The organism is Streptomyces sp. NPDC007863 (assembly GCF_040633895.1).
In the GTDB taxonomy this organism is placed as follows: domain Bacteria; phylum Actinomycetota; class Actinomycetes; order Streptomycetales; family Streptomycetaceae; genus Streptomyces.
Genome location: NZ_JBEYEI010000011.1, coordinates 1 through 53,695, shown reverse-complemented (window position 1 = coordinate 53,695; position 53,695 = coordinate 1). Strand labels below are relative to the sequence as shown.

Sequence of the window (53,695 nt, the reverse complement as noted above, 5' to 3'; positions counted from 1 at the left end):
GCCGGGTCCGGCCCGCAGCGGTGCCCGTACGTGGTGCCGTTCATCTCCCAGCCGAGGACCAGGACCGCGTCCCCGAGCCCGTGCTCCACCAGCCCCTCGCCCAGCGCCTCGAAGTGCGCGTCGAAGGCGCCGGCCGCCCCGCGCCGCAGCCCCGCCCGCACCTCGGCGTCGCTCAGCCCGGCCTCGTTGCGGTCCATCATCGGCACGTTCAGCACGAAGAGCCGCCCCGGCCGCTCGGCCTTCCACCGCGCCCAGGGCGCGAAGAGCTCCGGATGCCCCTCGATGTTCGACCAGCGGTCGCCCGGCAGATAGGTGTGCCCGACCGTCAGCTCGCCGCCGCCCAGCCACGCCTGCGCCCCGGCGATCCGCCGCACACCCTCCGCGTCGGAGCCGGTGAAGAAGCCGGACGGGACCCCGGGCAGCGGCGATGGCTCGGGCGCGGGCGCGCTCCCGGTCCCGGTGTGCCGCTCGCCCGGCGCGAGCCGGCCGACGATCCCGGGCAGGAGCACGAGCGCGGCGACGGCCGCGAGCAGCACCAGAAGTGCGGCCCGCGGCCGGGAACGAGGGCGGGGACGGCTCACGTCAGCTGGTCCAGAACTCCCACCAGCGGGTCAGGATCAGCATCCCGATGATCCCGATGTGCAGCACGGGCGGCGCGAAGGCGAAGTCCGCGAAGAAGCCCCGCACCGCCGCCGGCGCGGGCAGCACCCCGGTCCGCACGTTGTGCGCGGTGACGTACCAGAACAGGGTGATGGTCGCCGCCCAGGCGAGGCAGCACCACAGGCAGAGGGCGTTGATCTCGTACAGCGACTGCTGCATCAGCCAGGTGCAGAAGCCGACGCCGAACAGCGCCCCGCCGTTCAGCCCGAGCCAGAACCACCCCCGGTACCGGGCCCCCGCCAGGAGCCCGGCGCCGATCGCGACGACGACGCCGTACGTGACGAGGCCGAGCAGCGGGTTGGGGAAGCCGAAGACCGCCGCCTGCTCGCTCTTCATGATGTTCCCGCAGGACACGACCGGGTTCAGGCTGCACCCCGGCTGGAAGCCCGGGTCCTCCAGGAGCTTGAACTTGTCGATCGTGATCACCCACGCGGCGAGGATCCCGGCCGCGCCGGTGACGACGAGGAGCCAGCCGAGCCCCCGTCCCGCACCGACCGTGCCGTCCTCCGACCGCCCGGCCGGGACCGTCCGGTCCTCCCGCCGCTGCCCCGGCACCCCGCTCCGTACCCCGAGCGTCGTCATCGCGCCGCCCCTTCCGCTCAGCCCTGCACGCGCCGGACGGGCAGCAGGACGTGGGCGCACTCCGCGAGCATCTCCTCGTCGGAGACGAAGGCGCGCAGCCGGTCCTCGTCCACGGGCTGCCCGGGGACCGCCTCGGCCCACGGGCGCACCGAGCAGAGGAAGTAGACCTTGCCGGTCTCGCGGGCGGCGGCCTGCCACTCGGCGGGCACCGGGCACTGCACCTTGAGGAAGGGCAGGGTGAGGACGGCGGTGCCGGCCTCGACGAGCAGCGAGGCGCTGATCCCCGCGTCCTTCTCCAGGTCGAAGAGCCGGTCGCCGACCGAGAGGCCCATCGACTCCAGGGCGGCGCGCATGGCCTGCTGCCCGGCCTCCGGCCCGTCCCGGCCGTCGCCGAGGGAATACGCCATGAGGAAAGGCGTGCCGGCGGAGTCTTCGGTGACTTCGCTGGACCACGGAATCACCGTGAGCGTGCCCAGCGGAGAGACGCTGCGCGCCTCGGAAAGGACGTGGGGAGTGGTCATGGAAGGGGATGCTAGTGGGGCAACCACCCTTTCCCCGTACCGAATTCACTCATCCGGCCGACATTCCCCCGCTCGAACTCCCGGCCGCAACGAACAAGGGTTTTCATCGTTGTGCCCTGAGGCCCCTTGTCGACACCAGGAGATCGCCGATGCCCTTCCCGCGCCGTGTCGCCCTCCGGTCGCTCTTCGCGCTGGCCGTCGCCGCCGCCACCGGCGGGACCCTCGGCCGGATCGCCGCCCGGCCGCCGGAGACGGGAGCGGACCCGTACGCCTTCGACGAGATGTACGCGGGCCGCCGGATCCGCGGTCTCACCGGGCCCGCGGGCGAGCCGGTGGCGCTGGTGGACGGGCGGCCGCTGCACCTGATGCGCTGCGCCGACGGCGGCTGGGTGACCCCGCTGGACCACTACGAGTCCTGTCCGAGCCCGCTCGCCGCCACCCGCGCGGCCGTGGACGCGGCGGGCTCGGCCCCGCTCTCCCGGTACGCGGCGGGGCACGGCCTCCACTCCGACCCGACGGGAGGGAACCCGCGTGGTGTACACGCGTAAGAACCAGCGCGACCTGACGACGGCCGAGCGCCGCCGGTTCGTCGCCGCGGTGCTCGAACTGAAGCGCCGCGGCACGTACGACGAGTTCGTCCGGATGCACATCGACCACTACGTCGCCGACGGCGCCGGCCGGCTGCGGACCGCGCACATGGCGCCGAGCTTCCTGCCCTGGCACCGGAAGTTCCTCCTGGAGTTCGAGCGGGCGCTGCGCCGGATCGACGCGACGGTGACGGTCCCCTACTGGGACTGGACCCGGGACTCGACGCCGGCCGCCTCGCTCTGGTCGGAGGACTTCATGGGCGGCAACGGCCGCCGCTCGGACCTCCAGGTGACCACCGGCCCCTTCGCGTACGCCAAGGGGAAGTGGACGGTGAAGCACGCGATGACCGAGACCTCCTTCCTGACCAGGGACTTCGGCCGTCCGCGCGATCCGGTCGCGCTGCCGACGGCGGCCCAGCTGGACGAGGTGATGCGGGAGCGGACGTACGACACGGCCCCGTGGAACTCGACCAGCCCGTCGGGGTTCCGCAACCGGCTGGAGGGCTGGGCGCAGGGCTCGGGCAACGAGCGGTTCCGGATCCACAACCGGGTGCACCGCTGGGTGGGCGGTCTGATGCTCGGCGGCGGTTCGGTGAACGATCCGGTGTTCTGGCTGCACCACTCCTTCGTGGACCTGGTGTGGTCGCGGTGGCAGCAGCGCAATCCGCAGGCGGCGTACCTGCCGGCGGAGCCGCCGCCGCTGGGCGACGCGCAGTACCGCAAGGTGGTGGCGCGGCACCAGCCGATGGCGCCGTGGGGCGTGACGCCGGCCGAGATGTTCGACCACGGCGCGATCTACCGGTACGCCTGACGGCGCGGGGCCCCGGACGCGGGCGTCCCCCCGGCCCTGGTGGGGCCGGGGGGACGCTCGGGGGAAGCGGGGCGGTCAGCCGCCGTAGCCGCCGTCGCCGTTGTCGTGCGGGGCGTCGACGTTGGCGCAGTGGTTGCCGAAGGCCGGGTTCAGCAGGCCGATGACGTTGACGGTGTTGCCGCAGAGGTTGACCGGCACGTGGACCGGGACCTGGACGACGTTGCCGGAGGCGACACCGGGCGAGTGGGCGGCGACGGCCTCGGCGCCCGAGTCGGCGACGGCCAGGCCGGCTCCGCTGAGGGCGACGGCACCGGTGCCGGCCAGAACGGCGGCAGCCTTCGCGATGCGAGACATCAGAACTCCTTGAATGGGTCGAGCGACCGCAGGGATCACGGCCGTCACGTGCGTTCAACGCCGTACCACGGAGCGGGTCACGGTCTTTGGGCCGAAAAGGTGGCCCGCGGTCCGATGTCCGCCCCCCGTCGGATACGAGGGGCGGTACTCCGGGCCGCGGGCCGTGGCCATGCGACAAGCCTTCTGGTGCAACGAGGAAAGGCCCTTGCGGTAGCGGGGAAGAATCGTGTCTTCACTCGCGTGGAACGCACCCGAACGGAATTCCGAAAAGAAGGGGGGAAGGGTGGGGAAAGGGGTTCAGCCGCGCTCGGGTGCGAGGCCGAGCTGGGAGTCGAGGGCGCCGCTGAGCGTCGGGGCGACGAGGCCGAGCTGGGGGTCGGCGAGCTTCGGCAGTCCGGCGAGGCCGTTGCCCTGGGGGGCCTCGACCGGGTGGCCGAGGACGGCGCCGGGGGTGGCGGCCTTCATCTCGGAGTGCGGGGTGGCGAGGAGCGCCCGGCCCGGCTCGCTGCCCTTCAGGAGCTCGGGGAGCGGGGCGTCCACGACGGTCTCGGGCAGGGTGCCGGTGAGCGGGACGGAGGGCAGGGTCACGTCGGGCAGCGCGCCGAGGCCCTTCTGGAAGCCGGTGGGGGCGCCGGGGACGGGCACCGGCACGCCGGTCGCGACGGTCGGGGCGTCCATCGGCAGGACCGGATCCAGGCCCTGGAGGGGAACGATCACCGGGGCCTCGACGGCGGCGGCCGGGACGGCCATGGCGGCGGAGGCGAGCGCGGTCATGAGGAGTCCCATGCCGGCGTGAGAGCGCAGAGTCATGCCGGGTGAACGAGCCACTCGGCCGAAACGTCGCGCGTGGATCCCCCATGTGCAGCAACGCCGGAGGCCCCCACCGGTGAGGGCGGGGGCCTCTGTTGACGTCACGTCAGGAAGGCGCGTACGTCAGTGGCGACGGCTCCGGACGAGGCGGCCGCCCCGGAGCTGGACGACGGTGCCGCCGATGATGAGGGCGGCGCTGACGGCGGCCGCTCCCCACAGGGCGGGGTCGCTGCCCGTGTCGGGGAGTTCGGGCTTGTCGGGCCCGTGGGGCGGGGTGGTCGGCGACGTGGGTTCGCAGCCGGGCTCCGGCTCCTCGCCGGGCTCCGGCCCCTCGCACTCGCCCGGAGGCTCGTCCGGGTTGGTGGGCGGAGTCCACGTCGAGGACGGGGACGTGGGCGGGGTGGTGGGCTCGCAGCCGGGCTCCGGCTCCTCACCCGGCTCCGGCTCCTCGCACTCGCCGGGAGGCTCGTCCGGGTTGGTCGGCGGAGTCCACGTCGAGGACGGGGACGGGGACGTGGGCGGAGTCGTCGGCGTCGTCGGAGTCGTCGGCGGGGTGGTGGGCTCGCAGCCGGGCTCCGGCTCCTCACCGGGCTCCGGCTCCTCGCACTCGCCGGGAGGCTCGTCCGGGTTGGTCGGCGGAGTCCACGTCGACGAGGGGGACGGGGACGTGGGCGGAGTCGTCGGCGGGGTCGTCGGCGGCTCGGACGGCTCCTCGCAGCCGGGCTCCGGCTCCTCGCCGGGCGCCGGCGCCTCGCACTCGTCGTCCGGGGGGTAGGTGGGCGGAGTGCTCGTGGGCGGGTGCGTCGGGTGGGTGGGCGGCGTCGTCGTGGGCGGCGTCGTGGTCGGCGGGTGGGTCGGCGGGTGGGTCGGGGTGGGTTCCTCGGGCTCTTCGCCGTAGCCGCCGTCGGGTTCCTCCGTCGCGTGGGAGCAGAGGTCTCCGACGGCCGACGCCACGTATGCGCCCAGGTCCATGCCGGCACCGCAGAGTTCCGGCGAGAGGGGGGCGTGGGCCTGCCCGTTGCCGGGTCCTGGGGTGTCGCCGGTGCCGGGGTGCGCGTTCGCGGCCAGCGCGAGACCGCCGGTCAGCGACAGCAAGCCGGTCGCTGCCGCCGCGGTGAGTACTTTCCTGCTGATGATGGACCGCATACCGCTCTTCCTCGGGAGAAAGGGAGAGACCGGCGAGGATCCCCCCTCGCTCCGTCCGGCCGCGTCCCGCGCTGACGTTCGCGTGGGACGGTCCTGAGAGTAGGGAGCGGCACACCGTGTGAAGTCGAGGCCACACGGCGACCGGTCAGAAAATCATTCGATCAGCCGCCGAGCGGGTTGACCGGGAGGCCGCCGACCAGCGGGAGGCCCTTGCCGGTCTGGTTCAGCTGGGTCGCGGTGTCGGTGACCGACTTGACCGGGGAGCCCTCGGTGGTGCTGCTGAGCACGTCCGACTTCAGCCCGTTGGCGGCGATGGCCTCCAGGCCGCCGTTCAGGCTGGTCGGCGTGAACGCCTGCTGGGCCATGGCGGGGGCGGCGGCGCCGAGGGCCATGAGGGAACCGGCGACGACCGCGGCGACCTTGGTGGGCTTCATGGGGAGAATCCTTCCTCTGTTCTTTCAACTCGCGTTCCGCACAGGCTTCTTGACGAATTCCCGTGCGTCGCTTCCGTCTTCTGTAACGAGAGGTTCGCTCCCCGGAAACTCCAGGAGGAAGGATTTCTCGACACTGCACCCGATCGAAGGGGACCGGTGCTATTTCCGGATGACCGGACGCGGACGCACCCGTACCGGCCCGGCGGGAGGCCGGACCGGTACGGGTCGGGGGTGCGCGCGCGGGTCAGCGGACCGGTAGCGGCGGCTTCACCGGCACGTCGACCGGCAGCTCCGGCGCCTCGACGGGCGGGTCGACCGGCAGCTCGGGCGCCTCGACCGGCGGGTCGACCGGCAGCTCCGGCGCCTCGACCGGGAGCGCGGGCAGCGCGGGGAGGCCGGCCAGGTCCGGGGCGGGCAGCCCGCTGCCGAGCACGGTGGCGACGGCGAGGTTGACCAGGGAGGTCAGCGTGGCCGTGACCTGCGGGACGACTCCGGCGGCGTCCCCGGAGGTGACGGCGGCGAGCAGCCCGGCGACGGCCTTCTCGACGGTGCCGAGCGCGTCGCCCACCAGATCGACGGGGGCCGCCTGGGCGGCCCTGGCCCCGGCCGTGACGGGCAGGGTCACGGGCGGCTTCACGGGCAGCTCGGCCGGTGCCTCGACGGCCGGAGGGGTGACCGGGGTGTCCGCGACGGGCGGGGTGACCGGCAGCTCCGGGGTGGCCGGGGTGTCCGCGACGGGCGGGGTGACCGGCAGCTCCGGGGTGGCCGGGGTCTCCGGCAGCGGGGCGGGAGCGGTCTGCTTGGCCCGGTCGACGGCGGCCTGGATCTTCGCCTTCAGGGCGTCGGCGTCGGCCGCGGGGAGCTGGCCTTCGTCGGCCGTGAGGGCGGCGGTGACGAGTTCGGTCACGGGGGTCGTCACCCCGCCGACGTCCGCGAGGGCCTTGGTCTGGGTCAGCAGGGCGGCGGCGTCGGGGAGCGGGGCGTGGGCGGCCCGGTCGGCCGCGCGGGAGGGGCGGTGCTCGTCGGCGAAGGCGGGTCCCGCCATGCCGAGGGTGAGGGCGGCGGATATCGCCAGGGCGGTGAGACGGCGTGTAGCCAGGGGACGCATATGTGTTCCTTTTCCTTATGCGTCGGACAACTGCTCTCTCACCGTGCCTGCGGGTATAGCCCTCCGCAACCGCGGAACTACTGAGCGCCACGTCTCCGTTCGAGTGAATCCGCCCTCCGGCCTGCCCCTCGAAGGGGCGTACGCCGTTGCACCGGACGGCGCACGGGCGTGCGTCCGAACGGGTACCGGCCCAGCGGCCGCAAGGAAAAAGCCGGTGCGCCCGCCTCAAGGGGTGGGCGCACCGGCTTCGGAAGGACCGATCCGACGTGCGAGGTCAGACGTTGGCGCAGACGTTGCCGAAGGCCGGGTTCAGCGCGCCGATGACGCTCACGGTGTTGCCGCAGACGTTGACCGGGATGTGGACCGGGACCTGCACGACGTTGCCGGAGCCGACACCGGGGGACTTCACGGCGGCGCCCTCGGCGATGGAGTCGGCGGCGGCGGCACCGGCGGCACCGGCGACCGCGGCGGCGGCACCCACGGTCAGGACGACGGCCTTGGCGATACGGGACATGGAGAAGTTCTCCTCGATCGATTTCCAACTCGGACTGCGCGGACTGTTCGGCCCGGCTCCCTCAACAACGCGCCGGCTATTCGTCGGTTGCTCTCCCGAACGGGTGACGTTCAACCGATCTTTGGCTTGCGGGAGGGCCATTCGAGCGACGGGCCGGAGAAAGGCGCAACACGCTCAACGAGGAACCTGCCGCGCGGATACGGGAGTTAGCGTTTCCGAGCATCTAATGCTTACTATCGCCCCGCGCCGGGGTTATAACGTTCCCGAACGTTGCTTCCGGGCCCGCCGCGCGTTCACCCATTTCGTGCGGACGACACCTCCCCCTCCCCCGGTCTTCACGGGTCTTCCCTTCCTTCTCTCATCAAAGCGGAGAACCTGTATGCGGAATTCAGCGGTTCTTGCCGTGCGTCGCAGCGTGTGGTGCGCCCTGTCGTGCGCGGTTCTGTCCGCCGCGGCGCCGCTCGCCTCCGCCACCGCGCCGCCCGCGCCCGGGGAGGCCGCCCGGATCCCCTTCGCCGCGCGCTACCAGGCCGAGCTGCACGGCGGGATCGTGCGCGCCGCCAACGCCTCGGCGAAGGGCCTCAAGGGCACCGAGACCTCCAACGACGGGACGTCCCTCGGCTACGTCGACGTGGACGACGACCCCAACACGTACAACTCCAGCCGCGCCGAACTGCCCGTGCCCGCCGGGGCGCGGGTGGCCTGGGCCCGGCTGTACTGGGGCGGAAATCTGCGGGTGGGCGAGCAGAAGCCGCCGAAGGACAACGGCCGGGTGCTGATCGCGGAGCCCGGCGGGCAGTACAAGGCGGTCCTCGCCGACACCCTGGTCGGCCACCGCACCGCCGACGGCGCCGACGCCTTCCAGGCCTCCGCCGACGTCACCGAGCTGGTCCGCTGGGCGGAGCCGGGACAGTGGACGGTCGCGCAGGTCAACGTCGCCATGGGCCGCAGCACGGTGGGCGGCTGGGGCGGCTGGACGCTGGTCGCCGCGTACGAGAAGGCCGGGGAGCCGCTGCGCCGGCTGAGCGTCTGGGACGGCTTCGAGACGGTCGGTCCGCGCTCCGGCGAGCTGCGCCTCGCACTCGACGGGAACCGTTATCCGAAGGACACCGAGGGACGGCTCGGAGTGATCGCCTATGACGGCGACCGGGGAACTTCCGGGGATTACCTGGAGGTACGGACGGGCCGTCAGAAGTCGACTCCGATCAACGATTCCGCCAATTCCGTGAACGACTGGCTCAACTCCAGCATCACCGAATTCGGCAAGGCCGGGACGGCACGCTTCCCCGCCGCCGGGAACACCCTCGGGTACGACTCCGACGTCTTCGATCTGCGGGGGGCGCTGCGCAACGGGGCCGACCGTGTCCACGTCCGGCTCGGCAGCCGCGAGGACACCGTCTGGCTCGGCGCGCTCTTCCTGCAGGCGGACGTACGGCGCTGACGTGCGGGCCCCGATCGAGACGGACCCCGGGTCCGTCACCGTCCTGCACGCGGTCCAGCCCGGCGACGGCGGGGTGGCCAGGGTCGTCGTCGACCTGGTGCGCGCCCAGCGCGCGGCCGGGCTGCGGCCCGTCACCGCCTGCCCGCCCGGCACCGCGCTCGCCGCGGAGCTGCGCGCCGAAGGCGCCGAGGTCCACGACTGGGCGGCCGGGCGCGACCCCGGTCCCGCGCTGCTGCGGGAGACCCGCGGGCTGGCCCGGGTGGTCCGGGCCGTGCGGCCCGGGCTCGTCCACGCGCACTCCGCGAAGGCGGGGCTCTGCGCACGGCTGGCGGTGCGCGGGCGGATCCCGACCGTGTACCAGCCGCACGCCTGGTCCTTCGAGGCCGTGACCGGCACCACCGCCGAACTGGCGCGCCGCTGGGAGCGGTTCGGCGCCCGCTGGGCCGACCGGATCCTGTGCGTGAGCGAGGCGGAGCGGCGTACCGGCGAGGAGGCCGGGGTGGCGGCGGCCTGGTCGGTCGTGCACAACGGCGTGGACGTGGCGCGGTTCGCGACCGGCGGTCCGGCCGGGAACCCGGCGCCGACCGTGGTGTGCGTGGGCCGGCTGTGCCGGCAGAAGGGCCAGGACGTGCTGCTCGCCGCCTGGCCGGCGGTCCTCGCCGAGGTGCCGGCCGCGCGGCTCGTGCTCGTCGGCGACGGTCCGGACGGGGAGCGGCTGCGGGCCGCCGCCGGTCCCTCGGTGCGGTTCACCGGCGCGGTCGGCGACACCGCGCCCTGGTACCGGGCGGCGGACGTCGTCGTGCTGCCGTCCCGCTGGGAGGGCATGGCGCTGGCGCCCCTGGAGGCGATGGCGGCCGGCCGGCCGGTCGTCGTCGCCGACGTCGACGGGGCCCGCGAGAGCCTGCCGCCCGGCCACGAAGCCCTGTGCCTGGTCCCGTCGGAGGACCCGGCCGCCCTCGCCGCCGCTCTCGGCCGCCTCCTCGGCCGGCCGGAGCTGCGGCACCGCCTGGGCCGCGAGGCCCACGAGCACGTCCTCAGCAGTTTCGATGTGCGGCGCACCGGCGCGGCCGTCGCGGAGATCTACCGCGAGCTGGCCGGAGTGCGGGGCACGGAGCACAGAGAGCCGATTGCGCAGTGACCACGGAAAGTACCAGCGTTCCTTCCTCGCCCGGCCCGTGGCCGGTCGCGGGTCCGGCCTTCGGGCCGGCCTCGTTCGTCCCCCGTCGGCGGCTCTCCGGCCGGCTCGCGCCGGCGCGCCGCCGGGCGGCCGTGCGGCCGGGCCCCGGGGCTCCGGCGCTGCGGGTCGTCGACTGTCTGGCGGTGCTGGCCGGGGCCGCGCTGCTCGCCCCGGCGCACCAGGACCCGCGGCTGCTGCTGCCGGCCACGGCGCTGCTGCTCCTGCTCGACGGGCGCGGCGGGCTCCACCGGCCGCCGATGCACGCCCGGCTGCTCGACGAGCTGCCGGCGCTCGCCTCGCGGGCCGGGGTGGTGTGGTGCGTGGTGGCGGCGGTCGCGGCGGCCTGGTCGCCGCTGCTCGCGATCGGGCCGCTGCGGCTGTGCGGGGCGTACGCCGCGCACGTCGGGGTGGCGGCCGTGCTGCGGGCGGTGCTGCTCGCGCGCGGGCGGCGGATCGCCCGCGAGCGGCCGCGGTCGGCGCTCGTGGTGGGTCCGCCCGCGGCGGCCCGCCGGTTCGCGGCGGCGGCCGCGCAGCACCCGGAGTACGGGATGCGGCCGGTCGGGATCGTGGGGCTGCCGGACGCGACGGTCGGTGAGCAGCGGCCGCTGGAGCCGGGGCTTCCGCTGCTGACGACGGCGGAGGAGATCCGCCGGGCGGTCATCCAGAACTCGGTCCGCGAGGCGGTGTTCCTCTCCCACGAGCCGGAGCTGGTGACCCTCTTCCAGCACTACGGCTGTACGACCTGGCGGGTCGGCGGGGAGCGGTACGAGGGCCCGATGGGCGAGCACGTGTGGGGGTACGCGCGGCGCCGTCTGGTGCCGGCGACCGAGCGGCGCGGGGCGGCGGCCAAGCGCGCCCTGGACATCGCGCTCGCCGGTCCGGCGCTGGCGCTGGCGCTGCCGGTCCTCGCGGTGTGCGCGCTCGCGGTGCGGCTCTCGGACGGGCCGGGGGTGCTGTTCCGGCAGGAGCGGGTGGGCCAGCACGGGCGGCACTTCACGCTGCTGAAGTTCCGGACCCTGCGCCCGTCGGACGAGACGGAGTCGGCGACCCGGTGGAACGTGGCCGGGGACCGGCGGATGAGCGCGGCCGGCGGGTTCCTGCGGAAGTCCTCGCTCGACGAGCTGCCGCAGCTGTGGAACGTGCTGCGCGGCGACATGAGCCTGGTCGGGCCGCGGCCCGAACGGCCGTACTTCGTCGCCCAGTTCAGCAAGATCCACGCGGGGTACGCGGCCCGCCACCGGATGCCGGTCGGGCTGACCGGTCTGGCGCAGGTGCACGGGCTGCGCGGCGACACGTCGATCGAGGACCGCTGCCGCTTCGACAACCACTACATCGACCACTGGTCGCTCTGGCAGGACGTCTGCATCCTCGTCCGCACGGCGGCCGGGCTCGTGCGACCGACGGGGAGCTGAGGATGGCCACGGCCGTGACGACGGTGCCGGCCCTCGCGGGGACGCCGGACCTGAGGGACTGGGCCCACAGGGCCGGGGCGCTCTCCCCGGTCCTGGCGGTGATCGCGCTGCTCCTGGTGCCGGGCGGCGGCGGGGCGCAGGGCGGGACGGGCGGCACCGGCACGGTCGCCGACGCGGCCTCGGGCCTCCTCGTCCTGATCTGTCTCGTACGGCTCCTGCGCGGCGGCGCGCGGCCGCTGACCCGGACGGCCGCGGTCGTCCTGGGGCTGCCGGTGTTCGGCATCTGCCTGGCGGCGATCACCTCGAACGACCCGGCGTCGAGCCTGCCGGGCGTCGCCCGCTACGTGCAGGTCTTCGTGCTCGTCCCGGCGGCGGTGCTGCTGATGATCCGGGACCGGCGGGACTTCGCGGTGGTGGCGTGGGGGCTTGTGGCGCTGGCGCTGATCCAGGGCGCGGTGGGCGTCGGGCAGTTCCTGACGGGGACGGGCGCCTCGTACCAGGGCGAGGACATCCGGGCGGTCGGCACCTTCGGGGCGACCGACGTGATGGGCATGGCGACGGTGGTCGCGTACGGCCTGGTGATCGTCACCGGGATCGCGCTCGGCTCGCCGGCCGGGCGGGCGCGGACCGCGGCGCTGGTCTGCGTCGGGCTGCTCGTGGTGCCGCTGCTGCTCTCCTTCAGCCGGGGCGCGTGGATCGCGACCGTGCTGGCCTGCGGGATCCAGCTGCTCCTCGGCGGGGTGCGGCGGGCGGCGCGGGTGACGCTGGCGGTGGGCGCGCTCGCGGTGGTCCTCGTCGGCGGCTTCGGGCTGGGTTCGGAGATGGTGAAGGAGCGGGTCACCAGCATCACGCGGGTGACGGCGGCGCCGGACCAGTCGGTGACGGACCGGTACACGATGTGGGCGGCGGCCGGACGGATGTGGCGCTCCGAGCCGCTGACCGGCGTCGGTCTGAAGGGCTTCCCCCACTACCGGGACTCGAACGCCTCGGTGGCGCTCTCGGCGGGCAGCGACACGGCCGGCGCGGGCGCCGGCTACCGGAAGCAGCCGCTGCTCTCCCCGCACAACATGTATCTGCTGGTCCTCAGCGAGCAGGGGCTCATCGGGCTGCTCGCGCTCGCCGGGAGCTGGCTGGCGCTGCTCGTGGGCGCGCTGCGGCGGCGCCGGACGGGCGCGGAGTGCGCGCTCGTGGCGGGCGGGCTGCTGGCCTGGCAGCTGATCGACTTCTTCTACGCGGACATCGGCGGCCCGTCGACGGTGCTGATGTCGGTGGTCTTCGGGCTCGCCGCCTGGTGGGCCCTCGCACCCCGGCCCGAGGGCCCGCCGGAGGTGCGCGGTGCGTGACCCGTGGGCCGGTCCGCCGGATCCCACGGACGCGTACGTCGCGCCCCCGGGGCCCGGCGGCCCCGCCGTCCCGCCGTGTCCGCCGCGCGGCGAACCCCTGACCGACCCCTGGTCCCCCATGCCCCCGGGCGCCACGGACTCCCCGTGCGCCCCGGGGGCCGCCGTGCTGCCGGGGGGCGGTGCCGCGTCGCCGCCGCCGGCCGGGCTCAGCGGGGCGCGGCGGGTCCCGGTGCACCGCCCGGTGGGGCACACCCCCGCCTCGGACGTGTGGGCGCCCGCGCCGGTCGCCACGGCCACCGCCCCGCCGCCGCCCGCTCCCGCCCCCGCGCCCGCCCCCGCGCCCGTCGCGCCGAAGGGGCGGCGGGCGCACGCGCGGGTCAAGGTGCGGGCGGCGGCGGGCGGGCGGGGCGGCGGCTTCCTCGCGAAGGCGGCGGCCGTGACGGCGGCGCTGACGGCCCTCGGGGCGGTGCTCGGGCTCGTACGGGACCAGATCCTCGCCGGGTACTTCGGCGCGGGCGCGGAGACGGACGCCTTCCTGGTGGCGTGGACGGTGCCGGAGTTCGCTTCGACGCTGCTCATCGAGGACGCGATGGCGCTGATCCTGGTGCCGGCCTTCTCCCGTGCCCTCGCCCGTCGCTCGGGCTCGCTCTTCGGGGATCCCGTACGGGAGCTGGTGCGGGGGACGCTGCCGCGGCTGACGCTCTCCGTCGCCGCCGTCGCCGCGGTCCTGATCGCGGCCGCGCCCGCGGTCGTCCGGCTGCTCGCGCCGGGGCTCTCCGACCCGGGGCTCGCGGTGGACTGCACCCGGCTCACTGGGACGTGCGTGCTCACCTTCGCGCTGGTCGGCTACTGCTCGGCGGCGCTGCGGGCGCACCACGTCTTCCTGCCGCCGGCCGCGATCTACGTGGCGTACAACGTCGGCATCATCGGCACGATGGTGCTCCTGCGCGAGCCGTGGGGGGTGCGGTCGGCCGCCGCCGGGGTCGCGGTCGGCGGGGTGTTCATGGTGCTGGTGCAGGCGCCGTCGCTCGTGCGGGAGCTGCGGGCGCGGCCGGTGCCGTCGCGGGAGCCGGAGGCGCTCGCGCCGGGCTTCGCCGGGGACGGACGGCTCGTGGTGCTCGGGCTGATCGCGCCGGTGGTCGCCTTCTCGCTGATCCGGCAGTCGCAGACGCTGATCGAGCGGTTCCTCGCCGCGCCGCTGCCGTCGGGCGCGATCTCGCACCTGAACTACGCGCAGAAGATCGCGCAGATGCCGATGATCCTGTCGCTGATGCTGTGCACGGTCAGCTTCCCGGTGGTCGCGCGGGCGCTGGCCGCGGGCGATCCGGAGGGGGCGCGGCGGCGGGTCGAGCGGGATCTGCTGCTGGCGGCGGTGGTGGTCCTGGTGGGCGCCTCGGTGGTCATCGCCGCCGCCCCGAAGATCGTGGAACTGCTCTTCCAGCGCGGCGAGTTCGACCGCTCGGACACGGTCGCCACCGCCGCCGTCATGCGGGTCTACGCGCTCGGGCTGCTCGGCCAGACCATGGTCGGCGCCCTCGTCCGCTGCTACTTCTCCGCCGCCCGCCCCCTCTGGTACCCGGCCGCCGCGATGGCCGCGGGGCTCGCCGCCACCGCCGCCGCCGGAGTGCCCGGCGCCGCCGCCTGGGGCGCCGTCGGCATCGCCGCCGCCAACGCCCTCGGCATCACGCTCACCGCCGTCCTGCTGCTGCGCGGCGCGCACCGGCAGACCGTCCCGGTCCGGCCCGACCGGCTCGGCGAGGGCCTGCTGCGGCTCGCCACGGCGGGCGCCTGGGCGACCGGAGCGGGCTGGCTCGCCTCGATGGCGATCGACCCGCCGCTGGTCTCCGTCGCCGTCGCGGTCCTCGTCGTCGCCGCCGTCTTCCTCGTCTTCATCGCCTGCGCCGCCAAGGCGCCGGAGATCCCTCCCCTCCCCCACACCGCCACCCGACGCCGAAGGACCGACCATGCCCGCCCCCACCGCGCTGCGCCGTCTGCTGCCGAAGCCGCCCCTGTGGGCGAAGCCGCCCCTGTGGGTGGCGATGTACCACTCGATCACGGACACCGCTGACGATCCGTACCGGGTGACGGTCTCCCCCGTACGCTTCGCCCGCCAGCTCCACTGGCTCGGCGACCGCGGCCTGCGCGGGGTCTCGGTGCGGGAGCTGCTCGCCGCCACCTCCGCGGGACGCGCCAGGGGCCTCGTCGGCCTCACCTTCGACGACGGCTACGCCGACTTCCTCGACTCGGCGCTGCCGCTGCTGCGCCGGCACGGCTTCACGGCCACGGTCTACGTCCTGCCGGGCCGGCTCGGCGGCGTCAACGACTGGGACACCGAGGGCCCGCGCAAGTCGCTGCTCACCGAGGAGGGCATCGAGCGGATCGCCGGCGCCGGCATGGAGATCGGCTCGCACGGACTGACGCACCGCCGCCTCACGGAGGCCGACGACGCCACCCTCGCCGACGAGACCAAGCGTTCCCGGGCCCTCCTGGAGGAGATCACCGGCGGCCCGGTGGACGGCTTCTGCTACCCCTACGGGGCGGTCGACCCGCGCGTGGTCCGCGCCGTGCGCAAGGCCGGGTACGGCCACGCCTGCGCCATCGACCCCGGCCCGCTGACCAGCGCCCACGCCCTGCCCCGGGTCCACATCGGGGAGGCCGACACCTCGTGGCGGCTCACCGCGAAGCGGGCCCTGCACCCGCTGCGCCGCCGCCACCCCGCCGAACTGGTCCCCGCCCACGCCGGCCCGGCCGCGGCGGTGCTGGGATGAGCGGCCCCGGGAAGAGCGGCCGCCTGAAGGTGCTGCACGTCATCACCGGCCTCGGCATCGGCGGCGCGGAGCAGCAGCTCCGCCTCCTGCTGCGCCACCTCCCCGTGCAGGGCCGGGTGGTGACGCTCACCAACCCCGGCCCGGTGGCGCTCGGCATCGAGGCCGACGGCACCCCGGTCACCCACCTCGGCATGACCGGGAACCGGGACCTCGGCGCGCTGCCCCGGCTCGCCCGGCTGATCCGCGAGGGCGGCTACGACCTCGTCCACACCCACCTGTACCGGGCCTGCGTCTACGGCCGGCTGGCCGCCCGGCTCGGCGGCGTGCGCCGGGTCATCGCCACCGAGCACTCGCTCGGGGAGTCGCAGATCGAGGGCCGCCCGCTGTCGACGGGCACCCGCGCGCTCTATCTGGCCTCGGAGCGGCTGGGCACCTCGACGGTCGCGGTCTCGGCGAGCGTGGCCCGCCGGCTCGCCGCCTGGGGGGTGGCGCCTGACCGGATCCAGGTGGTGCCGAACGGCATCGAGACCGGCCGCTTCGCCTTCGTCCCCCGCGCCCGCCGGCTCACCCGGGGCGTCCTCGGCATCCCCGAGGACGCCTTCGTGGTCGGCGGGGTCGGACGGCTCGCCCCCGGCAAGCGGTTCGACCGGCTGATCCGGGCCGTGGCCTCGGTGCCGGAGGCCCGGCTCCTCCTCGTCGGCGACGGGGAGCGCCGCGAGGAGCTGCGCGCGGTGGCCCGCGAGTGCGGCGCCGCCGGCCGGGTGCTGTTCTTCGGCGCCTGCGAGGACCCGCCGCTGGACGGGCCCGCCGGACCGATGCTCCCCGAGCTCCTCGCCGCCATGGACGTCTTCGTCTCCACCTCGCCCGACGAGACCTTCGGGCTCGCCGTCGTCGAGGCGCTCGCCGCCGGACTGCCCGTGCTGTACGTGGCGTGCCCGGCGATCGAGGACCTGCCGGCCGAGGCGGCGCCCGGCGCCCGGCGGATCGGCGAGTCGGTGCCCGAGCTGATCGGCGCCCTGCACGAGCTGCGGGCCGCGCACGGCCCCCGGCCCGTACGCCTGCCCGCCCCGGCCGCCGCCCGCCGCTACGACATCGCGCACAGCGCCGACCGGCTGATGAGCCTCTACGACCAGGCCGTCCACGGCCGCCCCGCACCCTGAGCACCCCGAACGCCTTCCGAAGCCCCTGCCCGTCCCAGCGAGAGAGCCCGTCATGACCACCACCCCACCCCGCGCCGTACGACTGCCCGCCCCCCTGCGCTCCCCCGGCCGCTGGGCGGTGCTGCCCGCCGCCGTGGTCGCCGGCGCCGTGCTCGGCGGCGGCTACGGGGTCCTGAAGACCCCCGAGTACGCCGCCACCAGCTACGTCATCGTCGTGCCCGGCGAGAAGTCCGACCCGGCGGCGGCGCTCGGCTTCGCCCAGGCGTACGGCCGGGTCGCCACCGACATCGCGGTGACCGGCGACGCCCAGGTGTGGGCCGGGGTCACCGCCGCCACCCTCCGCGAGAGCGTCCGGGCGGAGACCTCGCCCGACGCGCCGATGATCTCGATCACCGCCCGGGCGTCGAAGCCGTCGAAGGCGGTGTCGATCGCCGACGGGGTGGCCCGCTCGCTCGTCCTCAACTCCTCGCACGTCGCCGGCAGCACCGGCGTCAAGGTCGTCCAGTTCTCCCGCGCGACCAAGCCGGCCGCCCCCGTGTCGCCGTCCGCGCCGCTCTCCGCCCTCGTCGGCGCCTGCGCCGGCGGGCTGCTCGGCGGGCTCGCGCTGCTCGTCCGCCCGAAGAAGCGGGCCGCGGGCCGCGCCGAGGGCCGCCACTCCCGCCCGGCGGCGGCCACGGGCGCGGCGGTGCCCGCGCCCGCGGCCCACCAGCCCGAACCGGAGGCGGTGTGACCTTGGGAAGAACCCTGCGGACCGAGCTCTGCCGTGACACGGAGGCCTTCGGACGCCTCGCGGCCGAGTGGACGGCGCTGTACGGGCGCTGCTCCTCGGCGACCCCCTTCCAGTCCCACTCCTGGCTGCACTCCTGGTGGGTGTCGTACGGCCGTCCCGGCGCGCTGCGGGTGGTGCTCGTACGGGACGGGTCCGGCGCGCTCGTCGCGGCGGCGCCCCTGATGCGGGCGCGCGGGCCGCTGCCCGTGCTCACCCAGCTCGGCGGAGCCATCACCGACTTCACCGACGTCCTCCTCGACGACGAGCGCCCCGAGGCGGCCGCCGCGCTCGCCGACGCCGTCGCCCGGACCGCCCGGGGTGCGGTCGTCGACCTGCGGGAGGTGCGGCCCGGCGCCGCCGCCGAACGGGTCTTCGCCCACTGGCGCGGGCCGCGCCGACGGCTCCCCGACTCGCTCTGCCTGGAGCTGCCGGCCGTCCCCATGGAGGGCCTGCTCGAACGGATCCCGTCCGGGAAGGCCCAGCGGGTCCGCGCCAAGCTGCGCAAGCTCGACGCGCTCGGCATCGACGCGCACGTGGTGACGGGGCCCGACGTGCCGGCCGCCCTCGACCGCCTCCTGACCCTCCATCAGCTCCAGTGGCGGGGCCGAGGGGTGACCGCCGAGCACACCAGCGAGCGGTTCGCCCAGCACCTCGCCCGGGCGGTCCGGCCCATGGTGGAGCGCGGCGACGCGATGGTCACCGAGTTCCGGCTCGGCGGGGACGTCGTCGCCGCCGACCTCACCCTGATGTCCCCGCGCCTCGCCGGCGGCTACCTGTACGGCGCCGACCCGGTGCTGCGGGAGCGGAAGGTCGACGTCGCCGCGATGCTGCTGCGGCACGGGGCCCGCGAGACCAGTGCGGGCGGCCGGGCCACGCTGAGCATGCTGCGGGGCAGCGAACCGTACAAGCAGCACTGGCGGCCCGAACCGGTCCGCAACCGGCGGCTGCTGCTCACCGGCCGCGGTACGGCCCCGCTCCTCTGGCTCCACGCGGGCGCGGCGGACGCGCGGCGCTGGGCGGCCCGGCAGGCGCGGGAGCGGGCCTGGGCCGGCCGGCTCCTCGCCCGCCTCCCCGGCCGCGCGCCCGCGTCCGTGCCGGGCGGCTGACCGTCAGAACGGCCAGACGCCGTTGAGGGCCCCCTTCCAGTCGAGGTCCAGGTCCAGGCCGAGCCCGAGGTCACCCTTCGGCTCGTCCTTCCACCCGGTCTCCTTCGGCACGCACACCGGCCCACCGATCCAGCTCTCCACCCAGTCCCCGAGCTCGACCTTCCAACAGTCGGGCTTGGGCTCGGGCGTCGGTTCCGGCTTGGGCTCGGGCTTCGGCTCGGGCTTCGGCTCGGGCTTCGGCTCGGGCTTCGGTTCCGGCTTGGGTTCCGGCTTGGGTTCCGGCTTCGGCTCGGGCTTGGGTTCCGGCTTGGGCTCGGGCTTCGGTTCGGGCTTCGGTTCCGGCTTGGGCTCGGGCTTCGGCTCGGGCTTCGGTTCCGGCTTGGGTTCCGGCTTGGGCTCGGGCTTCGGCTCGGGCTTCGGTTCCGGCTTGGGTTCCGGCTTCGGCTCGGGCTTCGGTTCCGGCTTGGGTTCCGGCTTCGGCTCGGGCTTCGGCTCGGGCTTCGGCTCGGGCTTCGGTTCCGGCTTCGGCTCAGGCTTCGGTTCCGGCTTCGGCTCAGGAACCGTCGGATCCACCGGATCCACGGGGTCCACCGGATCGACCGGGTCAACCGGATCCACGGGGTCCACCGGGTCAACCGGATCCACGGGGTCCACCGGGTCAACCGGATCCACGGGGTCCACGGGGTCCACGGGGTCCACGGGGTCCACCGGATCCACCGGGTCAACCGGATCCACCGGCACCGAAGGCTCCACCCCGTACAGCATCTCCCGGAAGACCCGGGACGACTGCGGATTGTCGTCGCACTGCCAGACGCCGTGCGGGCAATAGTCCGTGATGGTGTGGTAGAGCGGCTTGTGCTGCTGGATCCATTCCAGCATGCGCCGCATGTACGTCGGGTTGTCGCCGTTCCGGAAGAGCCCCCATTCGGGGTAGGAGATCTGCTTTCCGTGCTCGGCCGCGAAATCGACCTGCTTCTGGAGTCCGTAGGGCTCGTTCACGTGCCGGTCGAAATCCGCGCCGGGCGGCTGGTCGTACGAGTCCATGCCGATGACGTCGACGACGTCGTCGCCCGGATAGCACTCGGTCCACGGCACCGCGTCCCGGCCCCGGCTCGGGTTGAAGTCGAAGCGGAACCGCTGGCCGGGCACGGACCGCATGGTCGTGACGATCCGGTTCCAGTACTTCTTCCAGGCCGTCGGGTCGGGTCCGCACCGGTGGGTGTAGGTGGTGCCGTTCATCTCCCAGCCGAGGACGAGGACCGGGTCCAGGGCCCCCGCCTCGACGAGCCGCTGCGCGAGGGTGCGGAAGTGGTGGTCGTAGTAGCCGGCCGCGCCGAGCTGGAGCTGGCGGCGTACCTCCTGGTCGGAGACGCCCGCCTCGTTCCGTTCCAGCATGGGGACGTTGAGGACGAAGATCCGGTCCCGTTTGGTGTTGCGCCAGTCGGCCCACGCGTCGAGGAAGCCGGGCGGGCCCTCGATGTTGGACCAGAGGTCGCCGGGCAGGTAGGTGTGGCCGACCCGGAGCTCGCGGCCGCCGAGCCAGCGCTCCAGCTCGGCGATCCGGCTGACGCCACGCGAACCGGAATCGAGGAAGGCGCCCATGGCCGTGGCGGCCGGGAGAGTCGGACCGGGGTCCTCCGTCGTTAGGGATGCGGCGGCGTGAGCGGGTGCCGACAGCACGACCGAGCCCGAGACGAGGAGACCTGCGGTGATCACCCCCAGCCATGTCCGTCTTTTTCTCGGTGTTCCTCCGACAGGTTCCATGGCCGCTCCTTCAGGCACAAGCCCTTTGACGCTCAGTCAATCCGATGTTCCGAAAGTATTCCTAATGAGCCGACCGTGAACTCGGCTTTCCTCCGCTCCGTAGTCCATTAGAGGATTTCATCGCCCAGTTGGGGCACCCGAGATGAAGGGGCCATGGCCGTGCCGCCTTTCGACACCCGCGTACCCGCAGTCCTCGTGCGGCTCGACCGGAACCCCTTCCACCACGGAACCCTCGGGGCCGCCCGTTCCCTGGGCCGGGCCGGGATCCCCGTGCACGCGGTCGTCGAGTCCCGCGACAGCCCCGTCGCCCGCTCGCGGTACGTCCGCTCGGTCCGGGCACGGCCCGCCTCCGCCGCCTCCACCGAGCTGGCCGCGCTGCTGCTCCGGATCGCCGGCGAGATCACCGACACCCCGTCAGCTCCGGTGCTCGCCGTGCCGCTGGACGACGTCAGCGCCCTCGCGCTCGCCCGCCGCAGGACCGAACTCGCGGGCAGGATCCTGCTGCCCGACCGGACCGAGGAACAGCTGCTGCGGGTCGCGGACAAGGCCCGGCTCGCCGAGGTCTGCGCCGAGCTCGGCCTGCCCCACCCCCGTACCGAACTCCCCGCCGACGCCGACGAGGCCGCCGCCATGGCCTGGTCGCTCGGCCTGCCGGTGATCGCCAAGTGGAGCCGGCCGTGGCTGCTGCCCACCGGCTCGGGGCTGCGCAGTACGACGATCCTCCGCTCGCTCGCCGAGGTGCGGGAGCTGTACCGCCGCACCCCGCAGGCCGGCAGCCCGCTGCTGCTCCAGGAGCTGCTGCCGCCGGGCCGGGACCTCGACTGGTTCTTCCACGGGTACGCGGACTCCGCCGGCCGCTGCGCCGCCGGGGCCACCGGCCGCAAGGAACGGTCCTGGCCGGACGGCGCCGGGCTCACCGCCGTCGGCCGCTGGACGCCCAACCCGGAGGTGGACCGGCTCGCCCGCGGGCTGCTCGAAGCACTCGGTCACCGGGGCGTGTGCGACCTCGACTTCCGGCTCGACCGGGACACCGGCGCGTACCACCTGCTGGACTTCAACCCCCGCCCCGGCGCCCAGTTCCGGCTCTTCGCCGACCGCCGCGGCCTCGACGTGGTGCGGGCCCTGCACCTCGACCTCACCGGCCGCACGGTGCCGCCGCTCTCCCCCGCGTACGGCCGCCGGTTCGTCGTCGAGAACTACGCGGCGCTCTCGCTGCTCGCCTCCCCCCGCCGCCGGTACGCCCCCGAGCCCGGCACCGCCCGGCGGCCCGCCGAGCGCGCCTGGTTCGCCGCCGACGACCCGGCGCCCGCGCTCGCCATGGGCCGCGCCTGGCTGGCCCACCTGCTGCGCCGGGCCCTGGCGGTGGTCCGCCGGCGGCTCGCGGCCCGCCGGCCCCGGCATCCGGCCGCCCTCCCCGGCCCCGCGGGCCGCCCCTCCTCCACCCAGCTCACCCAGCGATGAAGACGGAAGACACGATGGCGCACGCGAATCCGGTCCACGACCTGGTGGTCGTCGGGGCCGGCCCCTACGGGCTCTCGGTGGCCGCGCACGCGGCGGCCCACGGCCTCGGCCCGGTCACCTTCGGCCGGCCCATGGAGTCCTGGCACGCCATGCCCTCCGGCATGTTCCTGAAGTCCGAGCCGTGGGCCTCGCACCTCTCCGACCCGGCGGGGGCGTACGGGCTCGACGCCTACGCGGCCGGCCGGGGCGTGCGGGCCGAGCACGGCGTCCCGCTCCCCGTCTCCTTCTTCGCCGCCTACGGCGACTGGTTCGCCCGGCAGGCGGTCCCCGCCGTCGACGAACGGCTGATCACCTCGGTGGCGCCCGCCGCCGAGGGCTTCACGGTGACCGCCGAGGACGGCGAGACGCTGCGGGCCCGCACGGTCGCCCTCGCCGTCGGCGTCCTCCCCTTCACGGAGGTCCCCGGCCCGCTCCGGGACCTCCCCCGCCGGTACGTCACCCACTCCAGCCACCACGGCGAACTCGACGCGCTCGCCGGGCGGGACGTCACCGTCGTCGGCGCCGGGCAGGCCGCCCTGGAGACCGCCGCCCTGCTCGTCGAGGCCGGCGCCGCCGCCGTACGGATCGTCGCCCGCGCCGACCGGCTGCGCTGGAACACCCTGCCCCCCGCCCTCCACCGCGCCCCCTGGGCAGCCCTGCGCGCCCCGCACACCGGGCTCGGCTGCGGCTGGACCAACAAGCTGTACGCCGACACCCCCGGCGTCTTCCGGCGGCTGCCCCCCGCCACCCGGGCGCGGCTCTTCGACTCGGCGCTCGGCCCGGCCGGGGCCTGGTGGCTGCGCGAGCGGTTCGCCGCCGTCACCGACGTCCGCCTCGGGCAGCGGATCGTCTCGGCGGCCGTCACCGGCGACGAGCGTCTCCGGCTCGACGTCGAGGGCCCCGACGGGGCCTCGGTCCTGGAGACCGACCACGTCGTCGCCGCCACCGGTTTCGTCCCCTCCCTGGACCGGGCCGGGGTCCTGGACCCGGCGCTCCGCTCCGCGCTGCGCACGGTCGGCCCGGTCCGCGCCCCCGAGACGGGCGCCCTCTTCGAGTCGTCCTGGCCGGGGCTCTTCCTCGCCGGACTCGTCACCGCGCCCTCGTACGGCCCGGCCATGCGGTTCGTCTTCGGCTCCGGCTACACGGCGGGCCGGCTGGTTCGGGGGGTGCGGCGACGGCTGCGCGCGGGGTCCCGGGGCGGCGGCGTCGGGCGGCCGCGCAGCGGCGAACGGGCGGCGGTGCGGGCGTAGAAAGGGGCCGGCCCCGGGAGGCGGGTGCGCCTCCCGGGGCCGGCCGGTGCCGAGGACTCGGCCACGGCGTTCCGGATCAGGCGTTGATGCAGACGTTGCCGACGGCCGGGTTCAGCGCGCCGATGACGTTGACGCTGTTGCCGCAGACGTTGATCGGGATGTGGATCGGGGCCTGGACGACGTTGCCCGAGAGGACACCCGGCGAACCGATGGCCGCACCGTGCGCGTCCGCGTCGGCGAAGGCGGGGGTGGCCGCGCCCATGGCCATGATGACTCCGGCGATGACGGCGGCAGCCTTCTTGCAGTTCATTTCGTCTGGCTCCTATTCCGCGACGGAAGATCGGCTTCCCTCGCTCACACGGACAACGACAACCTCCCTCGAAGGAAACCGGAATGCGCGTTCCCCGGCCCGGCATTCACTCCGTTGGCGCGCACGACACAGGGCCGGCGGAAGGAATTCCGCCGGCCCCGTGTCGTGCGCTCGTTCCCGGAATCAGCTGTTGCCGATGCCGTTCCCGGACAGGACCGGGATGTCCTCGACGAGGTGCGACAGCGGCTCGTCGCCCTTGGCCTGCGTCGAGTTCTCCGCGCACTGCTGGTTCTGCGGGGAGGACAGGACGTTGACGTCCTGGACGGCGACCGGCACGAGGATGCCGACGACGGAGCCGACGTTGCCCTTGACCGGGGCACCCAGGCAGAGCTTGTTCAGCGAGCCCTGGACGGCGGAGAACTGCGGGCTCATGTTGCCGTCGGTGGTGGAGTTGCCGAACGCCTGGTGAGCGCCGTTCCCCGAGAGGGAGGTCGTGCCGCCGTCGTTGGCGATGGCCATCGCGGGGGCGGCGGCCGCGGCGGCGACGCCGACGGCCGAAGCGGTGACGGCCGCGGCCGCCATCATCTTCTTGATCACGGTGAATCCGTTCTGTTCCCACCAATCGAGCTGATTGATGCGACCGGATCAACTGCGGCCGACGAGGGAGGTTCCGGCGCTTCACCCGATCGACTGGAGACCCCGGCGAGCGCTGCCGCGTGCGCTCCGCCAACGGGGTGACAGGGCGGAACCCGGCGGTCCGGAGCGAGTTGATCAGGGGGCTCCCTGCACGGAGCCGGTTCTAGAAGGGAACTCCCGTGATCAAGAAGGTCATGGCCACCGCGGCCGCCGCCGCCGCGATCGTCGGCGCCTCCGCCGCCGCGGCCACCCCCGCCCTCGCCATCGCCGACGACGGTGGCACCACCTCCAAGAGCGGCAACTTCGCCCACCAGGAGTACGGCAACTCCACCACGTACGGGAACATGAGCCCGCAGTTCGCGCTGGTCCAGGGTTCCCTGAACAAGCCGTGCATCGGCCTGCCGGCGAAGCTCAACGCGGGTTCGATCGTGGGCGCGATCCCGATCTCGGTCCAGGACATCAACGTCCTGTCGTCCCCGCAGAACCAGCAGTGCGTCGAGAACTCGACGCAGGCGAAGGGCGACGAGCCGCTGTCGCACATCCTGGAGGGCATCCCGGTCCTGTCCGGGAACGGCGTCGGCAACAGCTGACGATCCCGCGCCGAGGGGCCGCCCCGCCGGGGCGGCCCCTTCGTGCGTACCGGCCCCGCTAGCGCGGCCAGACGGGGGTGGACATCAGCCGCTCCCACTCCCGGTCCGGCATGCCCGGCACCGCCCGCCCCGCCTGCACCCACTGGGTCACCAGGGCGGAATAGACGGGGAATTGCCGGTGGGACGGGGTCCTGTCGACGGTCGGCGGTTCGCTCACGTACCGGCTCTTCGGAATGAAGGCCATCCGTTCCCATTTCCCGGGATTACCGGGAACCGGCGGCGCCATCCTCGCTCCTTCCGCTGCTATTCCCGCATCATTACACAAGCCTCGCAACGGAGTGATTCACACGCCCGATACCGCGTCGCGTATCTCTGTGCGAGCGGGGTCGAATTAGCGTGCGGCCATGAGATTCCCCCGTCCGTGGCGGCTCCTGCTCGCACCGGCGGCGCTTCTCGCGCTCGCCCCCGGAGCCCTCGCCTCCGCCTTCGGCGGACCCACCGAACTCCCTTCCCCCACACAGGGACTCAACCTGCTCCTCGTCGGCGTCGACACGCGGGCGGGGGTCACCGCGGAGGAGAAGGAACGTTTCCGGCTCGGCGGTGAGGACTGCGACTGCACGGACGTGATCATGCTCGTCCACGTCTCCGCCGCGAACGACCGGGTGAGCGTGGTCTCGCTGCCCCGCGACTCGCTCGCCGAACTCCCCGGCCCGCACACCGACCGGCGGACCGGCGCCGTCCACGACTCCCATCTCGCGAAGATCAACGCGGCCCACGCGGAGGGCGGTTCGGCCCTCGCGGTCGAGACCGTCGAGGCGGCGACCGGGCTCACCGTGCACCGCTACCTCGAAGTCGACTTCCGTCGCTTCATGGACAGCGTCGACCGGGTCGACGGCGGGGTGCCCATCTGCACGCAGAAGCCGCTGAAGGACCCCGCGACCGGCCTCGACCTGGCGGTCGGCACCCGGTGGGTGGGCGGCGGCGAGGGGCTGCAGTACGTGCGCTCGCGCAAGGCCGACGGGGAGATGGACTTCGGCCGCATCCGCAAGCAGCAGAAGTTCCTCGTCAACATGCTGGACCGGGTCCGCTCCGGCGGGATCCTCAAGGACCCGTCGAGGCTGCGGTCCCTCGCCACGACGCTGCGTGGCGCGGACCCCGCCGAGCGGGGCGTCTCGGTGGCCGAACTGCTCACGCTCGCCACCCGGCTGAAGGCCGTCGGCCCGTCCCGTACCGAGTTCGCGACCGTGCCCGTCCGCGGCTTCAACCCCGTGATCGACGGGGTCGGGTCCACGGTGGGCTGGGACGAGGAGGGGGCCGCCGAGGTCTTCGCGCGGCTGCGCGCGGACCGGCCGCTGCCGTCCGGCGACACCATCGCGCCCAGCGAGGTCTCCGTCGCCGACTACGCGCCCGCACGGGGGTCTTCGCTCATCTGCCCGTAGGCCGTCCGGTGGACATACCGGAACCTCGGCCGCCCCGACCAGTTGATCAGCACGGCTCGGCACTCAGCCTGGGCCAGTCATCCGAAAGGCCAGAACATGAAGAAGCTCCTCGCGACCGCTGCGGTGGCTGTTTCGGTCGTCGGCGCGACGGCCGGGCAGGCGCTCGCGATCGCCGACGACGGTGGCACCACCTCGCTCTCCGGCAACGGCGCGCACCAGGAGTTCGGCAACTCCGCCACCCACGGCAACATGAGCCCGCAGTTCGCGCTCGTCCAGGGTTCCCTGAACAAGCCGTGCGTGGGTCTCCCGGCCAAGGTCAACGCCGGTTCGATCGTCGGCCTCATCCCGATCGCGGTCCAGGACATCAACGTCCTGTCCTCCCCGCAGAACCAGCAGTGCGTCGAGAACTCCACCCAGGCCAAGGGTGACGAGCCGCTGTCGCACATCCTCAGCGACATCCCCGTGCTGTCCGGCAACGGCGCCGGCAACAGCTGAGCGACGTCGCTCGGCCACGGCGCGGCCCCGCCGTCCCTCCCCGGAGGGGCGGCGGGGCCGTGCCCTTGTCAGGGGCTCAGCGCAGCAGACCGGCCAGGGCGTCCGGTGCGGTGACGGGTGCGTCGCAGGTGAAGTGACGGCAGACGTACGCGGCGGCCGAACCGGCGACCAGGGGGCGGTCGCGCAGGAGCGGGAACTCCTCGCTGTCGGGGGCTCCGGCGGCGAGGACCGCTCCGGGGGTGACCGCCCTGAGGGCCGTACGGCGCAGCTCCTGGTAGGCGGGGTCGGCGGCGTGGCCGACGACGGCGATCTCGCGGGGGCCGTCGAGCAGGGCGTCGGCGACGGCGAGGCCCCAGCCGATGAAGCGGGGGGCGCGCGGGCCGAGCGCCTTGACCACGCCGAGGGCTCCCTCGGCGGCGGTCCGGTGGGCTTCCGAGCCGGTGTGGGCCGCGTACGAGAGCAGTGCTCCGGCGGCGGCGGTCCAGCCGGAGGGCGTGGCGTTGTCGGTGGGGTCCTGGGGGCGCCGGATGAGGGCCTCGGCGTCGTGGGCCGTGTCGTACAGCGCGCCGCCCTCGCCGGTGAAGCGGTCGAGGACGTGGTCCAGGAGGAGGCCGGCGAAGTCGAGCCAGGCACCCTCGCCGGTGACGGCGGCGAGGGCGAGGAAGCCCTCGGCGACGTCGGCGTAGTCCTCCAGGACGCCCGCGTGGGCGCCGGCCCGCCCGTCCTTCGAGGTGCGGGCGAGCCGGCCGCCGTCGTCGAGGTGGAGGCGGACCAGCAGGTCGGCGGCCTCGGTGGCGCGCTCGACCAGGTCGGCGCGGTCGAAGAGGGCGCCGGTCTCGGCGAGGGCGGCGATCGCGAGGCCGTTCCAGGCGGCGACGATCTTGTCGTCGCGGCCGGGGCGCTCGCGCCGCTCGCGGGCCGCGTGGAGCCGGGTGCGGATGGAGGCGATCCGGCCGGCGTCGGCGGGACCCGCCTCCTGGGGGAGCTGGAGGACGGAGGCGCCGTGCTCGAAGGTGCCCTCTTCGGTGACGCCGTAGTGGGCGGCGGCGAGGGCGGCGTCCTCCGCGCCGAGCGCCTCCTCCAGCTGGGCGGGGGTCCAGGCGTAGTAGGCGCCCTCGACGTGCCTGCCCGTGCCGTCGTCGGAGTCCGCGTCGAGCGCGGAGGCGAAACCCCCCTCGGGGGTGCGGAGTTCGCGGACCATGAAGTCGGCGGTCTCCAGGGCGACGCGGCGGGCGAGGTCGCTGCCGGTGGCCTTCCACAGGTGGGCGTAGACGCGGCAGAGCAGGGCGTTGTCGTACAGCATCTTCTCGAAGTGGGGGACGACCCAGGCGCGGTCGACGGCGTAGCGGGCGAAGCCGCCGCCGAGCTGGTCGTAGATGCCGCCGCGGGCCATCGCCTCGCAGGTGTCGGCGGCCATCTGGAGGGCGCCCTCGGCGCCGGTGCGGGCGTGGTGGCGGAGGAGGAACTCCAGGGCCATAGACGGCGGGAACTTGGGGGCGCCGCCGAAGCCGCCGCGGGTGGCGTCGTACTCGCGGGTGAGGCCGAGGAGGGCGGCGGCGAGCTCCTCCTCGCCGGGGAGACCGTCGCCGGCGACGGCGAGGGAGCGGCCGGCGAGGTCCTTGACGATCCGGTCGGCGACCTCGGCGACCTCGCCGCGGCGCTCGGTCCAGGCGGTGTGGACGCCTTCGAGGACCTCGGGGAAGGACGGCATGCCGTGGCGGGGCTCCGGCGGGAAGTAGGTGCCGAAGTAGAAGGGGGCGGCGTCGGGGGTGAGGAAGACGGTCATGGGCCAGCCGCCCTGGCCGGTGGCGGCCTGGACGGCCTCCATGTAGACGGCGTCGATGTCGGGCCGCTCCTCGCGGTCGACCTTCACGGCGACGAAGTGCTCGTTGAGCAGCGCGGCGGTGGTCTCGTCCTCGAAGGACTCGTGCGCCATGACGTGACACCAGTGGCACGAGCTGTAACCGACGCTGAGCAGTACGGGGACGTCCCGGCGGCGGGCCTCCTCGAAGGCCTCGGGCGACCAGGGCCACCAGTCGACGGGGTTGTCGGCGTGCTGGAGGAGGTACGGGGACGTGGCCTGAGCGAGTCGGTTGGACATGCCCCCATCCTCGCGCAACGGGGAGCGCGATGACGGTCACGGGGCGCTTCCGGGCGTCGCGTTGGGTGGTGGGAGGGTGCGCGGGGCCGCGCGGCGCGGGGGCTCAGGCGCGGGTTTCGGTCATCGGGGCGCGGGGACGTGGACCGAGGTCACGACGTGGTCCGGGGTGACGGTCCAGCGGCCGGTGAAGCCGGTCAGGGTGCGGCCGTCGACGTGCGGGCCCGGCACGAGCAGCCGGGCGGTGAAGCTGCCGTCCGGGGCGAAGGCGAGGTGGGCCTCCTCGAAGCCGAGCATGCGGCCGGCCAGCGGGAACCACGCCTTGTAGACGGACTCCTTGGCGCTGAACAGCAGCCGGTCCCAGTGGACGTCGGGCCGCTCGCGCCGCAGGTCCCGCAGGTGCGCGGCCTCCTCGGGGAGCGCGATGGCGTCGCGTACGCCCTCCGGGAGCGGCGCGTGCGGTTCGGCGTCGATGCCGACGGAGCGGAGGTCGGTGCGGCGGGCGACGGCGGCGGCCCGTAGGCCGGCGCAGTGGGTGAGGCTGCCGACGATCCCGTCCGGCCAGCGGGGTTCGCCGCGCGGCCCGGCCGGTATCTCGACCGGCGGGATCCCGAGGCGCGCGAGGGCCAGCCGGGCGCAGTGCCGGCCGGCGGCGAACTCGGCCCGCCGGGTCGCGACGGAGTCCGCGACGAGCGCCGTCTCGGCGGGGAACAGCACGTCGGGCCCCGGGTCGTGGTCGAGCGTCGCCCAGGACGCCTCCGGCGGGAGGATCGCCCCGATCACCGCTCCTCCCCGCGCACCCGCAGGACGTCCCGCAGCACTCCCCGGGGCAGTCCGCGCTTGCGGTGCTCCCTGGGGTAGCCGATGGAGACCTCTTCGAAGCGGACGCCGTCGTGGAAGGTGGTGCGCGGGATGTGCAGGTGCCCGTAGACGACGGCGGCGGCGCGGTAGCGCGTGTGCCAGTCGGCGGTGAGCGTGGTGCCGCACCACTGGGCGAACTCCTGGTAGTGCAGGAGGGCGGTGTCCTCCACCACCAGCGGGAAGTGGTTGACGAGGACGGTCAGCAGGGCCGGGTCGACGGCGTCGAGCCGGGCCCGGGTCTCGGCGACCCGCGCCCGGCACCAGGCGTCGCGGGACGGGTACGGCTCGGGGTGGAGCAGGAACTCGTCCGAGCAGACCACGCCCGACTCGTACGCGGCGGCCAGCGCCTGCTCCTTGGTGAGGCCGGCGGCCCGGAAGGAGTAGTCGTAGAGGAGGAACAGCGGCGCCACGACGACCGGGCCGCCGGCGCCGGTCCACACCGGGTACGGGTCCTCGGGGGTCAGCACGCCGAGCCCCCGGCAGATCTCCACGAGGTGGCGGTAGCGCTCCTCGCCTCGCAGCTGGACGGGGTCGTCTCCCGGGGTCCACAGCTCGTGGTTGCCGGGCACCCAGATCACCTGGGCGAAGCGGTCGCGCAGCAGCTTGAGCGCGCCTTCGATGTCGGAGACGGTCTCGCCGACGTCGCCCGCGACCACCAGCCAGTCGTCGGGGGAGGTCGGGAGGACCCGCTCCTCCAGGATGGCGCGGTTCTCCCGGTAGGCGATGTGCAGGTCGGAGACGGCCAGCAGACGGCCGGCGGACCGTCCTGCGCCGGCGGCGGCGGTGTCTTCCGGCATCAGTTCTTCCACCCTCACGTGTCGGCGCGGGTCCTGCGGCGGTCCTTCGATGGTCCCGACGAAGTCTGCGTCACCGGGCACAAGATCCGCACGCACTGCGCCACACCCTGTCACGTCGCTCTCGGTGACCGGTGCCGCGGATTCGCCGCGGGCTTCTCCACGGCCCGGAAGACACGCGTGTCCGCACCGCGAGGAGACGCGGTGCGGACACGTGCGCGGGAGTGCGGGAGCGGGTGCCCCGCTACTTCGGGGCGGGGGCGGCCTTGCCGCCGCCCGGGGCGGCCTCGGCGGTCTCCGGGGCCTCCTCGAAGCTGATCTTGTGCATGTGGCGGTTCATCGACTTCATCAGCGCCCAGACGGCGAGGGCCAGGACCGCGAAGACGACGAACCCCAGGACGCCGGGGGTCACCTTGTTCTTGTCCAGCTCTTCGGCGGCGAAGGGGACCAGCTGCGTCAGTGCGAGGTGTGCGCTCATGCTAGGCATTGTCCCGGATGCCCGCGAAGAGATCTTCCTCGGGGAGGGAGGTCGGCACCAGCGACTTGCTGAGCTCGTACTCCTCCGTCGGCCAGACCTCCTTCTGGATCTCCATCGGGACGCGGAACCAGCCGCCCTCGGGGTCGATCTGGGTGGCGTGGGCGATCAGCGCCCGGTCGCGGGTCTCGAAGAAGTCGGCGCACGGGACGAACGTGGTGAGCGTCCGCTCCTTGCGCTCGAACTCGCTCCACCGCGCCAGCCAGTCGCCGTACGGGGACTCCAGGCCCCGGTCGAGGAGGGCCTTGTGCAGGGCCTCGGTGCGCGGACGGTTGAAGCCCTGGTTGTAGTAGAGCTTCTGCGGCGTGAAGACGGGGCCGTACTCGGCCTCGGGGAACTTCTCGGCGTCGGCCGCGCCGTCGAAGGCCACCATCGTGATCTTGTGGGTCATGATGTGGTCGGGGTGCGGGTACCCGCCGTTCTCGTCGTAGGTCGTGATGACCTGCGGACGGAAGGAGCGGATCTTGCGCACCAGCTCGCCGGCCGCGTGGTCCACGTCCTCCAGGGCGAAGCAGCCCTCGGGGAGCGGGGGCAGCGGGTCGCCCTCGGGCAGCCCGGAGTCGACGAAGCCGAGCCATTCCTGCTCGACGCCCAGGATCTCCCGGGCCTCCTCCATCTCCTTGCGGCGGACCTCGTGGATGTTCTCCTCGATGGAGGGGTCGCCCTGGAGCTTGGGGTTCAGGACCGAGCCCCGCTCGCCGCCCGTGCACGTCACCACCAGGACGTCCACCCCCTCGGACACGTACTTGGCCATGGTCGCCGCGCCCTTGCTCGACTCGTCGTCGGGGTGGGCGTGAACGGCCATCAGTCGCAGCTGCTCAGTCAAGACTCGATCCTCAGTGATTCGACGCGGAGCGTGGTCTCTATAGTGACGGAATCGGGGGGACGAAAATTCCGCCGCCCCCGCCCCGAGAGGACCGAACCATGAGCGCCGTGCGAGAGCAGCTGCCCGAGGGGCGCTACGGGCGCTCGGCGGACGAGCGGGCCGACCGGAAGCTGAAGATCGCCGGAGCCGTCCTCGGGACCCTCTTCCTCGCCATGATCGGCTGGTTCGGCTGGCACTACGTCGGCGCCAACCAGATCAGCGCCGAGATGATCAAGTTCGACGTGGTGAGCGACTCCGAGGTCCAGGTGCACCTGGAGGTCCGCAAGGACCAGGGCGTCGAGGGCGTGTGCACGCTCCGCTCCCGCTCCGAGGACGGTGCCGAGGTGGCCCGCAAGGACGTCGTCGTCGACGAGCCGAGCGGCCGGGTCGACCGCGTCTACTCGCTGCGCACGACCGCCCGCGCCACCAGCGCCGAGCTGCTGGGGTGTACGCCGCGGTAGCGGTGGGTAGGGACACCGGGACGGGCCCCGGCGGGCCACCGCGGTGACCTGGACCGACGCCATTCCGATGGTTTATGTCCTCCCGCTTTCCGCCACACATTGTTAGGCTCGTGGTTTCGCCCACCCGGAAGGCGCCCGCCTTCCGCGTAGGGCGATGCTTTGTATTCCCAGTACCTACGAGGAGCACCTGTGACCCAGACCAGCGACAACGTCACCTGGCTCACCCAGGAGGCGTACGACAAGCTCAAGGCAGAGCTTGAGTACCTGTCTGGTCCCGCGCGTACCGAGATCGCCACGAAGATCGCCGCCGCGCGCGAGGAGGGCGACCTTCGCGAGAACGGCGGGTACCACGCGGCCAAGGAAGAGCAGGGCAAGCAGGAGCTCCGGGTCCGCCAGCTGACCCAGCTGCTGCAGAACGCGAAGGTCGGCGAGGCCCCGGCGGACGACGGCGTCGTCGAGCCCGGCATGGTCGTCACGATCGCCTTCGACGGCGACGAGTCCGACACGATGACCTTCCTGCTCGCCTCCCGCGAGTACGCGAGCGAGAAGATCGACACCTACTCGCCGCAGTCGCCGCTCGGCATCGGCGTCAACGGCAAGAAGGCCGGCGACGACGCGGAGTACGAGCTCCCGAACGGCAAGAAGGCCAGGGTCAAGATCCTCAGCGCCAAGCCCTACACCGGCTGAGGCCCCCTCTCCACGACCGAAGGGCCGGTCCCCCCGCTGAGGGGGGACCGGCCCTTCGGCGTTCCCGGGGCCCGCGCGCCGCCTACTCGGCCTTGGCGACCCCGATCGGGCAGGAGACGCCGGTGCCGCCGATGCCGCAGTAACCGGCCGGGTTCTTGTCGAGGTACTGCTGGTGGTAGGCCTCGGCCGGGTAGAAGGCGCGGTCGGCGGCGGGGAGGACCGCGGTGGTGATCTCGCCGTAGCCGGAGGCCGTCAGGACCTTCTGGTAGGCGGCCCGGGAGGCCTCGGCCGTCTCGGCCTGGGCGGGCGAGTGGGTGTAGGCGGCGGAGCGGTACTGGGTGCCCACGTCGTTGCCCTGGCGGAAGCCCTGCGTCGGGTCGTGGGACTCCCAGAAGACCTTGAGCAGGGTCTCGTACGACACCTTCGCCGGGTCGAAGACGACCCGCACGACCTCGGTGTGCCCGGTGAGGCCCGAGCAGACCTCCTCGTACGTCGGGTTCGGCGTGTAGCCGCCCTGGTAGCCGACGAGCGTGGTCCAGACGCCGTCGGTCTGCCAGAACTTCCGCTCGGCGCCCCAGAAACAGCCGAGGCCGAAGTCGGCGACCTCCAGGCCCTCCGGGTACGGGCCGAGCAGCGGGTTGCCGAGCACCGTGTGGCGCTCGGGGACGGAGAACTCCGGCTCCGGGCGGCCGCGCAGGGCCTGCTCCGGGGCGGGCAGGACGGGGGTGCGGGACAGGAACATGCGGCATCTCTCCTCGACGCGGTTCGGCAGTGGACTCAACGCCGGCGCGGACACCGCTGTTCCCCGGCGGCGCCCGGGGGCGGGCCGCCCGTCAGTGGCGGAGGGTGGCCGGGCTGCCGCCGTTCGCCTCGTACCCGGCGACCGCGAGGTTGCGGTGCAGGGTGTACTCGGCCGCCGGGTCGCCGCTCAGCGTCCACGGGACCGCGCCCACGTGGCCGTCGACGTGGACCAGCTGGTGCATCGCCTCCGCCCAGCGCTCGCCGCGCACCAGGAAGTACACGAGCAGATGGCGCACGTGCGCCATCATCGGGTCGTCCGGGCGGGCCGAGTGGACCGCGTACAGCGCGCCCTCCATCGCCTTGCTCACCACGGCCGTGCGGTAGAAGTCCTGGACGAGCACCACGTCCGGCACGTGCTCGAAGACCGCGAAGAGCGGCAGCGCGGAGAGCAGCGAGCCCTGCGGGGCGCGGGCGGCGGCCGTCGTCGCGAAGTGGTCGGCCTCCTCGCGCGAGCCGTGCCACTTCTCGCACCAGTAGTGCAGGGCCGCGAGGTGCGCCCCCATGTGCTGCGGCGCCCGGTCGATGACCTTCGCCCACACCTGGTCGAACTGCTCGTGGGTGTAACCGAGTCCGCGGGCCACCGCCAGCTGCGTGATGTACGGGACCGGGTCGCCGGGGGCCAGCAGGGCCGCCTCGTCCGCGACCTTCCGGGCCTCCTCCAGGATGATCCGGAAGTCGTCGCTGCCGGCCGCCGAGGAGCGCCACGCCTGCTGCACCAGGAACTCCGCGTGCACCGCGGCCGCGCCCGCGTCCTTCGGCGCGTCCGAACGCCAGGCGCGCAGCCAGGCACCGCCGGCGCCCGGCTTCTCCGCGAGCTCCAGGGAGGCCGCGCCCGCGAACGCCTGGACGCGCTGCCAGCGGACCTCGCCCTCCTTCGGCGTCCCGGCGAGCAGCTGGGACGCGGCCCGCCAGTCCTGGGTGGCCTGGACGACCCGGAGGACGTCGAGGAGATCGTGGTCCGGCCCCGGGAGCCGCACGTCCAGCTCCTCCTGGCGGACGAATCCGTACGCCTCCGGGTCGGCCGCGTCGGGCGTGCCGGGCGCGACCTGCCGGATGCCGCCGCCGCGGCGGCGCAGCAGATAGGGGCCGAGGACGCCGAAGAGCAGGCCCAGGGCGATCAGGAACCAGAGAATCTCCATGCGTCCATTGTCCAGGACACCGGTGGGGAGGAACCCGGCCGGGACCAGGCTGCGGACGACTCCCCGCCGGCTCCCCCGCCGACTCCCCCGCAGGCCGCCCGGCAACGGCCCGGCCGCGCCGCCCCCGTGGACGAATCGCGGCAGGAGACGGACCCCGGCACTACGCTCCTGACCATGAGCGACCAGCACAACCACCAGAACTTCGAGACCCGCGCCATCCACGCGGGCAACACCGCCGACCCGCTGACCGGCGCGGTCGTCCCGCCCATCTACCAGGTGTCCACCTACAAGCAGGACGGCGTGGGCGGGCTCCGCGGGGGCTACGAGTACAGCCGCAGCGCCAATCCGACGCGCACCGCCCTGGAGGAGAACCTCGCGGCCCTGGAGGGCGGCCGGCGCGGCCTCGCCTTCGCCTCCGGCCTGGCGGCCGAGGACTGCCTGCTGCGCACCCTCCTCGCCCCCGGCGACCACGTCGTGATCCCGAACGACGCGTACGGCGGCACCTTCCGGCTCTTCGCCAAGGTCGTGCAGCGCTGGGGCGTCGACTTCTCCGTGGCGAACACCTCGGACGTCGCCTCGGTGCGCGCCGCGGTCAACGACCGCACGAAGCTGATCTGGGTCGAGACCCCGTCGAACCCGCTGCTCGGGATCACCGACATCGAGGCGGTCGCGGGCGTGGCCCGGCAGGCCGGTGTGAAGCTGGTCGTCGACAACACCTTCGCCTCGCCCTACCTCCAGCAGCCGCTGGCGCTCGGCGCGGACGTCGTCGTGCACTCCCTCACCAAGTACATGGGCGGCCACTCGGACGTCGTCGGCGGCGCCCTGATCGCGGCCGACGCGGAGCTCGGCGAGGAGCTGGCGTACCACCAGAACGCGATGGGCGCGGTGGCCGGTCCGTTCGACTCGTGGATCGTGCTGCGCGGCATCAAGACCCTCGCCGTCCGCATGGACCGCCACAGCGAGAACGCGACGAGGGTCGCCGACTTCCTCACCCGGCACCCGAAGGTCACGCAGGTCCTCTACCCGGGGCTCGCCGAGCACCCGGGCCACGAGATCGCGGCCAAGCAGATGCGGTCCTTCGGCGGCATGATCTCCTTCCGCGTCGAGGGCGGCGAGGAGGCGGCGGTCGGCGTGTGCGACCGCGCGAAGCTCTTCACCCTGGGCGAGTCCCTCGGCGGCGTCGAGTCGCTGATCGAGCACCCGGGCCGGATGACGCACGCCAGCGTCGCCGGTTCGGCCCTGGAGGTCCCGGCCGACCTGGTCCGCCTCTCGGTCGGCATCGAGAACGTCGACGACCTGATCGCCGACCTGCGCGAGGCGCTGGGCTGATCACGGCGCCGGACCGATCGGCGGCGCCGGGCTGATCCGCGGCGCCGGGCTGATCCGCGGTGCCGGTCCGCGCGCGGGTCCCGGGTACGGCGAGCGATCCCGTACCCGGGGCCGGGGCCGGCGGACCGTTCAGGTCCCCGGCAGCGGGTCCTTCAGGCTCGCCCGGACCTCCGCCCGCAGCTCCGGCGAGTCCGTGTGTTCGTGGACGGAGACGGCGTGCTCGGTGGCCGCGCGGACCACTTCCTCCTCCTCGCCCGAGATGTAGAGGGTGCAGCCCGACACGCTCGGGGTGTCCCGGCAGTCGGCGGCTTTCCTGGTCATGTCGGCCTCCTGCGTCGCTGTTCCGACCGACCCCCTCCTCCAGGCTAGAGCCGTCCTCACGGCCCGGCGAACGGCGGTGTCGTCGCGGCCGGCGGCGGCTCCCAGGGACGGGCCTCGGCCGCCCAGAGGGAGAAGGCCAGCGCGGCGATCCCGGCCAGCACGCCGCCGGTCCGCCGCAGCGCCCGCTCCCGCCGCCGGGCCCGGCCGCCCCGGGCCGCCGCCCGCGCCGCCAGGTCGCCGGGGACGGGCGGATGGGGCGTGTCGAGCAGCCGCCGGACGGCCGCCTCCTTGTCGCCGTGCCTCACGCGGCGGCCCCCTTCCTGACGCGTGCCACCGCGCGGGCGTACACCGCGCGGACCCGGGCCTCCGGGAGGCCGAGCAGCGCCGCGGTCTGTTCCTCGGGCACGCCCTCGTACAGGCGCAGCACGAGGACGAGCCGCTCCTGCGGGGTGAGGGGGCCGAGGACGCCGCCGCGGCCGGCGCGGTGCCGCCGGGCGGTCCGGGCGAAGCGGAGGGCGAGTCCGTCGCGGGTCAGCGCGTACGGGTCCTCGTCGTGGCCCCGGTCGCGGACCGCGTACGTGTGGGCGAGGGCGGCGGCGAGGAGCGCGCGGGCGTACGGGTTCCGGGTCCGGGTCTCGGCGGTGAGCAGCGTGGCGACGTGCAGCAGCCGGCCCGCCGCGCCCGCCACGAAGGCGTCGAACTCCCGGGCACGGGCGGCGTGTTCGGATCGGGTCCGCTGCTTCCCCACCCGCTCATGTATGGGGTGGGGAGGGAAGCGGGGTCAACCCCCCTGCGTCGAACCGCCGCTTCCGATGTGGTGTCCCGACTGGCGGGCGGAGAGCGCCGCGTTGAAGCGGGTGAGCAGGGAGCAGAAGGACTCGCGCTCGCCCTCGGTCCAGCCGTCCGTGACCTCGGCCATGAGCGTGCGGCGCGAGGAGCGGACCTCCTCCAGGCGCTCCAGGCCGCGCGGGGAGAGCTGGAGGACGACCGCGCGGCCGTCCTCGGGGTGCGAGGCGCGCTTGACGAGGCCGGAATCGACGAGCGGGGCGACCTGGCGGGTCACGGTCGAGGAGTCGATCCCCATGCCGGCCGCGAGCGCCTTGACGCCCATCGGCCCTTCCTGGTCGAGGCGGTTGAGGAGGAGGTAGGCGGCCCGGTCCATGGAGTTGCGGAGCTGTCCGGTGCCGCCGAGGCGGGTCTGCTCGGCCCGGCGGGCGAAGACGGCCACCTGGTGCTGGAGGGCATCGAGGAGGCCGGGGTCGAGCTCGGTCGTCATGTCCTGAGATGTGGGCATGGCTGGGGGGCTCTCTCGTGCGGGGGTGGTCGGTGTGGGGGACAGAGTACGCGGACGGGACGGGCTCCGTACCGGCCGTGCGCAAACCCGCCGCGGGCCCGCGGTCCGCGCGGCCGCGACCCCGGTGAGCTGCGAGACTTGGGGTCATGACCTTCGGTACGCCATACCCCTTGCACCGGCTGATGCTCGACGACGTGCGCGGGGCGCAGAAGATGCTGGCGGGGGTGGCCCGGGTGACCGCCCTGGAGGGCAGCCGCCACCTGTCGTCGCTGGTCGGGGCGCCGGTCCTGCTGAAGTGCGAGAACCTCCAGCGGACCGGCTCGTTCAAGCTGCGCGGCGCGTACGTGCGGATCGCGGGGCTCCGGCCCGAGGAGCGGGCGGCGGGGGTGGTCGCCGCCTCGGCCGGGAACCACGCGCAGGGTGTGGCGCTCGCCTCACAGCTCCTCGGGGTGCGCGCGACGGTCTTCATGCCGGTCGGCGCCCCGCTGCCGAAGGTCGCGGCGACCCGTGACTACGGCGCGGACGTGCGGCTGCACGGGCACGTGGTGGACGAGACGCTGGCCGCCGCGCAGGAGTACGCGCGGGAGACCGGGGCGGTCTTCATCCACCCCTTCGACCACCCCGACGTCATCGTCGGTCAGGGCACGGTCGGCCTGGAGATCCTGGAGCAGTGTCCGGAGGTCCGCACGATCGTCGTCGGGGTCGGCGGCGGCGGGCTCGCGGCCGGGATCGGGCTCGCGGTGAAGTCGGTCCGGCCGGACGTGCGGATCATCGGGGTGCAGGCGGAGGGCGCGGCGGCCTATCCGCCGTCGCTGGCCGCCGGGCATCCCGTGGCCGTCGACGCGCCGGTGACGATGGCGGACGGCATCAAGGTCGGCCGGCCGGGCGACGTGCCCTTCGGGCTGGTCCAGGAGTACGTGGACGAGGTCCGCACGGTCTCGGAGGACGCGCTCTCCTCGGCGCTGCTGCTCTGTCTGGAGCGGGCGAAGCTGGTGGTGGAGCCGGCCGGGGCGAGCCCGGTCGCGGCGCTGCTGAGCGATCCGTCGTCGTTCCGGGGCCCGGTGGTGGCGGTCCTGTCGGGCGGCAACGTCGACCCGTTGCTGCTCCAGCGGATCCTGCGGCACGGCATGGCGGCGGCGGGCCGGTATCTGAGCCTGCGGCTGCGGGTGGCGGACCGGCCGGGGGCGCTGGCGACGCTGCTCGCGGTGCTGACGGTGGTCGACGCGAACGTGCTCGACGTCAGTCACGTACGGACCGACCCGCGGCTCGGCCTCACGGAGGTGGAGGTGGAGCTGCACCTGGAGACGAAGGGCCCGGAGCACTGCCGTGAGGTGGAGGGGGCGCTGCGGGAGGCGGGGTACACGGTCCTGGCCTGAGCACGGCACTCCACACTGCCCTAGGATCGACAGAAATGCCCGAAATGATCCCGTAACGATCCGGGAGTGTGGACATGCCAGGCGCGATCCATGCCGAGGGACTGGTGAAGACCTTCGGCGACGTCACCGCACTGGACGGGGTGGACCTCGACGTGCCCGAGGGCACCGTCCTCGGCCTGCTCGGCCCCAACGGCGCGGGGAAGACGACCACGGTACGGGTCCTGACGACCCTGCTCCGGCCCGACCGCGGCACCGCCACGGTCGCCGGCATCGACGTCCTGAAGCACCCCAACGAGGTCCGCCGGTCCATCGGCCTCTCCGGCCAGTTCGCCGCCGTCGACGAGTACCTCACCGGCCGCGAGAACCTCCAGATGGTCGGCCGGCTCTACCAGATGAAGGCACGGCCCGCGAAGGAGCGGGCCGGCGAGCTCCTGGAGCGCTTCCACCTCGCCGACGCCGCCGACCGCCCCGCCAAGACGTACTCCGGCGGCATGCGCCGCCGCCTCGACCTCGCCGCCGCCCTGGTCGTCGCCCCGCCCGTGATGTTCATGGACGAGCCGACCACCGGCCTCGACCCCCGCAACCGCCAGGCCCTGTGGGACGTCATCAAGGAACTCGTCTCCGGCGGCACCACCCTCCTCCTCACCACCCAGTACCTGGAGGAGGCCGACCACCTCGCCCACGACATCGCCGTCGTCGACCACGGCAAGGTCATCGCCCGCGGCACCTCCGACCAGCTCAAGGCGCGCACCGGCGGCGAGCGCGTCGAGGTCGTCGTCCACGAACGCGAGGCCATCACCCCCGCCCGGGGCGTCCTCGCCCGCTACGGCCCCGGCGAACGCGGCCTCGACGACGTCTCCGTCGAGGACCACACCCGCAAGCTCACCGTCCCCGTCACCGGCGGCGCCAAGCTGCTCGCCGAGGTGATCCGGGACCTCGACGCCATCGGCGTGGAGATCGACGACATCGGCCTGCGCCGCCCCACCCTCGACGACGTCTTCATCTCCCTCACCGGCCACGCCGCCGCCCTCGCCCAGGAGGACGAGAACGGCGGGGACCTCCAGCGAAAGGAGCCCGCCGCGTGACCAGCCTCACCGACACCGCCCCGCACGTCCCCGCCCCCCGGGGCGGCATCGCGCAGTCCTTCTCGGACTCCCTGGTCATCACGAAGCGGAACCTGATCCGCATGTCCAGGATCCCGGAGATGATCCTGTTCGGGCTCATCCAGCCCGTCATGTTCGTCATCCTGTTCACGTACGTCTTCGGCGGCTCGATGCAGATCGGGAACAGCACCGATCCGGACGTCTACAAGAACTTCCTGATGGCCGGCATCTTCGCCCAGACGGTCACCTTCGCCACCGCCGGAGCGGGCGCCGGCATCGCCGACGACATGCACAAGGGCCTCATCGACCGCTTCCGCTCGCTGCCGATGGCGCGCGGCGCGGTCCTGACCGGCCGCACCATGGCCGACCTCGTGCAGACCGCCCTGACCCTGCTGGTCCTCGCGGTCGTCGCCCTGATCATCGGCTGGCGGCCCGGCTACGCGGCGCCGACCAACTTCGGGAAGATCATGCTGGGCTTCGCCCTGCTGCTCCTCCTCGGCTACGCCTTCACCTGGATCGGCGCCCTCATCGGCCTCTCCGTCCGCACCCCGGAGGCGGCCACCTCCGGCGGCCTGATCTGGCTCTTCCCCGTCACGTTCATCTCGAACGCCTTCGTCGACTCCAGCAAGCTCCCCGGCTGGCTCCAACCGGTCGCGGAGTGGAACCCGTTCAGCGCCACCGTCCAGGCCTGCCGCAAACTCTTCGGCGACCCCGGCCTCTCCCCCTCCGACGCCTGGCCGATGCAGTACCCGGTCTGGGCCTCGCTGATCTACTCGGTCCTGATCATCGTCGTCTTCCGCACCCTCTCGGTCCGCAAGTACCGCCGCGCCGAGGGCTGAAGCCGAGGGCCCCGGCGGTACCCGCGCCCTCCGGACCGGCTACCGGCCGGCCCGGAGGGCCGCCGCCGTGACCGCCGGGTCGTAGCCGTCGGGGGTGCCGTCGACGAGCAGCAGGTCGCCCGGCAGGTGACGGGTGCGCAGGGGCAGCAGGGCCTGATAGGCCTCGGAGTCGTACCAGGCCCTCGCCTCCTCGTACGAGGGGAAGGCGACGAGCACGACGGCGCCCGGCCACCCGCCCTCCAGGACCTCGCGGCGAGGGGCGCCGTGCACGAGGAAGCGCCCGCCGTAGGGGTCCAGGGTGGCCTGGACCCGCTCCATGTAGTCGAGGACCTCGGGGTCGAGAACGGGCTGGGCGCCGAGGTTCGCCATCACGTATGCGGTCATGGGGACCAGCGTGCCGGGGCACGGCCCTTGGGGTCGATTACCCCGGACGTCATGAGGCCCCCCTCCCGGAGGGAGGGGGGCCTCATCGTGCGGTGGGTGCCGGGTGGGTCAGAGGGCCGAGCCGGACTTCCAGGTGGACCAGTTCATGTTCCAGCCGTTGAGGCCGTTGTCGGGGGCGATCGTCTTGTCCTTGGAGTTCTTGACGATGACGACGTCGCCGGTGATCGACTGGTCGTAGAACCAGGCGGCCATCTGGTTGGGGTCGCCGGCGCCCTTGACGTCGGCGAGGCCGATGCAGCCGTGGCTGGTGTTCACGGAACCGAAGATGGAGCGGGCGCCCCAGTAGTTGCCGTGGATGAAGGTGCCGGAGGTGGACAGGCGCATGGCGTGCGGCACGTCCTTGATGTCGTACTCGCCCTTGCCGTCGGAGTCGGTGAAGCCGACGGTGGCGCCGTTCATCCGGGTCTCCTTGAACTTCTCGGAGATCACCATCTGGCCGTTGTAGGTGGTGTTGTCCGGGGAGCCGGCGGAGATCGGGATGGTGCGGATCACCTTGCCGTCGCGCTTGACGGTCATCGTCTTCGTGGCGACGTCGACGGTGGAGACCTGGCTGCGGCCGACCTTGAAGGTGACCGTCTTCTGCTGGACGCCGAAGACGCCGTTCGCGCCCTCGACGCCGTCCAGGTCGAGCTTGAGGGTGACCGTCGAGCCGGCCTTCCAGTAGTCGTCCGGGCGGAAGTCGAGCCGGGTCGAGTCGAACCAGTGGCCGACGACCTCCTGGCCGGAGCTGGAGGAGACGGTGATGCCGCCCTGGACGGCCTTCTTGTCGGTGATCGCCTTGTTGAACTTGATCGAGACCGGCATGCCCACGCCGACGGTCGAGCCGTCCTCGGGGGTGAAGTTGCCGATGAAGCTGTTCTCCTTCGACACGGTGGTGAAGGAGGAGTTCTCGTGCGCCTCCCGGCCGTCCGCGTCGACGGCGGTCGCGGCGATCTTGTAGACCGTGGCGCGCTCCAGCTGGCCGGTCGGCTTCCAGGAGAGGCCGTCGGCCGCTATCTCGCCCTTGACGGAGGTGCCCTCGGCGGAGGTCATGGTGACCTCGGTGAGCTTGCCCTCGGTGACGGCGACCTTGGCGTCGTTGTTGATGGAGGCGTTCTGCGAGCCGTTCTCCGGCGAGATGGCGATCTGCGCCTTGGACGTCTTCTGCTCGGCGGCCTCGTCGATCTGTGCCTGTGAGGTGGCGGTGGCCGAGCCGGACGCGGCCGGGCCGGACGCCTCGTCGTCGTTGCAGGCCGAGAGCACGAGTACGCCGCTGAGCACCGCCGCCGCCGCGGCCAGGCTCCTACGGCGCTTGCCGACCGTCATCACACGCTTCTCCATCGTCGCCGATTCCCTGTCAATCCATCAGAACACCCATAAGACCCCCTCCGGTTCCGGAAGCGGGGGGTTTGTGGGGAAGACCACTGAACACCACTGATCTACACGCGCACGGGGGCCTTCCGGTTCCCCGTGCGCGTCGTACTGGCGCGAAAAGGCCCCGGGACGCCGTCCCGGGGCCCGTGCCCGGAGGGCGGTCCGCACCGCCCTCCGCCGCTCGCCGTCTATGCCCGGTCGTCGTCCTCCCCGTCCTCATCATCCTCGTCGAGCTCCCACTCCATCGCGTCGGGGTCGTACTCGATCTCCTCGCTGCTCCAGGCGGCCTGGACGAGCTCGACGCCGGGCAGGTCGCGGACCAGGTCGAAGGGCTCCACGAGGTAGGAGAGGGCCTCGGAGGGGTCCTCCCGGACGGCGGTCCTGGCGTGCTCGCGCTCGTCGGCCGGCATGAACTCGTCGGCGTCGATCCGGCCCTCGGCGGCGGCGGTCAGCTCGGCGGGGCCGTCGATCTCCAGGACGATGTCGACCCGGAGGCGGACGTGGCGGGTGGCGGTCTCGTCCGTGGTCCCGGCGGCGGTGGCGGGGGTTTCGGGGGTGCTCATGGCTGGGAGCGTAGGGTCTGCCCGGCCTCGGCTTTCCCGCGACCCGCTGGGTTCACTAGCATCGGCGCACCGCGGGCTTCCCGCGGGGCTTTCCGTGAGGAGAACGAGATCCGCGTGTCCGCCGCCCGACGCCCGCTGCTGACCGCCACCGCGGCGGGGACCCTGCTGTGCGCCCTGTGGTTCGTCCCCTCGGCCAACGCCTCCGGCACGGCACCCGGGGCGGGCGTGCGGAGCGGCGGCACCGAGCCCGCGACCGGCCGGCTCGCCGAGACCGGCGGCCCGGACACCACCGCGTACGTGCTCGGCGGGACCGGCTTCCTCGGGGTCGGCGCCGGCTTCGTGGCGCTGGCGATGCGACGGCACGGGCGCGCGTCCTAGAACGCGCGGAAGGCCGCCCCCGAGCCGGGGACGGCCTCCCGTGGACGCGGGTCGCGGTCAGGCCAGCGGGCCGGTGACCGGCTCCACGGCGGCGACCAGCCGGCCCTCGCGGACGAAGGCGTCGGCGGCGGCCAGGTCGGGGGCGAGGAAGCGGTCCGGGCCCGGACCCTCGACGCCGGCGGCGCGCAGGGCGTCGATGGCGGCCCGCGAGGCGGGCGCCGGGGTGAGGCCGGCGCGCAGCTCGATGCCGCGGGTGGCGGCGTACAGCTCGACGGCGATGATCCGGGCGAGGTTGCCGACGGCGGTGCGCAGCTTGCGGGCGGCGGACCAGCCCATGGAGACGTGGTCCTCCTGCATCGCCGAGGACGGGATGGAGTCGGCGGAGGCCGGGACGGCGAGCCGCTTCATCTCGCTGACCAGGGCGGCCTGCGTGTACTGGGCGATCATCAGGCCCGAGTCGACGCCGGCGTCGTCGGCGAGGAAGGGCGGCAGGCCGTGGCTGCGGTTCCTGTCGAGGAGCCGGTCGGTGCGGCGCTCGGCGATGGAGCCGAGGTCGGCGGCGGCGATGGCGAGGAAGTCGAGGACGTACGCGACGGGGGCGCCGTGGAAGTTGCCGTTGGAGCGGACCTCGCCGTTGCCGAGGACGACCGGGTTGTCGACGGCGGCGGCGAGCTCGCGCTCGGCGACGAGGAGGGCGTGGGCCATGGTGTCGCGGCCGGCGCCGGCGACCTGCGGGGCGCAGCGGATCGAGTAGGCGTCCTGGACGCGGGGGGCCTCGCCGGCCTGGAAGTGGCCGGTGAGGCCGGAGCCCTTGAGGACGGCCAGCATGTTGGCGGCGGAGGCGGCCTGGCCCGGGTGGGGGCGGATGGCGTGCAGCTCGGGTTCGAGGACCTTCTCGGTGCCGAGGAGGGCTTCGAGGGAGAGGGCGGCGGTGACGTCGGCCGACTTGTAGAGGGTGTCGAGGTCGGCGAGGGCCATGATCAGCATGCCGAGCATGCCGTCGGTGCCGTTGAGGAGGGCGAGGCCCTCCTTCTCGCGGAGGACGACGGGCTCGATGCCGGCGGCGGCGAGCAGTTCGCCGGCGGGCTTGACGGTGCCGTCGGGGCCCTCGGCGTCGCCCTCGCCCATGAGCGCGAGGGCGCAGTGGGAGAGCGGGGCGAGGTCGCCGGAGCAGCCGAGGGAGCCGTACTCGTGGACGACCGGGGTGATGCCGGCGTTGAGGACGTCGGCCATGGTCTGCGCGACCTCGGGGCGGACGCCCGTGTGGCCGGAGGCGACGGTCTTGAGCCGCAGGAACATCAGGGCGCGGACGACCTCGCGCTCGACGCGCGGGCCCATGCCGGCGGCGTGCGAGCGGACGATGTTCCGCTGGAGCTGGGTGCGCAGCTCGTGGTCGATGTGCCGGGTGGCGAGGGCGCCGAAGCCGGTGGAGACGCCGTAGACGGGCTCGGGCTTGGCGGCGAGCGCGTCGACGACGGCGCGGGCGGCGGCGAGCGCCTCGACGGCCCCCTCCGACAGTTCGACACGGGCGCCGTGGCGGGCGACGGCGATGACGTCCTGCGGGGTCGTGCCGGACGTGCCGAGAACGACTGTCTGCATATCCATATTCAGCACCCTACGGATTGAAGAGCGACCTGTCACTAGGCAATCTGTCACCGTCCCCCACCAGGGCGACCCCTTACCGATCGGGAGGCGGCTCCACCGTGGGCGCGTCGCGGAAGCGGCGGCGGTCGCGGGCGCCGGGCGGGGCGTCGGCGAGGCGGACGACGGTGCCGTCGCGGCCCGCCACGACGGGCTTCGTGGAGCGGGCGGCCTTGGCCTGGTACTGCGCCGCGTCGGCGAGGCGGAAGAGGCGGCGGGCGGACTTCAGGGGGCCGATGGGGTCGCCGGTGGAGGCGACCCCGATGGCGACGCCCTCGCCGAGCTCCAGCTCGGCCGCGCGGACGCAGAGCTCCTCCGCGACGGCCACCACCTCGTCCGCGCTCGGACCGATGGCCAGCAGACAGAACTCGTCGCCGCCGAGGCGGGCGGCGAGGGCGCCGCGGAGCCGGGCGCCGCAGCGGGAGAGGACCGAGCCGAAGCGTTCGAGGAGGCGGTCGCCGACGGCGTGGCCATGGGTGTCGTTGACGCGCTTGAGGCCGTTGAGGTCGCAGACGACGAGGCTGACGACGGAGCCGTCGGAGCGGTAGCGCTCGATGGCCTCGTCGAGGCGGGCGTCGACCGCCCGGCGGTTGGCGAGGCCGGTGAGCGGGTCGGTGAAGGCGAGCTTGCGGACCTCCTCCAGGCGCTCGGCCTGGGCGATGCCGGCCGCGACGACCGCCGCGAGGACGTTGGCGAAGTCGGCGTCCTCGCTGGTGAAAGGTTTCGCCCCCAGCTGCCTGGCCACGTACAGCTCGCCCCAGGCCCGGCCGTGCAGCACGATCGGGGCGACCACGCAGGCGCCCCGGCCGCGCCGCCGCAACCCCTCCACCCGCCCCGTGACCGGCTCGGCGCCGGCCGTCTCGATCCAGGCGTGCGGACCGGCACCCACCGCCCACCGCTCGTGCAGGAACTCGGTGATCTCGGGGAACTGGTGCACCGGATACGTCTCCGCGTCCGGGAACTCCTCCTCGCCGGAGGCCCGCTCCCCCGCGTTCACCAGGACCCGCAGCCGCCCGTGGTCCCGCTCCCAGACCGACAGGGCACCGAAGCTCCCGTCCAGTCCCGCGCACGCCCCGAGCGCCGCGGCCCGCCAGAACTCGCGCGGCGTGTGCGCCGCCGCCATCCCCTGCGCCAGCGCCACCACGGCCCGCAACCGCACGTCCTCTCCCATTCCTCCAGCTTAGGGAGGTTTGTGCGGTTTTCCCCTCCGAGACGTCACAGAAAGTGACATCTAGTACAAAAACGGATCAATTGCTCCGGCGGGCGGTGCGCCTCACTCGCCGGGCCACTGCGGCTTCCGCTTCTCGTTGAACGCCGCCACGCCCTCGGCGCGATCGCCCGAGAAGGCCACCGAGCGCCAGGCACCGTCCTCGACCTCCAGGCCGGCCCGCAGATCCAGGCCCTGGCCCAGCCGCATCGCCTTCTTCGCGGCGCGCAGCCCGACCGGCGAGTTCGCGGCGATCCGCCCCGCCAGCTCCAGGGCGGCCGTCCGGGCGTCCTCCGCGAGCACGTCCACCAGACCGAGCTCGCGGGCCTCCGCCGCCTCCACCCGGCGGGCCGTGAAGACCAGCTCGGCGGCGCGCGCCGCGCCCACCCGGCGCGGCAGCAGCTGCGTGCCGCCACCGCCGGGGATGACGCCGACGGAGACCTCGGGGAGGCCGACCACGGTGGTGGCGTCGGCGACGATGACGTCGCAGGAGAGCGCCAGCTCGTACCCGCCGCCGAGGGCGAAGCCGTGCACGGCCGCCACGGTCGGCATGGGCAGCTCCAGGACGCCGGTGTACGCCGCGCGGGCGGTGGGCCGCTGGCGGACCAGCTCGGCGTCGGTGAAGGAGTTGCGCTCCTTCAGGTCGGCGCCGACGCAGAAGGCCCGGTCGTTCGACGAGCTCAGGACGGTGACCCGGACGTCCCGGTCGGCGGCGAGCGCCGCGCAGGCCTCGCCGATGGAGCGGGCCATCTCGGAGGAGACCGCGTTCATCGCCTTGGGCCGGTCGAGGACGAACTCGGCGACGTGCCCCTCCTTGCGGACCAGCACGAACTCACCAAAACGCTGCTCGGACATCTCCTGCGCCCTCCCGGTTAACGACGGTTCACATGGTTCACCGGGAGGGATCTTAGGTCGGACGGCGGTTCAGGAGCCAGGGCTCCACGACACCGAGGCCGCGCACCGACCGCTGCCACATCGGCTGGAGCGCGAAGCGGTACGTCTCCGGCGCCCGGCCCTCCTTCTCGGCGCGGGCGGCCTCCTCCGCCGCCTCGGCCTCGGAGACGGGCACCTCGCCGGTGCGGGTCAGCTCCTCGGCGAAGGCGCTGTCGACGAGGACGGCGTCCTTCGGCGCTATCGAGGTGAGCCGGCTGGCGAGGTTCACGGTGGTGCCGAAGACGTCGCCCATCCGGGTCGTGACGGTGCCGAAGGCGATGCCGACCCGCAGCGCGGGCATGGTCTCGTCCTGGCTGAGCGTCTCGATCAGCCGGAGCGCGATCTCGGCGGCGATGCCGGCGTCGTCCGCCGCGTACAGCACCTCGTCGCCGAGGGTCTTGATGAGCCGGCCGCCGTGCGCGGCGACCAGGTCGGCGCAGGTGGTCTCGAAGGCCTCGACCAGCTCGCCGAGCTCCTCCTCCTCCAGGCGGCGGGTGAGGCGGGTGAAGCCGACGAGGTCGGCGAAGCCGACGGCGAGCCGGCGGTCCACCATCTCCTCGTCGTCGGCGGCCTGCGCGACGCGCCCGGTGGCGGCGGCGAGCTGCCGCCGCCACACGTAGATCAGGAACTCCTCCAGCTCCGGCAGGAGCAGCTCGACCAGGGGGTACGTGACCTCGGCGCGGGTCATGCCGGGCTCGGGCGGCTCGGTGAGGCCCTCCAGGAAGGAGTCGATCTGCCATTCGGCCAGCCGGGCGGTGGTCTGCCCGGTGGAGCGGGCCACCTGCACCGCCATCGGCTCGCTGAGCAGTCCCGCCTCGACGAGGCCCGCGAGGCGCCGCAGGGCGAGCACGTCGGCCTCGGTCAGCGCCTTGGCCTGCCCGATGTCGGCGAAGCCCATGGCCCGCCAGAAGCGGGAGGCCAGCTCCATGGAGACGCCGGCGGTGCGGGCGGCCTGGAAGGGGGTGTAGCGGCGGTCGGCGCCGAGGATGAGCTGTTCGAGCCGGATCGCGAGCGGGTCGTCGGTCGGCTCGACGGTGTGGTCGACGGCGTGGTGCGGCGTGGGGTACGCCGAGCCCTCGGCGCCGCCGGAGGCGTCGGCCGCCCGGCCGGACGGGGCCGCCCCGGACGGCTCGTGCGCGCCGTCCGGCTCGTGTGAACCCCGCGGCGCGTGCGACTCGGAGCGGCCGTCGCCCGCGTTCGCGTCGTCGACGGTCACCGGCCGCCTCCTGCCCGTTCCCTGCCGCTTCCCACTGTCCTGCCGATCTGTTCGCCTGGATCGCGCTCCACGATACGACAGGTGTGGGCTGGCTCACGCCTGAACGGTCCGGGGGTTCAGCCCGTCGCCCGCAGGTGGACGATGTCGCCCGCGCCGACCGCCTCCGTGCCGCCCCCCTCGGTGGCGACGACCAGGCGCCCGTCGCCGTCCAGGGAGAGCGCCTCGCCCTCCAGCATCCGCTCGCCCGGCAGGTCGGCGCGGATCCGCCGGCCGAGGGTCGCGCAGTCGGCCGTGTACGCCGCCAGGACCCCGGACGCCTCGGGGTCGCCGTCGGCCCGCACCCAGGCGCCGTACCAGTCGGCGAGGGAGCGCAGGACGGCCCGCAGCAGGGTGTCGCGGTCGGTGGAGACGGCGCCGGCGAGCAGCAGCGAGCCGGCCGTGGGGACGGGCAGCTCGTCGGCGCGCAGCGAGACGTTGATGCCGAGCCCGACGACGACCCCGTCGTCCCCGGCCCGCTCGGCGAGGATCCCGCCGGCCTTGCGCTCCTCGCCGTCGACGGTGACGAGGAGGTCGTTGGGCCACTTGAGGGAGAAGTCGGCTCCGGCGGCCTTGGCGAGGCCGGTGGCGGCGGCGACTCCGGTGAGCAGCGGCAGCCAGCCGAGCCGGTGCGCGGGCACGTCCGGCTTGAGGAGGACGGAGAGGAAGAGCCCGGACCGCGCGGGCGCGCTCCAGGTGCGGTCGAGCCGGCCGCGGCCGGAGGTCTGCTCCTCGGCGACGAGCACGGCCCCTTCGGGCAGTTCGCCCGCCCGCGCGGCCAGGTCGGAGTTGGTCGAGCCGGTGCTCGCGACCACGTCGAGGGAGCTCCACAGCCCGTCCGGGAGGAGGAGGGCCCGGCGCAGGACGGAGGGGTTGAGCGGGGGCCGGTCGAGGTCGGACCAGCGACCGCCGGAGGCGTTGGAGGACGTCATGCAAGCCAGACTAGGTGTGGCAAAGACCGCAGTGCCGAACCGTATCGCCGTCGATACCCTACGGATCAGTAGGCCTTCAGTAGCCCATTCGCAGTCAACGAACCCCCCGTGACCAGGCAGGGAGCCGCATCCCGATGTCCGAGCCGGCAGAGCAGTACGAGATCGACATTCACACGACCGCGGGCAAGATCGCGGACCTCAGGCGCCGTATCGACGAGGCCACGCACGCCGGTTCGGAGCGGGCTGTGGAGAAGCAGCACGCGAAGGGGAAGCTGACCGCGCGTGAGCGGATCGCCCTGCTGCTCGACGAGGGCTCCTTCGTGGAGCTGGACGAGCTGGCCCGGCACCGGTCCACCAACTTCGGCCTGGAGAAGAACCGGCCGTACGGCGACGGCGTCGTCACCGGGTACGGCACCGTGGACGGCCGTCCGGTGGCGGTGTTCTCGCAGGACTTCACGGTCTTCGGCGGGGCGCTCGGCGAGACGTACGGCCAGAAGATCATCAAGGTGATGGACTTCGCGCTGAAGACCGGCTGCCCGGTCGTCGGCATCAACGACTCCGGCGGCGCCCGCATCCAGGAGGGCGTGAGCGCGCTCGGGATGTACGGCGAGATCTTCCGCCGCAACACCCACGCCTCCGGGGTGATCCCGCAGATCTCCCTGGTCGTGGGCCCCTGCGCGGGCGGCGCGGTGTACTCCCCCGCGATCACCGACTTCACGGTGATGGTGGACCAGACCTCGCACATGTTCATCACGGGTCCGGACGTCATCAAGACGGTGACCGGCGAGGACGTGGGCTTCGAGGAGCTGGGCGGCGCCCGGACGCACAACGCGACCTCGGGCGTGGCGCACCACATGGCGGGGGACGAGAAGGACGCCGTCGAGTACGTGAAGCAGCTGCTGTCGTACCTGCCGTCGAACAACCTCTCCGAGCCGCCGGCCTTCCCGGAGACGGCCGCGACCGAGGTGTCGGACGAGGACCTGGAGCTCGACACGCTCATCCCGGACTCGGCGAACCAGCCGTACGACATGCACAAGGTCATCGAGCACGTCGTGGACGACGGCGAGTTCCTGGAGACCCAGGCGCTCTTCGCGCCGAACATCCTCACCGGCTTCGGCCGGGTGGAGGGCTTCCCGGTCGGCATCGTCGCCAACCAGCCGATGCAGTTCGCCGGCTGCCTGGACATCGACGCCTCCGAGAAGGCCGCGCGGTTCGTGCGCACCTGCGACGCCTTCAACATCCCGGTCCTCACCTTCGTGGACGTGCCGGGCTTCCTGCCGGGCGTGGACCAGGAGTACGGCGGCATCATCCGGCGCGGCGCGAAGCTGATCTACGCCTACGCCGAGGCGACCGTCCCGCTGATCACGGTCATCACCCGCAAGGCCTTCGGCGGCGCGTACGACGTCATGGGCTCCAAGCACCTGGGCGCCGACCTGAACCTCGCGTGGCCGACGGCGCAGATCGCGGTCATGGGCGCGCAGGGCGCCGTCAACATCCTGCACCGCCGCACGATCGCCGAGGCGGAGGCCGACGGCGAGGACGTCGAGGCGGTGCGGGCGCGACTGATCCAGGAGTACGAGGACACCCTGCTCAACCCGTACATCGCGGCCGAGCGCGGTTACATCGACGGAGTGGTCCTGCCGTCCGAGACCCGGCCGCAGATCGTCAAGGGTCTGCGTCAGCTGCGGACGAAGCGGGAATCCCTGCCCCCGAAGAAGCACGGCAACATCCCGCTCTAGCCCTCGGGAGGGACAGCACGATGATCAAGGTCGTACGAGGCAACCCGACGCCCGAGGAGCTGGCCGCCGCACTGGCGGTGGTCCAGGCCCGGGCCGCGGCCACGGCGGCGGCTGCCGCCTCGGGCCTCGGCCCGGCGGTACCGGAAGGCTGGTCGGACCCGTCACGCATCGCCCGCTCGACCCGGCCACGGCCGGGCCCGCGGGCCTGGGCCCGGTCCTACTGGCCGGTCTGAGGGACGGGACGCGCGCGGCCGACGCGCGCGGCACGACGTGAGGCGGAGGCCGGGCCCCTTGTGCGGGGGGTCCGGCCTCCGGCGTACCCGCTCCCGCACGGTCACGGGGCCGGTTGAGTATCCGTACTCAGGCGTTCCGGGCGGCCCGGCAGCAGGATCGGGGCATGCTGTGGTCGGACCCGGAGAACAAGCCGCCGAAGTTCCTGCGCGAGGCACAGGCCATGATGCGCAGGTCCGGTGTGATCCTGGCGCTGGCCATGGTCGTCCTGATGCTCGTCGTGGGCGCGCGCTGAGTACGCTGCCCCCATGACTGCTGATCACCCGGGCGGCACGCCCCGCCGGCTCGTCCTCGCCTCCGCCTCCCCCGCCCGGCTCGGTCTGCTCCGGCAGGCCGGACTCGCGCCCGAGGTGATCGTCAGCGGGGTCGACGAGTCCAAGGTCCACGCCCCCACCCCGGCCGAACTGGCGCTGGCGCTCGCGGAGGCCAAGGCGGCGCACGTGGCGGCCCGCCCGGAGGTGAGCGGCGCGCTGGTGATCGGCTGCGACTCGGTGCTCGAGTTCGACGGCCGGGCCCTTGGCAAGCCCGCCGACGCCACCGAGGCCACCGCCCGCTGGAAGGAGATGCGCGGCCGGGTCGGCATCCTGCAGACCGGTCACTGCGTCTACGACACGCGGGCCAAGCGGTACGAGTCGGCGACGGCCTCGACGGTGGTGCGGTTCGGCGAGCCGACGGACGCGGAGGTCGCGGCGTACGTGGCGAGCGGCGAACCGCTGCACGTGGCGGGCGCGTTCACGCTGGACGGCCGCTCGGCGCCGTTCATCGACGGCATCGACGGCGACCCGGGCAATGTGATCGGCCTGTCGCTGCCGCTGCTGCGCCGGCTCCTCGCCAAGCTGGACGTGGGGATCACCGAGCTCTGGAGTGCCTGAGCCTCCGTCAGGCCTCCGCCGGCTCCGGGGCCTTGGACGGCTCCGGGGCCGCGCCCTCCTTCCCGTACGCGACCAGGGTGAGCACGACGAGCCCGACGACGGTCATGAGGAAGGCGAAGGCGTGCCAGCCGATCAGGCCGACGGCGACCGCGCCGAGGACGCCGTGGACGACCGCGCAGCCGATGAGCAGTCCCCGGCCGAAGCGGCCGGGGCGGCGGTCGCGGATCCCCGCGAGCGCGGCGACGAGGGAGCAGAGCGCGAGGGCGGCGCCGGAGCCGATGCCGAGGGCCCACGTGCCGGTGACCATGTGGTCGGGATCGAGTCCGTCGAGGGACATCGACTGGGCCTCCACGAAACGCGCCATGATCGCGTTGAGGCCGACGATGGCCGGTGCCTCCACCAGAAGCACGGCGGCCGTGACGAGTGCGATCGGTCTGCGGGCCACTCGGCCACCCCCTGGATTCGCCTGTTACCGACAGTACGGTCGACAGCGCGAAGGCTACTGGCCAGTAAAGGTCCCGACAAGAGTGTGCGCCGCATGGCCGAAGGCCGACGTTCCGGCAAAGAATCATTGCGCCATTCGTAGGGACTCCACAAAAAAACCCGAATGGCGACTGGCTCCACGAACAGAGACCTGCGCCACACCTCGGAGCTACTGTGCCGTAAAGGAACCCTGCGTACCGTGGTGGGACAAGGGATTTCACGACCCGAGGAAACTTCGAGCGACCCTCTATGTGGGCAAGCTCACCCAGGGACACGGGTCGAGGGGCCGTGTCGGTAGTCCCTAAACTCAGCTTGTTTCAAGGAGGGAGCCATCGTGCGCAAGGTGCTCATCGCCAACCGTGGCGAAATCGCTGTTCGTGTCGCCCGTGCCTGCCGGGATGCCGGGATCGCGAGCGT

General features: G+C 73.6%; 60 protein-coding genes and 1 pseudogene (1 of these 61 cut by a window edge). 28 read left to right on the top strand and 33 right to left on the bottom strand.

Annotated features, from left to right (window positions below; genetic code table 11):
• The 3 genes in view from ABZ621_RS18610 to ABZ621_RS18600 are tightly spaced (at most 17 nt apart) and all read right to left on the bottom strand, a layout consistent with a single transcriptional unit that may run on beyond the window.
• Positions 1-581: the 5' portion of a glycosyl hydrolase gene (locus tag ABZ621_RS18610; protein WP_360605745.1), read on the bottom strand. Its footprint begins 457 nt before the window's first position; 581 of the gene's 1,038 nt are visible here — the first part of the coding sequence; the start codon lies at positions 579-581; its stop codon lies beyond the left edge, outside the window.
• 1 nt (position 582) lies between these two features.
• Complete coding sequence (locus ABZ621_RS18605) at positions 583-1,242, bottom strand: vitamin K epoxide reductase family protein (protein ID WP_360605743.1); 660 nt, start codon at positions 1,240-1,242, stop codon at positions 583-585.
• A 17-nt stretch (positions 1,243-1,259) separates the two neighbouring features.
• Positions 1,260-1,763: a DUF5949 family protein gene (locus tag ABZ621_RS18600; protein WP_360605741.1), complete on the bottom strand. Its 504-nt coding sequence runs from the start codon at positions 1,761-1,763 to the stop codon at positions 1,260-1,262.
• A gap of 149 nt (positions 1,764-1,912) precedes the next feature.
• On the opposite strand from ABZ621_RS18600, the gene ABZ621_RS18595 reads away from it, so the two are divergent.
• The gene (locus ABZ621_RS18595) at positions 1,913-2,311 is read left to right on the top strand and encodes a tyrosinase family oxidase copper chaperone (RefSeq protein WP_360605739.1); all 399 of its coding nucleotides are present in this window, start codon (positions 1,913-1,915) and stop codon (positions 2,309-2,311) included.
• Complete coding sequence (locus tag ABZ621_RS18590; protein ID WP_360605737.1) at positions 2,295-3,161, top strand: tyrosinase family protein; 867 nt, start codon at positions 2,295-2,297, stop codon at positions 3,159-3,161. Before ABZ621_RS18595 ends, ABZ621_RS18590 begins: the two co-directional genes overlap by 17 nt.
• Positions 3,162-3,236: 75 nt before the next feature.
• On the opposite strand, the gene ABZ621_RS18585 is transcribed toward ABZ621_RS18590, so the two are convergent.
• The 6 genes from ABZ621_RS18585 to ABZ621_RS18560 all read right to left on the bottom strand — a co-directional run bounded on the left by ABZ621_RS18585 (position 3,237) and on the right by ABZ621_RS18560 (position 7,527).
• Positions 3,237-3,515: a chaplin gene (locus ABZ621_RS18585; RefSeq protein ID WP_360605735.1), complete on the bottom strand. Its 279-nt coding sequence runs from the start codon at positions 3,513-3,515 to the stop codon at positions 3,237-3,239.
• 297 nt (positions 3,516-3,812) lie between these two features.
• The gene (locus ABZ621_RS18580) at positions 3,813-4,325 is read right to left on the bottom strand and encodes a hypothetical protein (RefSeq protein WP_360605733.1); all 513 of its coding nucleotides are present in this window, start codon (positions 4,323-4,325) and stop codon (positions 3,813-3,815) included.
• 123 nt (positions 4,326-4,448) lie between these two features.
• Positions 4,449-5,471: a hypothetical protein gene (locus tag ABZ621_RS18575; protein ID WP_360605731.1), complete on the bottom strand. Its 1,023-nt coding sequence runs from the start codon at positions 5,469-5,471 to the stop codon at positions 4,449-4,451.
• A 161-nt stretch (positions 5,472-5,632) separates the two neighbouring features.
• Positions 5,633-5,905: a hypothetical protein gene (locus ABZ621_RS18570; protein WP_360605729.1), complete on the bottom strand. Its 273-nt coding sequence runs from the start codon at positions 5,903-5,905 to the stop codon at positions 5,633-5,635.
• 244 nt (positions 5,906-6,149) lie between these two features.
• Positions 6,150-7,013 carry a hypothetical protein gene (locus tag ABZ621_RS18565; RefSeq protein ID WP_360605727.1) on the bottom strand — a complete coding sequence of 288 codons (864 nt, stop codon included), beginning with the start codon at positions 7,011-7,013 and terminating at the stop codon, positions 6,150-6,152.
• A gap of 274 nt (positions 7,014-7,287) precedes the next feature.
• Positions 7,288-7,527, bottom strand: a complete 240-nt coding sequence (locus ABZ621_RS18560; RefSeq protein WP_360605725.1) for a chaplin — start codon at positions 7,525-7,527, stop codon at positions 7,288-7,290.
• Between the two features lie 379 nt (positions 7,528-7,906).
• Between ABZ621_RS18560 and ABZ621_RS18555 the strand changes: the two genes are divergently transcribed.
• From ABZ621_RS18555 to ABZ621_RS18515, 9 genes are read left to right on the top strand one after another with little or no spacing between them, the layout of a single operon-like run.
• A complete protein-coding gene (locus tag ABZ621_RS18555) occupies positions 7,907-8,968 on the top strand; it encodes a DUF3344 domain-containing protein (RefSeq protein WP_360605723.1) in 1,062 nt (353 codons plus the stop codon).
• 1 nt (position 8,969) lies between these two features.
• Entirely contained in the window at positions 8,970-10,106 is a 1,137-nt protein-coding gene (locus tag ABZ621_RS18550; protein WP_360605721.1) for a glycosyltransferase, read from the top strand.
• Positions 10,103-11,557 (top strand): exopolysaccharide biosynthesis polyprenyl glycosylphosphotransferase, encoded by a 1,455-nt coding sequence (locus ABZ621_RS18545; RefSeq protein WP_360605719.1) that lies wholly within the window; start codon positions 10,103-10,105, stop codon positions 11,555-11,557. Before ABZ621_RS18550 ends, ABZ621_RS18545 begins: the two co-directional genes overlap by 4 nt.
• A 2-nt stretch (positions 11,558-11,559) precedes the next feature.
• Positions 11,560-12,900 carry an O-antigen ligase family protein gene (locus ABZ621_RS18540; protein WP_360605716.1) on the top strand — a complete coding sequence of 447 codons (1,341 nt, stop codon included), beginning with the start codon at positions 11,560-11,562 and terminating at the stop codon, positions 12,898-12,900.
• On the top strand, positions 12,893-14,968 hold the full coding sequence (locus ABZ621_RS18535) for a lipid II flippase MurJ (protein WP_360605714.1): 2,076 nt from the start codon (positions 12,893-12,895) through the stop codon (positions 14,966-14,968). The genes ABZ621_RS18540 and ABZ621_RS18535 overlap by 8 nt, the downstream gene beginning before the upstream one ends.
• Complete coding sequence (locus ABZ621_RS18530; protein ID WP_360605712.1) at positions 14,865-15,668, top strand: polysaccharide deacetylase family protein; 804 nt, start codon at positions 14,865-14,867, stop codon at positions 15,666-15,668. Before ABZ621_RS18535 ends, ABZ621_RS18530 begins: the two co-directional genes overlap by 104 nt.
• Before the next feature lie 23 nt (positions 15,669-15,691).
• Positions 15,692-16,828 carry a glycosyltransferase gene (locus ABZ621_RS18525; protein ID WP_360606106.1) on the top strand — a complete coding sequence of 379 codons (1,137 nt, stop codon included), beginning with the start codon at positions 15,692-15,694 and terminating at the stop codon, positions 16,826-16,828.
• A gap of 52 nt (positions 16,829-16,880) precedes the next feature.
• Positions 16,881-17,558: a lipopolysaccharide biosynthesis protein gene (locus ABZ621_RS18520; protein WP_360605711.1), complete on the top strand. Its 678-nt coding sequence runs from the start codon at positions 16,881-16,883 to the stop codon at positions 17,556-17,558.
• Positions 17,555-18,703 carry a GNAT family N-acetyltransferase gene (locus tag ABZ621_RS18515; protein ID WP_360605709.1) on the top strand — a complete coding sequence of 383 codons (1,149 nt, stop codon included), beginning with the start codon at positions 17,555-17,557 and terminating at the stop codon, positions 18,701-18,703. The genes ABZ621_RS18520 and ABZ621_RS18515 overlap by 4 nt, the downstream gene beginning before the upstream one ends.
• A gap of 759 nt (positions 18,704-19,462) precedes the next feature.
• Here the strand turns inward: ABZ621_RS18515 and ABZ621_RS18510 are convergent.
• Positions 19,463-20,305: pseudogene (locus ABZ621_RS18510) on the bottom strand (glycosyl hydrolase); the annotation flags it as partial.
• Between the two features lie 315 nt (positions 20,306-20,620).
• Here ABZ621_RS18510 and ABZ621_RS18505 point away from each other — a divergent pair.
• Positions 20,621-21,928 (top strand): ATP-grasp domain-containing protein, encoded by a 1,308-nt coding sequence (locus ABZ621_RS18505; RefSeq protein ID WP_360605707.1) that lies wholly within the window; start codon positions 20,621-20,623, stop codon positions 21,926-21,928.
• A 14-nt stretch (positions 21,929-21,942) separates the two neighbouring features.
• Positions 21,943-23,217 (top strand): FAD-dependent oxidoreductase, encoded by a 1,275-nt coding sequence (locus tag ABZ621_RS18500; protein WP_360605705.1) that lies wholly within the window; start codon positions 21,943-21,945, stop codon positions 23,215-23,217.
• A gap of 76 nt (positions 23,218-23,293) precedes the next feature.
• On the opposite strand, the gene ABZ621_RS18495 is transcribed toward ABZ621_RS18500, so the two are convergent.
• Together ABZ621_RS18495 and ABZ621_RS18490 are read right to left on the bottom strand one after the other, a co-directional pair.
• The gene (locus ABZ621_RS18495; RefSeq protein WP_360605703.1) at positions 23,294-23,527 is read right to left on the bottom strand and encodes a chaplin; all 234 of its coding nucleotides are present in this window, start codon (positions 23,525-23,527) and stop codon (positions 23,294-23,296) included.
• 183 nt (positions 23,528-23,710) lie between these two features.
• A complete protein-coding gene (locus tag ABZ621_RS18490; RefSeq protein ID WP_360605701.1) occupies positions 23,711-24,124 on the bottom strand; it encodes a rodlin in 414 nt (137 codons plus the stop codon).
• Between the two features lie 218 nt (positions 24,125-24,342).
• Between ABZ621_RS18490 and ABZ621_RS18485 the strand changes: the two genes are divergently transcribed.
• Positions 24,343-24,753: a rodlin gene (locus ABZ621_RS18485; RefSeq protein WP_360605699.1), complete on the top strand. Its 411-nt coding sequence runs from the start codon at positions 24,343-24,345 to the stop codon at positions 24,751-24,753.
• Positions 24,754-24,811: 58 nt separating this feature from the next.
• Here ABZ621_RS18485 and ABZ621_RS18480 read toward each other — a convergent pair whose 3' ends face one another.
• A complete protein-coding gene (locus ABZ621_RS18480; protein WP_360605697.1) occupies positions 24,812-24,970 on the bottom strand; it encodes a hypothetical protein in 159 nt (52 codons plus the stop codon).
• Positions 24,971-25,157: 187 nt separating this feature from the next.
• On the opposite strand from ABZ621_RS18480, the gene ABZ621_RS18475 reads away from it, so the two are divergent.
• Both ABZ621_RS18475 and ABZ621_RS18470 read left to right on the top strand, forming a co-directional pair.
• Positions 25,158-26,192 carry an LCP family protein gene (locus ABZ621_RS18475; protein WP_360605695.1) on the top strand — a complete coding sequence of 345 codons (1,035 nt, stop codon included), beginning with the start codon at positions 25,158-25,160 and terminating at the stop codon, positions 26,190-26,192.
• Between the two features lie 96 nt (positions 26,193-26,288).
• Entirely contained in the window at positions 26,289-26,687 is a 399-nt protein-coding gene (locus ABZ621_RS18470; protein ID WP_360605693.1) for a rodlin, read from the top strand.
• Between the two features lie 76 nt (positions 26,688-26,763).
• Here ABZ621_RS18470 and ABZ621_RS18465 read toward each other — a convergent pair whose 3' ends face one another.
• From ABZ621_RS18465 to mca, 5 genes are all read right to left on the bottom strand, one after another.
• On the bottom strand, positions 26,764-28,788 hold the full coding sequence (locus tag ABZ621_RS18465) for a thioredoxin domain-containing protein (RefSeq protein WP_360605691.1): 2,025 nt from the start codon (positions 28,786-28,788) through the stop codon (positions 26,764-26,766).
• 120 nt (positions 28,789-28,908) lie between these two features.
• Complete coding sequence (locus ABZ621_RS18460) at positions 28,909-29,568, bottom strand: 4'-phosphopantetheinyl transferase superfamily protein (RefSeq protein WP_360605689.1); 660 nt, start codon at positions 29,566-29,568, stop codon at positions 28,909-28,911.
• Complete coding sequence (locus tag ABZ621_RS18455; RefSeq protein WP_360605687.1) at positions 29,565-30,443, bottom strand: metallophosphoesterase; 879 nt, start codon at positions 30,441-30,443, stop codon at positions 29,565-29,567. Before ABZ621_RS18455 ends, ABZ621_RS18460 begins: the two co-directional genes overlap by 4 nt.
• 241 nt (positions 30,444-30,684) lie before the next feature.
• Positions 30,685-30,927 carry a hypothetical protein gene (locus ABZ621_RS18450; protein ID WP_360605685.1) on the bottom strand — a complete coding sequence of 81 codons (243 nt, stop codon included), beginning with the start codon at positions 30,925-30,927 and terminating at the stop codon, positions 30,685-30,687.
• On the bottom strand, positions 30,920-31,801 hold the full coding sequence (gene mca, locus ABZ621_RS18445; RefSeq protein WP_360605683.1) for a mycothiol conjugate amidase Mca: 882 nt from the start codon (positions 31,799-31,801) through the stop codon (positions 30,920-30,922). The genes ABZ621_RS18450 and mca overlap by 8 nt, the downstream gene beginning before the upstream one ends.
• Before the next feature lie 98 nt (positions 31,802-31,899).
• Here mca and ABZ621_RS18440 point away from each other — a divergent pair, with 98 nt between their 5' ends.
• Positions 31,900-32,301, top strand: coding sequence for a DUF4307 domain-containing protein (locus ABZ621_RS18440; RefSeq protein WP_360605681.1), 402 nt, complete (start codon positions 31,900-31,902; stop codon positions 32,299-32,301).
• Positions 32,302-32,490: 189 nt separating this feature from the next.
• Positions 32,491-32,988: a transcription elongation factor GreA gene (greA, locus tag ABZ621_RS18435; RefSeq protein WP_360605679.1), complete on the top strand. Its 498-nt coding sequence runs from the start codon at positions 32,491-32,493 to the stop codon at positions 32,986-32,988.
• 82 nt (positions 32,989-33,070) lie between these two features.
• On the opposite strand, the gene msrA is transcribed toward greA, so the two are convergent.
• Both msrA and ABZ621_RS18425 read right to left on the bottom strand, forming a co-directional pair.
• Positions 33,071-33,730, bottom strand: a complete 660-nt coding sequence (gene msrA, locus ABZ621_RS18430) for a peptide-methionine (S)-S-oxide reductase MsrA (protein ID WP_360605677.1) — start codon at positions 33,728-33,730, stop codon at positions 33,071-33,073.
• A 91-nt stretch (positions 33,731-33,821) separates the two neighbouring features.
• On the bottom strand, positions 33,822-34,928 hold the full coding sequence (locus tag ABZ621_RS18425; protein ID WP_360605675.1) for a hypothetical protein: 1,107 nt from the start codon (positions 34,926-34,928) through the stop codon (positions 33,822-33,824).
• A gap of 174 nt (positions 34,929-35,102) precedes the next feature.
• Between ABZ621_RS18425 and ABZ621_RS18420 the strand changes: the two genes are divergently transcribed.
• The gene (locus tag ABZ621_RS18420) at positions 35,103-36,257 is read left to right on the top strand and encodes a cystathionine gamma-synthase (protein ID WP_360605673.1); all 1,155 of its coding nucleotides are present in this window, start codon (positions 35,103-35,105) and stop codon (positions 36,255-36,257) included.
• Positions 36,258-36,386: 129 nt separating this feature from the next.
• Here ABZ621_RS18420 and ABZ621_RS18415 read toward each other — a convergent pair whose 3' ends face one another.
• From ABZ621_RS18415 to ABZ621_RS18400, 4 genes are read right to left on the bottom strand one after another with little or no spacing between them, the layout of a single operon-like run.
• Entirely contained in the window at positions 36,387-36,578 is a 192-nt protein-coding gene (locus tag ABZ621_RS18415; RefSeq protein ID WP_360605671.1) for a DUF1059 domain-containing protein, read from the bottom strand.
• A 56-nt stretch (positions 36,579-36,634) separates the two neighbouring features.
• Positions 36,635-36,883: a hypothetical protein gene (locus tag ABZ621_RS18410; RefSeq protein WP_189946424.1), complete on the bottom strand. Its 249-nt coding sequence runs from the start codon at positions 36,881-36,883 to the stop codon at positions 36,635-36,637.
• Positions 36,880-37,326, bottom strand: coding sequence for a sigma factor-like helix-turn-helix DNA-binding protein (locus tag ABZ621_RS18405; protein ID WP_360605669.1), 447 nt, complete (start codon positions 37,324-37,326; stop codon positions 36,880-36,882). Before ABZ621_RS18405 ends, ABZ621_RS18410 begins: the two co-directional genes overlap by 4 nt.
• A gap of 33 nt (positions 37,327-37,359) precedes the next feature.
• Entirely contained in the window at positions 37,360-37,872 is a 513-nt protein-coding gene (locus ABZ621_RS18400; protein ID WP_360605667.1) for a MarR family transcriptional regulator, read from the bottom strand.
• Positions 37,873-38,018: 146 nt separating this feature from the next.
• On the opposite strand from ABZ621_RS18400, the gene ilvA reads away from it, so the two are divergent.
• From ilvA to ABZ621_RS18385, 3 genes are all read left to right on the top strand, one after another.
• Entirely contained in the window at positions 38,019-39,248 is a 1,230-nt protein-coding gene (gene ilvA, locus ABZ621_RS18395; RefSeq protein WP_360605665.1) for a threonine ammonia-lyase, read from the top strand.
• 74 nt (positions 39,249-39,322) lie between these two features.
• Positions 39,323-40,333: an ATP-binding cassette domain-containing protein gene (locus ABZ621_RS18390; protein WP_360605663.1), complete on the top strand. Its 1,011-nt coding sequence runs from the start codon at positions 39,323-39,325 to the stop codon at positions 40,331-40,333.
• Positions 40,330-41,190: an ABC transporter permease gene (locus ABZ621_RS18385; RefSeq protein WP_360605661.1), complete on the top strand. Its 861-nt coding sequence runs from the start codon at positions 40,330-40,332 to the stop codon at positions 41,188-41,190. The genes ABZ621_RS18390 and ABZ621_RS18385 overlap by 4 nt, the downstream gene beginning before the upstream one ends.
• Positions 41,191-41,229: 39 nt before the next feature.
• Here ABZ621_RS18385 and ABZ621_RS18380 read toward each other — a convergent pair whose 3' ends face one another.
• The 3 genes from ABZ621_RS18380 to ABZ621_RS18370 all read right to left on the bottom strand — a co-directional run bounded on the left by ABZ621_RS18380 (position 41,230) and on the right by ABZ621_RS18370 (position 43,550).
• Entirely contained in the window at positions 41,230-41,574 is a 345-nt protein-coding gene (locus tag ABZ621_RS18380; protein ID WP_360605659.1) for a DUF1330 domain-containing protein, read from the bottom strand.
• A gap of 108 nt (positions 41,575-41,682) precedes the next feature.
• Entirely contained in the window at positions 41,683-42,954 is a 1,272-nt protein-coding gene (locus ABZ621_RS18375; protein WP_360605657.1) for an Ig-like domain-containing protein, read from the bottom strand.
• 221 nt (positions 42,955-43,175) lie between these two features.
• Positions 43,176-43,550: a hypothetical protein gene (locus ABZ621_RS18370; RefSeq protein WP_360605655.1), complete on the bottom strand. Its 375-nt coding sequence runs from the start codon at positions 43,548-43,550 to the stop codon at positions 43,176-43,178.
• A gap of 114 nt (positions 43,551-43,664) precedes the next feature.
• Here ABZ621_RS18370 and ABZ621_RS18365 point away from each other — a divergent pair, with 114 nt between their 5' ends.
• On the top strand, positions 43,665-43,928 hold the full coding sequence (locus tag ABZ621_RS18365; RefSeq protein WP_360605653.1) for a hypothetical protein: 264 nt from the start codon (positions 43,665-43,667) through the stop codon (positions 43,926-43,928).
• Positions 43,929-43,985: 57 nt separating this feature from the next.
• Here the strand turns inward: ABZ621_RS18365 and hutH are convergent, their stop codons facing one another.
• The 5 genes from hutH to ABZ621_RS18340 all read right to left on the bottom strand — a co-directional run bounded on the left by hutH (position 43,986) and on the right by ABZ621_RS18340 (position 49,893).
• Positions 43,986-45,527: a histidine ammonia-lyase gene (gene hutH / locus ABZ621_RS18360; RefSeq protein WP_360606104.1), complete on the bottom strand. Its 1,542-nt coding sequence runs from the start codon at positions 45,525-45,527 to the stop codon at positions 43,986-43,988.
• Between the two features lie 79 nt (positions 45,528-45,606).
• Positions 45,607-46,740 (bottom strand): sensor domain-containing diguanylate cyclase, encoded by a 1,134-nt coding sequence (locus ABZ621_RS18355; protein ID WP_360605651.1) that lies wholly within the window; start codon positions 46,738-46,740, stop codon positions 45,607-45,609.
• Between the two features lie 102 nt (positions 46,741-46,842).
• Positions 46,843-47,631, bottom strand: a complete 789-nt coding sequence (locus ABZ621_RS18350; RefSeq protein WP_360605649.1) for an enoyl-CoA hydratase-related protein — start codon at positions 47,629-47,631, stop codon at positions 46,843-46,845.
• A 52-nt stretch (positions 47,632-47,683) separates the two neighbouring features.
• Positions 47,684-48,925: an adenylate/guanylate cyclase domain-containing protein gene (locus tag ABZ621_RS18345; RefSeq protein WP_360605647.1), complete on the bottom strand. Its 1,242-nt coding sequence runs from the start codon at positions 48,923-48,925 to the stop codon at positions 47,684-47,686.
• Positions 48,926-49,041: 116 nt separating this feature from the next.
• Entirely contained in the window at positions 49,042-49,893 is an 852-nt protein-coding gene (locus ABZ621_RS18340) for a biotin--[acetyl-CoA-carboxylase] ligase (RefSeq protein ID WP_360605645.1), read from the bottom strand.
• A 134-nt stretch (positions 49,894-50,027) separates the two neighbouring features.
• Here ABZ621_RS18340 and ABZ621_RS18335 point away from each other — a divergent pair, with 134 nt between their 5' ends.
• From ABZ621_RS18335 to ABZ621_RS18320, 4 genes are all read left to right on the top strand, one after another.
• Positions 50,028-51,632, top strand: coding sequence for an acyl-CoA carboxylase subunit beta (locus tag ABZ621_RS18335; protein WP_360605643.1), 1,605 nt, complete (start codon positions 50,028-50,030; stop codon positions 51,630-51,632).
• 20 nt (positions 51,633-51,652) lie between these two features.
• Complete coding sequence (locus ABZ621_RS18330) at positions 51,653-51,865, top strand: acyl-CoA carboxylase subunit epsilon (RefSeq protein WP_169087541.1); 213 nt, start codon at positions 51,653-51,655, stop codon at positions 51,863-51,865.
• A 164-nt stretch (positions 51,866-52,029) separates the two neighbouring features.
• Complete coding sequence (locus tag ABZ621_RS18325; RefSeq protein ID WP_360605641.1) at positions 52,030-52,158, top strand: hypothetical protein; 129 nt, start codon at positions 52,030-52,032, stop codon at positions 52,156-52,158.
• A gap of 13 nt (positions 52,159-52,171) precedes the next feature.
• Positions 52,172-52,795 (top strand): nucleoside triphosphate pyrophosphatase, encoded by a 624-nt coding sequence (locus ABZ621_RS18320; protein ID WP_360605639.1) that lies wholly within the window; start codon positions 52,172-52,174, stop codon positions 52,793-52,795.
• Positions 52,796-52,802: 7 nt separating this feature from the next.
• On the opposite strand, the gene ABZ621_RS18315 is transcribed toward ABZ621_RS18320, so the two are convergent.
• On the bottom strand, positions 52,803-53,240 hold the full coding sequence (locus tag ABZ621_RS18315; protein WP_360605637.1) for a hypothetical protein: 438 nt from the start codon (positions 53,238-53,240) through the stop codon (positions 52,803-52,805).
• A 372-nt stretch (positions 53,241-53,612) separates the two neighbouring features.
• On the opposite strand from ABZ621_RS18315, the gene ABZ621_RS18310 reads away from it, so the two are divergent.
• On the top strand, positions 53,613-53,695 hold an 83-nt coding region (locus ABZ621_RS18310; protein WP_355335748.1), incomplete at its 3' end, for a biotin carboxylase N-terminal domain-containing protein.

Bases quoted from the DNA above. Each gene is read 5' to 3' on its own strand.
- ABZ621_RS18335 (WP_360605643.1), top strand. From the start codon at position 50,028: ATGTCCGAGCCGGCAGAGCAGTACGAGATCGACATTCACACGACCGCG.
- ABZ621_RS18555 (WP_360605723.1), top strand. From the start codon at position 7,907: ATGCGGAATTCAGCGGTTCTTGCCGTGCGTCGCAGCGTGTGGTGCGCC.
- ABZ621_RS18420 (WP_360605673.1), top strand. From the start codon at position 35,103: ATGAGCGACCAGCACAACCACCAGAACTTCGAGACCCGCGCCATCCAC.
- ABZ621_RS18425 (WP_360605675.1), bottom strand. From the start codon at position 34,928: ATGGAGATTCTCTGGTTCCTGATCGCCCTGGGCCTGCTCTTCGGCGTC.
- ABZ621_RS18370 (WP_360605655.1), bottom strand. From the start codon at position 43,550: ATGAGCACCCCCGAAACCCCCGCCACCGCCGCCGGGACCACGGACGAG.
- ABZ621_RS18340 (WP_360605645.1), bottom strand. From the start codon at position 49,893: ATGACGTCCTCCAACGCCTCCGGCGGTCGCTGGTCCGACCTCGACCGG.
- ABZ621_RS18350 (WP_360605649.1), bottom strand. From the start codon at position 47,631: ATGTCCGAGCAGCGTTTTGGTGAGTTCGTGCTGGTCCGCAAGGAGGGG.
- ABZ621_RS18520 (WP_360605711.1), top strand. From the start codon at position 16,881: ATGACCACCACCCCACCCCGCGCCGTACGACTGCCCGCCCCCCTGCGC.
- ABZ621_RS18465 (WP_360605691.1), bottom strand. From the start codon at position 28,788: ATGTCCAACCGACTCGCTCAGGCCACGTCCCCGTACCTCCTCCAGCAC.
- ABZ621_RS18570 (WP_360605729.1), bottom strand. From the start codon at position 5,905: ATGAAGCCCACCAAGGTCGCCGCGGTCGTCGCCGGTTCCCTCATGGCC.
- ABZ621_RS18390 (WP_360605663.1), top strand. From the start codon at position 39,323: ATGCCAGGCGCGATCCATGCCGAGGGACTGGTGAAGACCTTCGGCGAC.
- ABZ621_RS18330 (WP_169087541.1), top strand. From the start codon at position 51,653: ATGATCAAGGTCGTACGAGGCAACCCGACGCCCGAGGAGCTGGCCGCC.
- ABZ621_RS18400 (WP_360605667.1), bottom strand. From the start codon at position 37,872: ATGCCCACATCTCAGGACATGACGACCGAGCTCGACCCCGGCCTCCTC.
- ABZ621_RS18595 (WP_360605739.1), top strand. From the start codon at position 1,913: ATGCCCTTCCCGCGCCGTGTCGCCCTCCGGTCGCTCTTCGCGCTGGCC.
- ABZ621_RS18450 (WP_360605685.1), bottom strand. From the start codon at position 30,927: ATGCCTAGCATGAGCGCACACCTCGCACTGACGCAGCTGGTCCCCTTC.
- ABZ621_RS18470 (WP_360605693.1), top strand. From the start codon at position 26,289: ATGAAGAAGCTCCTCGCGACCGCTGCGGTGGCTGTTTCGGTCGTCGGC.
- ABZ621_RS18475 (WP_360605695.1), top strand. From the start codon at position 25,158: ATGAGATTCCCCCGTCCGTGGCGGCTCCTGCTCGCACCGGCGGCGCTT.
- ABZ621_RS18455 (WP_360605687.1), bottom strand. From the start codon at position 30,443: ATGCCGGAAGACACCGCCGCCGCCGGCGCAGGACGGTCCGCCGGCCGT.
- ABZ621_RS18560 (WP_360605725.1), bottom strand. From the start codon at position 7,527: ATGTCCCGTATCGCCAAGGCCGTCGTCCTGACCGTGGGTGCCGCCGCC.
- ABZ621_RS18495 (WP_360605703.1), bottom strand. From the start codon at position 23,527: ATGAACTGCAAGAAGGCTGCCGCCGTCATCGCCGGAGTCATCATGGCC.
- ABZ621_RS18375 (WP_360605657.1), bottom strand. From the start codon at position 42,954: ATGGAGAAGCGTGTGATGACGGTCGGCAAGCGCCGTAGGAGCCTGGCC.
- ABZ621_RS18540 (WP_360605716.1), top strand. From the start codon at position 11,560: ATGGCCACGGCCGTGACGACGGTGCCGGCCCTCGCGGGGACGCCGGAC.
- ABZ621_RS18585 (WP_360605735.1), bottom strand. From the start codon at position 3,515: ATGTCTCGCATCGCGAAGGCTGCCGCCGTTCTGGCCGGCACCGGTGCC.
- ABZ621_RS18415 (WP_360605671.1), bottom strand. From the start codon at position 36,578: ATGACCAGGAAAGCCGCCGACTGCCGGGACACCCCGAGCGTGTCGGGC.
- ABZ621_RS18530 (WP_360605712.1), top strand. From the start codon at position 14,865: ATGCCCGCCCCCACCGCGCTGCGCCGTCTGCTGCCGAAGCCGCCCCTG.
- ABZ621_RS18575 (WP_360605731.1), bottom strand. From the start codon at position 5,471: ATGCGGTCCATCATCAGCAGGAAAGTACTCACCGCGGCGGCAGCGACC.
- ABZ621_RS18600 (WP_360605741.1), bottom strand. From the start codon at position 1,763: ATGACCACTCCCCACGTCCTTTCCGAGGCGCGCAGCGTCTCTCCGCTG.
- ABZ621_RS18505 (WP_360605707.1), top strand. From the start codon at position 20,621: ATGGCCGTGCCGCCTTTCGACACCCGCGTACCCGCAGTCCTCGTGCGG.
- ABZ621_RS18355 (WP_360605651.1), bottom strand. From the start codon at position 46,740: ATGGGAGAGGACGTGCGGTTGCGGGCCGTGGTGGCGCTGGCGCAGGGG.
- hutH (WP_360606104.1), bottom strand. From the start codon at position 45,527: ATGCAGACAGTCGTTCTCGGCACGTCCGGCACGACCCCGCAGGACGTC.
- msrA (WP_360605677.1), bottom strand. From the start codon at position 33,730: ATGTTCCTGTCCCGCACCCCCGTCCTGCCCGCCCCGGAGCAGGCCCTG.
- ABZ621_RS18380 (WP_360605659.1), bottom strand. From the start codon at position 41,574: ATGACCGCATACGTGATGGCGAACCTCGGCGCCCAGCCCGTTCTCGAC.
- ABZ621_RS18325 (WP_360605641.1), top strand. From the start codon at position 52,030: ATGCTGTGGTCGGACCCGGAGAACAAGCCGCCGAAGTTCCTGCGCGAG.
- ABZ621_RS18440 (WP_360605681.1), top strand. From the start codon at position 31,900: ATGAGCGCCGTGCGAGAGCAGCTGCCCGAGGGGCGCTACGGGCGCTCG.
- ABZ621_RS18605 (WP_360605743.1), bottom strand. From the start codon at position 1,242: ATGACGACGCTCGGGGTACGGAGCGGGGTGCCGGGGCAGCGGCGGGAG.
- ilvA (WP_360605665.1), top strand. From the start codon at position 38,019: ATGACCTTCGGTACGCCATACCCCTTGCACCGGCTGATGCTCGACGAC.
- ABZ621_RS18580 (WP_360605733.1), bottom strand. From the start codon at position 4,325: ATGACTCTGCGCTCTCACGCCGGCATGGGACTCCTCATGACCGCGCTC.
- ABZ621_RS18320 (WP_360605639.1), top strand. From the start codon at position 52,172: ATGACTGCTGATCACCCGGGCGGCACGCCCCGCCGGCTCGTCCTCGCC.
- ABZ621_RS18565 (WP_360605727.1), bottom strand. From the start codon at position 7,013: ATGCGTCCCCTGGCTACACGCCGTCTCACCGCCCTGGCGATATCCGCC.
- ABZ621_RS18500 (WP_360605705.1), top strand. From the start codon at position 21,943: ATGGCGCACGCGAATCCGGTCCACGACCTGGTGGTCGTCGGGGCCGGC.